Source organism: Enterobacter sp. B79-1, assembly GCF_057444735.1.
In genome coordinates this window covers 230,075-286,053 of record NZ_JBYAZJ010000003.1, presented here as the reverse complement: position 1 = coordinate 286,053, position 55,979 = coordinate 230,075, and the positions used below count along the sequence as shown (strand labels likewise).

At 56.1% G+C, this 55,979-nt stretch carries 58 protein-coding genes and 3 tRNA genes (2 of these 61 running past the window's edge); 20 read left to right on the top strand and 41 right to left on the bottom strand.

Annotation, left to right across the window (positions count from 1 at the left end; genetic code table 11):
• Positions 1–540: the 5' portion of a LysE family translocator gene (locus AC2T6E_RS11740; RefSeq protein WP_486691856.1), read on the bottom strand. The gene continues 108 nt to the left of window position 1, outside the view; 540 of the gene's 648 nt are visible here — the first part of the coding sequence; its start codon is at positions 538–540; its stop codon lies beyond the left edge, outside the window.
• Positions 541–587: 47 nt separating this feature from the next.
• Positions 588–1,331, bottom strand: coding sequence for an AraC family transcriptional regulator (locus AC2T6E_RS11735; RefSeq protein WP_212474391.1), 744 nt, complete (start codon positions 1,329–1,331; stop codon positions 588–590).
• A 152-nt stretch (positions 1,332–1,483) separates the two neighbouring features.
• Between AC2T6E_RS11735 and AC2T6E_RS11730 the strand changes: the two genes are divergently transcribed.
• A complete protein-coding gene (locus AC2T6E_RS11730; protein WP_316466423.1) occupies positions 1,484–2,854 on the top strand; it encodes an NAD-dependent succinate-semialdehyde dehydrogenase in 1,371 nt (456 codons plus the stop codon).
• A gap of 55 nt (positions 2,855–2,909) precedes the next feature.
• Here AC2T6E_RS11730 and AC2T6E_RS11725 read toward each other — a convergent pair whose 3' ends face one another.
• Complete coding sequence (locus tag AC2T6E_RS11725) at positions 2,910–3,455, bottom strand: YfaZ family outer membrane protein (protein ID WP_486691853.1); 546 nt, start codon at positions 3,453–3,455, stop codon at positions 2,910–2,912.
• Positions 3,456–3,866: 411 nt separating this feature from the next.
• Here AC2T6E_RS11725 and AC2T6E_RS11720 point away from each other — a divergent pair, with 411 nt between their 5' ends.
• Positions 3,867–5,225: an esterase-like activity of phytase family protein gene (locus AC2T6E_RS11720; RefSeq protein WP_486691848.1), complete on the top strand. Its 1,359-nt coding sequence runs from the start codon at positions 3,867–3,869 to the stop codon at positions 5,223–5,225.
• An 84-nt stretch (positions 5,226–5,309) separates the two neighbouring features.
• Here AC2T6E_RS11720 and yjiA read toward each other — a convergent pair whose 3' ends face one another.
• The 14 genes from yjiA to hpaG form a co-directional block, all read right to left on the bottom strand.
• On the bottom strand, positions 5,310–6,263 hold the full coding sequence (yjiA, locus tag AC2T6E_RS11715; protein WP_486691843.1) for a GTPase: 954 nt from the start codon (positions 6,261–6,263) through the stop codon (positions 5,310–5,312).
• Positions 6,264–6,273: 10 nt separating this feature from the next.
• Positions 6,274–6,477: a YbdD/YjiX family protein gene (locus AC2T6E_RS11710; RefSeq protein ID WP_003856610.1), complete on the bottom strand. Its 204-nt coding sequence runs from the start codon at positions 6,475–6,477 to the stop codon at positions 6,274–6,276.
• Positions 6,478–6,572: 95 nt separating this feature from the next.
• On the bottom strand, positions 6,573–8,726 hold the full coding sequence (locus tag AC2T6E_RS11705; protein ID WP_100165532.1) for a carbon starvation CstA family protein: 2,154 nt from the start codon (positions 8,724–8,726) through the stop codon (positions 6,573–6,575).
• A 217-nt stretch (positions 8,727–8,943) separates the two neighbouring features.
• Positions 8,944–9,834, bottom strand: coding sequence for a helix-turn-helix transcriptional regulator (locus tag AC2T6E_RS11700; RefSeq protein ID WP_108417170.1), 891 nt, complete (start codon positions 9,832–9,834; stop codon positions 8,944–8,946).
• 178 nt (positions 9,835–10,012) lie between these two features.
• A complete protein-coding gene (locus tag AC2T6E_RS11695) occupies positions 10,013–10,525 on the bottom strand; it encodes a 4-hydroxyphenylacetate 3-monooxygenase reductase subunit (protein ID WP_126816035.1) in 513 nt (170 codons plus the stop codon).
• Positions 10,526–10,542: 17 nt separating this feature from the next.
• Positions 10,543–12,105 (bottom strand): 4-hydroxyphenylacetate 3-monooxygenase, oxygenase component, encoded by a 1,563-nt coding sequence (hpaB, locus tag AC2T6E_RS11690; protein WP_010427196.1) that lies wholly within the window; start codon positions 12,103–12,105, stop codon positions 10,543–10,545.
• Between the two features lie 195 nt (positions 12,106–12,300).
• On the bottom strand, positions 12,301–13,191 hold the full coding sequence (hpaA, locus tag AC2T6E_RS11685) for a 4-hydroxyphenylacetate catabolism regulatory protein HpaA (protein WP_042717310.1): 891 nt from the start codon (positions 13,189–13,191) through the stop codon (positions 12,301–12,303).
• A complete protein-coding gene (hpaX, locus tag AC2T6E_RS11680) occupies positions 13,163–14,515 on the bottom strand; it encodes a 4-hydroxyphenylacetate permease (protein WP_212474386.1) in 1,353 nt (450 codons plus the stop codon). The genes hpaA and hpaX overlap by 29 nt, the downstream gene beginning before the upstream one ends.
• Before the next feature lie 21 nt (positions 14,516–14,536).
• Positions 14,537–15,334, bottom strand: a complete 798-nt coding sequence (gene hpaI, locus AC2T6E_RS11675) for a 4-hydroxy-2-oxoheptanedioate aldolase (RefSeq protein WP_126816033.1) — start codon at positions 15,332–15,334, stop codon at positions 14,537–14,539.
• A 10-nt stretch (positions 15,335–15,344) separates the two neighbouring features.
• On the bottom strand, positions 15,345–16,148 hold the full coding sequence (hpaH, locus tag AC2T6E_RS11670) for a 2-oxo-hept-4-ene-1,7-dioate hydratase (protein ID WP_108417166.1): 804 nt from the start codon (positions 16,146–16,148) through the stop codon (positions 15,345–15,347).
• 107 nt (positions 16,149–16,255) lie between these two features.
• Positions 16,256–16,636: a 5-carboxymethyl-2-hydroxymuconate Delta-isomerase gene (locus AC2T6E_RS11665; protein ID WP_126816032.1), complete on the bottom strand. Its 381-nt coding sequence runs from the start codon at positions 16,634–16,636 to the stop codon at positions 16,256–16,258.
• Between the two features lie 9 nt (positions 16,637–16,645).
• Positions 16,646–17,497 carry a 3,4-dihydroxyphenylacetate 2,3-dioxygenase gene (gene hpaD / locus AC2T6E_RS11660; RefSeq protein WP_042717302.1) on the bottom strand — a complete coding sequence of 284 codons (852 nt, stop codon included), beginning with the start codon at positions 17,495–17,497 and terminating at the stop codon, positions 16,646–16,648.
• Positions 17,498–17,499: 2 nt separating this feature from the next.
• Positions 17,500–18,966, bottom strand: a complete 1,467-nt coding sequence (gene hpaE / locus AC2T6E_RS11655; protein ID WP_089598021.1) for a 5-carboxymethyl-2-hydroxymuconate semialdehyde dehydrogenase — start codon at positions 18,964–18,966, stop codon at positions 17,500–17,502.
• Positions 18,963–20,240, bottom strand: a complete 1,278-nt coding sequence (gene hpaG / locus AC2T6E_RS11650) for a 4-hydroxyphenylacetate degradation bifunctional isomerase/decarboxylase (protein WP_486691835.1) — start codon at positions 20,238–20,240, stop codon at positions 18,963–18,965. Before hpaG ends, hpaE begins: the two co-directional genes overlap by 4 nt.
• A gap of 270 nt (positions 20,241–20,510) precedes the next feature.
• Here hpaG and hpaR point away from each other — a divergent pair, with 270 nt between their 5' ends.
• Positions 20,511–20,951 (top strand): homoprotocatechuate degradation operon regulator HpaR, encoded by a 441-nt coding sequence (gene hpaR, locus AC2T6E_RS11645; RefSeq protein WP_089598019.1) that lies wholly within the window; start codon positions 20,511–20,513, stop codon positions 20,949–20,951.
• 82 nt (positions 20,952–21,033) lie between these two features.
• The gene (gene tsr, locus AC2T6E_RS11640) at positions 21,034–22,698 is read left to right on the top strand and encodes a methyl-accepting chemotaxis protein (RefSeq protein WP_126816030.1); all 1,665 of its coding nucleotides are present in this window, start codon (positions 21,034–21,036) and stop codon (positions 22,696–22,698) included.
• Here the strand turns inward: tsr and AC2T6E_RS11635 are convergent, their stop codons facing one another.
• The 13 genes from AC2T6E_RS11635 to AC2T6E_RS11575 all read right to left on the bottom strand — a co-directional run bounded on the left by AC2T6E_RS11635 (position 22,699) and on the right by AC2T6E_RS11575 (position 32,861).
• Positions 22,699–23,208 carry a GNAT family N-acetyltransferase gene (locus tag AC2T6E_RS11635; RefSeq protein ID WP_486691832.1) on the bottom strand — a complete coding sequence of 170 codons (510 nt, stop codon included), beginning with the start codon at positions 23,206–23,208 and terminating at the stop codon, positions 22,699–22,701. It lies immediately after the preceding gene.
• A 24-nt stretch (positions 23,209–23,232) separates the two neighbouring features.
• A complete protein-coding gene (locus AC2T6E_RS11630) occupies positions 23,233–23,706 on the bottom strand; it encodes a hypothetical protein (protein ID WP_337256901.1) in 474 nt (157 codons plus the stop codon).
• A gap of 3 nt (positions 23,707–23,709) precedes the next feature.
• Positions 23,710–24,453, bottom strand: a complete 744-nt coding sequence (locus AC2T6E_RS11625; RefSeq protein WP_174341093.1) for a winged helix-turn-helix domain-containing protein — start codon at positions 24,451–24,453, stop codon at positions 23,710–23,712.
• A gap of 146 nt (positions 24,454–24,599) precedes the next feature.
• Complete coding sequence (locus tag AC2T6E_RS11620; RefSeq protein ID WP_120159659.1) at positions 24,600–25,151, bottom strand: helix-turn-helix transcriptional regulator; 552 nt, start codon at positions 25,149–25,151, stop codon at positions 24,600–24,602.
• 201 nt (positions 25,152–25,352) lie between these two features.
• Positions 25,353–27,644: a phosphatidylglycerol--membrane-oligosaccharide glycerophosphotransferase gene (opgB, locus tag AC2T6E_RS11615; RefSeq protein WP_174341092.1), complete on the bottom strand. Its 2,292-nt coding sequence runs from the start codon at positions 27,642–27,644 to the stop codon at positions 25,353–25,355.
• Between the two features lie 270 nt (positions 27,645–27,914).
• Entirely contained in the window at positions 27,915–28,397 is a 483-nt protein-coding gene (locus tag AC2T6E_RS11610) for a YjjA family protein (RefSeq protein WP_010427179.1), read from the bottom strand.
• A gap of 84 nt (positions 28,398–28,481) precedes the next feature.
• Positions 28,482–29,219 (bottom strand): replicative helicase loader DnaC, encoded by a 738-nt coding sequence (gene dnaC / locus AC2T6E_RS11605; RefSeq protein WP_010427177.1) that lies wholly within the window; start codon positions 29,217–29,219, stop codon positions 28,482–28,484.
• Positions 29,216–29,761, bottom strand: a complete 546-nt coding sequence (gene dnaT, locus AC2T6E_RS11600) for a primosomal protein DnaT (protein ID WP_460212764.1) — start codon at positions 29,759–29,761, stop codon at positions 29,216–29,218. The genes dnaC and dnaT overlap by 4 nt, the downstream gene beginning before the upstream one ends.
• A gap of 149 nt (positions 29,762–29,910) precedes the next feature.
• Complete coding sequence (locus AC2T6E_RS11595) at positions 29,911–30,339, bottom strand: organic hydroperoxide resistance protein (RefSeq protein WP_454539783.1); 429 nt, start codon at positions 30,337–30,339, stop codon at positions 29,911–29,913.
• Positions 30,340–30,423: 84 nt separating this feature from the next.
• The gene (locus AC2T6E_RS11590) at positions 30,424–30,876 is read right to left on the bottom strand and encodes a MarR family winged helix-turn-helix transcriptional regulator (protein WP_042713994.1); all 453 of its coding nucleotides are present in this window, start codon (positions 30,874–30,876) and stop codon (positions 30,424–30,426) included.
• A gap of 41 nt (positions 30,877–30,917) precedes the next feature.
• Entirely contained in the window at positions 30,918–31,556 is a 639-nt protein-coding gene (locus tag AC2T6E_RS11585) for a TetR family transcriptional regulator (protein ID WP_108417156.1), read from the bottom strand.
• A gap of 67 nt (positions 31,557–31,623) precedes the next feature.
• On the bottom strand, positions 31,624–32,097 hold the full coding sequence (locus tag AC2T6E_RS11580) for a threonine/serine exporter (RefSeq protein WP_120159169.1): 474 nt from the start codon (positions 32,095–32,097) through the stop codon (positions 31,624–31,626).
• Positions 32,088–32,861 carry a threonine/serine exporter family protein gene (locus tag AC2T6E_RS11575; RefSeq protein ID WP_120159170.1) on the bottom strand — a complete coding sequence of 258 codons (774 nt, stop codon included), beginning with the start codon at positions 32,859–32,861 and terminating at the stop codon, positions 32,088–32,090. Before AC2T6E_RS11575 ends, AC2T6E_RS11580 begins: the two co-directional genes overlap by 10 nt.
• Positions 32,862–33,274: 413 nt before the next feature.
• Here AC2T6E_RS11575 and AC2T6E_RS11570 point away from each other — a divergent pair, with 413 nt between their 5' ends.
• Both AC2T6E_RS11570 and bglJ read left to right on the top strand, forming a co-directional pair.
• Positions 33,275–34,009, top strand: coding sequence for a helix-turn-helix transcriptional regulator (locus AC2T6E_RS11570; protein ID WP_486691823.1), 735 nt, complete (start codon positions 33,275–33,277; stop codon positions 34,007–34,009).
• Positions 34,009–34,644: a DNA-binding transcriptional activator BglJ gene (gene bglJ, locus AC2T6E_RS11565; RefSeq protein WP_126816050.1), complete on the top strand. Its 636-nt coding sequence runs from the start codon at positions 34,009–34,011 to the stop codon at positions 34,642–34,644. Before AC2T6E_RS11570 ends, bglJ begins: the two co-directional genes overlap by 1 nt.
• A 37-nt stretch (positions 34,645–34,681) precedes the next feature.
• On the opposite strand, the gene AC2T6E_RS11560 is transcribed toward bglJ, so the two are convergent.
• Positions 34,682–35,140 (bottom strand): YbaK/EbsC family protein, encoded by a 459-nt coding sequence (locus AC2T6E_RS11560; protein WP_042714997.1) that lies wholly within the window; start codon positions 35,138–35,140, stop codon positions 34,682–34,684.
• 327 nt (positions 35,141–35,467) lie between these two features.
• Between AC2T6E_RS11560 and AC2T6E_RS11555 the strand changes: the two genes are divergently transcribed.
• Positions 35,468–36,814 (top strand): PTS sugar transporter subunit IIC, encoded by a 1,347-nt coding sequence (locus AC2T6E_RS11555; RefSeq protein WP_108417151.1) that lies wholly within the window; start codon positions 35,468–35,470, stop codon positions 36,812–36,814.
• Between the two features lie 95 nt (positions 36,815–36,909).
• On the opposite strand, the gene fhuF is transcribed toward AC2T6E_RS11555, so the two are convergent.
• Positions 36,910–37,698: a siderophore-iron reductase FhuF gene (fhuF, locus tag AC2T6E_RS11550; protein WP_108417150.1), complete on the bottom strand. Its 789-nt coding sequence runs from the start codon at positions 37,696–37,698 to the stop codon at positions 36,910–36,912.
• A gap of 91 nt (positions 37,699–37,789) precedes the next feature.
• Positions 37,790–38,854: a GGDEF domain-containing protein gene (locus tag AC2T6E_RS11545; RefSeq protein WP_174341090.1), complete on the bottom strand. Its 1,065-nt coding sequence runs from the start codon at positions 38,852–38,854 to the stop codon at positions 37,790–37,792.
• Positions 38,855–39,069: 215 nt separating this feature from the next.
• Here AC2T6E_RS11545 and AC2T6E_RS11540 point away from each other — a divergent pair, with 215 nt between their 5' ends.
• Positions 39,070–39,339 carry a DUF1435 domain-containing protein gene (locus AC2T6E_RS11540; RefSeq protein ID WP_200832797.1) on the top strand — a complete coding sequence of 90 codons (270 nt, stop codon included), beginning with the start codon at positions 39,070–39,072 and terminating at the stop codon, positions 39,337–39,339.
• Positions 39,340–39,379: 40 nt separating this feature from the next.
• Here AC2T6E_RS11540 and AC2T6E_RS11535 read toward each other — a convergent pair.
• The 4 genes from AC2T6E_RS11535 to rsmC all read right to left on the bottom strand — a co-directional run bounded on the left by AC2T6E_RS11535 (position 39,380) and on the right by rsmC (position 40,904).
• Positions 39,380–39,466 (bottom strand) — tRNA-Leu (locus AC2T6E_RS11535).
• 33 nt (positions 39,467–39,499) lie between these two features.
• Positions 39,500–39,586 (bottom strand) — tRNA-Leu (locus AC2T6E_RS11530).
• A gap of 28 nt (positions 39,587–39,614) precedes the next feature.
• Positions 39,615–39,701: transfer RNA gene (locus AC2T6E_RS11525), tRNA-Leu, on the bottom strand.
• 174 nt (positions 39,702–39,875) lie between these two features.
• Entirely contained in the window at positions 39,876–40,904 is a 1,029-nt protein-coding gene (gene rsmC, locus AC2T6E_RS11520; RefSeq protein WP_126816020.1) for a 16S rRNA (guanine(1207)-N(2))-methyltransferase RsmC, read from the bottom strand.
• Between the two features lie 102 nt (positions 40,905–41,006).
• Between rsmC and AC2T6E_RS11515 the strand changes: the two genes are divergently transcribed.
• The 8 genes from AC2T6E_RS11515 to AC2T6E_RS11480 all read left to right on the top strand — a co-directional run bounded on the left by AC2T6E_RS11515 (position 41,007) and on the right by AC2T6E_RS11480 (position 47,376).
• Positions 41,007–41,420, top strand: a complete 414-nt coding sequence (locus tag AC2T6E_RS11515) for a DNA polymerase III subunit psi (RefSeq protein WP_182402957.1) — start codon at positions 41,007–41,009, stop codon at positions 41,418–41,420.
• Positions 41,389–41,832: a ribosomal protein S18-alanine N-acetyltransferase gene (rimI, locus tag AC2T6E_RS11510; protein ID WP_148400833.1), complete on the top strand. Its 444-nt coding sequence runs from the start codon at positions 41,389–41,391 to the stop codon at positions 41,830–41,832. Before AC2T6E_RS11515 ends, rimI begins: the two co-directional genes overlap by 32 nt.
• A 20-nt stretch (positions 41,833–41,852) precedes the next feature.
• A complete protein-coding gene (gene yjjG / locus AC2T6E_RS11505) occupies positions 41,853–42,530 on the top strand; it encodes a pyrimidine 5'-nucleotidase (RefSeq protein WP_010427143.1) in 678 nt (225 codons plus the stop codon).
• Between the two features lie 91 nt (positions 42,531–42,621).
• On the top strand, positions 42,622–44,211 hold the full coding sequence (gene prfC, locus AC2T6E_RS11500; RefSeq protein WP_010427141.1) for a peptide chain release factor 3: 1,590 nt from the start codon (positions 42,622–42,624) through the stop codon (positions 44,209–44,211).
• A gap of 304 nt (positions 44,212–44,515) precedes the next feature.
• Positions 44,516–45,133, top strand: a complete 618-nt coding sequence (gene osmY, locus AC2T6E_RS11495; RefSeq protein ID WP_042716492.1) for a molecular chaperone OsmY — start codon at positions 44,516–44,518, stop codon at positions 45,131–45,133.
• A 127-nt stretch (positions 45,134–45,260) separates the two neighbouring features.
• Positions 45,261–45,422, top strand: coding sequence for a DUF1328 domain-containing protein (locus AC2T6E_RS11490; RefSeq protein WP_003856556.1), 162 nt, complete (start codon positions 45,261–45,263; stop codon positions 45,420–45,422).
• Between the two features lie 122 nt (positions 45,423–45,544).
• On the top strand, positions 45,545–46,597 hold the full coding sequence (locus AC2T6E_RS11485; RefSeq protein ID WP_108417145.1) for a patatin-like phospholipase family protein: 1,053 nt from the start codon (positions 45,545–45,547) through the stop codon (positions 46,595–46,597).
• Complete coding sequence (locus AC2T6E_RS11480; protein ID WP_120159175.1) at positions 46,594–47,376, top strand: TatD family hydrolase; 783 nt, start codon at positions 46,594–46,596, stop codon at positions 47,374–47,376. Before AC2T6E_RS11485 ends, AC2T6E_RS11480 begins: the two co-directional genes overlap by 4 nt.
• Here AC2T6E_RS11480 and AC2T6E_RS11475 read toward each other — a convergent pair.
• Together AC2T6E_RS11475 and AC2T6E_RS11470 are read right to left on the bottom strand one after the other, a co-directional pair.
• Positions 47,371–48,231: a YjjW family glycine radical enzyme activase gene (locus AC2T6E_RS11475; protein WP_120159176.1), complete on the bottom strand. Its 861-nt coding sequence runs from the start codon at positions 48,229–48,231 to the stop codon at positions 47,371–47,373. The two genes, AC2T6E_RS11480 and AC2T6E_RS11475, sit on opposite strands and share 6 nt — an antisense overlap.
• Positions 48,206–49,753 carry a YjjI family glycine radical enzyme gene (locus tag AC2T6E_RS11470; protein ID WP_148400830.1) on the bottom strand — a complete coding sequence of 516 codons (1,548 nt, stop codon included), beginning with the start codon at positions 49,751–49,753 and terminating at the stop codon, positions 48,206–48,208. Before AC2T6E_RS11470 ends, AC2T6E_RS11475 begins: the two co-directional genes overlap by 26 nt.
• A 262-nt stretch (positions 49,754–50,015) precedes the next feature.
• Between AC2T6E_RS11470 and deoC the strand changes: the two genes are divergently transcribed.
• From deoC to deoD, 4 genes are all read left to right on the top strand, one after another.
• Positions 50,016–50,795, top strand: a complete 780-nt coding sequence (gene deoC / locus AC2T6E_RS11465; protein ID WP_042716499.1) for a deoxyribose-phosphate aldolase — start codon at positions 50,016–50,018, stop codon at positions 50,793–50,795.
• A 109-nt stretch (positions 50,796–50,904) separates the two neighbouring features.
• Positions 50,905–52,227, top strand: coding sequence for a thymidine phosphorylase (gene deoA, locus AC2T6E_RS11460; protein WP_042716514.1), 1,323 nt, complete (start codon positions 50,905–50,907; stop codon positions 52,225–52,227).
• A 53-nt stretch (positions 52,228–52,280) separates the two neighbouring features.
• The gene (gene deoB, locus AC2T6E_RS11455; RefSeq protein WP_120159178.1) at positions 52,281–53,504 is read left to right on the top strand and encodes a phosphopentomutase; all 1,224 of its coding nucleotides are present in this window, start codon (positions 52,281–52,283) and stop codon (positions 53,502–53,504) included.
• A gap of 104 nt (positions 53,505–53,608) precedes the next feature.
• Entirely contained in the window at positions 53,609–54,331 is a 723-nt protein-coding gene (gene deoD / locus AC2T6E_RS11450) for a purine-nucleoside phosphorylase (protein WP_010427122.1), read from the top strand.
• Positions 54,332–54,416: 85 nt separating this feature from the next.
• On the opposite strand, the gene lplA is transcribed toward deoD, so the two are convergent.
• Together lplA and AC2T6E_RS11440 are read right to left on the bottom strand one after the other, a co-directional pair.
• The gene (gene lplA, locus AC2T6E_RS11445) at positions 54,417–55,433 is read right to left on the bottom strand and encodes a lipoate--protein ligase (protein WP_214605946.1); all 1,017 of its coding nucleotides are present in this window, start codon (positions 55,431–55,433) and stop codon (positions 54,417–54,419) included.
• 39 nt (positions 55,434–55,472) lie between these two features.
• Positions 55,473–55,979, bottom strand: the 3' portion of a protein-coding gene (locus AC2T6E_RS11440; RefSeq protein WP_120159180.1) for a YtjB family periplasmic protein. Its footprint extends 138 nt past the window's final position; 507 of the gene's 645 nt are visible here — the last part of the coding sequence; its start codon lies beyond the right edge, outside the window; its stop codon occupies positions 55,473–55,475.

The window sequence follows — 55,979 nt, the reverse complement described above, 5'->3', positions numbered from 1 at the left end:
CCTCTGCTGCACCACCGCTAACCCCATCAGCGACACCAGCGCCAGATCCCATACCAGCACCACCATTACCATCCAGACGCCGCAGGTCGCCTGTTGAAGCAGCGTCACGTCCGGCCCCAGCAGCGCCGTCATCAGCGCCAGATAGAACAGCGCGTTCTTCGGATTAAGCAGCGCCGAGCCGAGCCCCAGCAGGATCTGCTTACGCAGCGAGGGAAAGCGCTGATGGGTCTCATTCAGCGTCAGCGCTTGCGGGCGGCTGCGCACCAGATGCGAGCCGATCCACAGCAGGTAAAGCGCCCCGCAAAGCTCGATAAGCGTAAACAGCCACGTAAACTGGCGCAGCGCGCTCCAGCCGATAATCACCAGAAGAATATAAAGCGCGTTACCCGCGGCGATGCCGAAGCACAATCCAGCGCTGCCGCGCACCCGATAGCGCGCGGCGTAGCCTACCAGCAGGAAGAAATCCGGGCCCGGGCTTAGCAGGGCAACAAAGTGCGTCAGCGCCAGGGCGAGAAAAGCGGAAGGGAAGAACAGTTCCATAGCGACCTCGGTTAACAATCCGAGGTCAGAGTACGGCGCTGCAGAACCTATTTATTGTCGGATATTGATCGGCCCGTGGCGTACTGGCGCGGCGTGGCGGCGGTGTAGCTCACGAAGGTCTTATGAAAATGGCTCTGGTCGGCAAACCCGCTCTGGTAGCCGACGTCGGCAATATCATCCCCGGCGCGCAGCCGCGTCTTGGCGTACTCCACGCGGGAGATGTTAAGGAAGCTGCCAGGCGTCAGGCCGGTGTCCTGTTTGAAGGTGCGAATCAGCGTCTCCTTGCGCAGCGAGAAGCGTTGAGCAAGCTCGTCGAGAGAAGGTGGGCTGGCGAGATCGGCAAGAAATGCCTCCTGAACCTGCTGGCTGGTTGAGCGAAGCGCGTCTGCGTTATCCGCACAGTAGGGAAGGGCAGAAAGCAGCGTGTCCAGGGACGCTGGAGACATGGTCTCGACAACGTCCAGGTAATGGGCAAACAGGTCAGGGCTACGAATCACCTGCAGCGCCAAAGGAAGCTCCGTGTCGATATAGAGCATATGGTAGCTGCGCGGTTGCCCGCCGACGGGGTTGCAGCTGTGCGGCGCACGGGCCGGGATCACGATGAGGTCACCTGGATTAAGAATGTACTCTCTGTCGTGACACACGCAGCAGGTCTGGCCCTCCACAATCGCGCCGATGGAGAGCTGGGGGTGACTATGGCGTTTGTACGCCTGCGTGCTCTGCCAGGTGCTGCGCAGCTCAAGGCCTGAGGCGCGGTGAAAAGTCTGGCGGACATGTCGGGTATCGGTCATAGGCGCTCCTTCTGGCGCTTTTTTTATACCACGGCCGCGAACCGTCGGGCAGCGCTTCATTAAGAACCTTCCGGATATACCCAACTTTACGCCCACAGCCAGTCATGTTGACTACCCTTAATACCCTAAGCGGTAAAACAAGGAGATTCGACATGGCTTATCAGACAGTAAATCCTGCCACTAACCAGCTCATCAAAGAATACCCCTCACATACCGATGCGGATATCGAAGCGGCGCTGAAGGCGGCCGATGCGCTTTACCATTCGGACTGGGCGAAAGGCGACATCAGCCAGCGTCTGCCGGTGCTGCATAAGCTCGCCGACCTGATCGACGATCGCGTGGAGGATTTGGCGAAAATCGCCAGCCAGGAGATGGGTAAGCTCATCGAGCAGAGCCGCGGCGAGGTGAAGCTGTGCGCGCAGATCGCCCGCTACTACGCCGACAACGCAAAGCAGTTCCTGGCGCCGGTGAAATATGATTCAGAACTCGGTGAAGCCTGGGTGGAGCACCACCCCATCGGCGTGCTGATGGCCGTTGAGCCGTGGAACTTCCCGTACTACCAGCTGATGCGCGTCCTGGCGCCAAACCTGGCGGCGGGCAACCCGGTGATCGCCAAGCATGCCAGCATCGTGCCGCACTGCGCCGAAACCTTTGCCCACCTGGTGCGCGAGGCGGGAGCACCGGAAGGGGCATGGACCAACCTGTTTATCTCTTCGGATCAGGTGGCAAATATTATTGCCGACGATCGCGTGCAGGGGGCGGCGCTGACCGGTTCCGAAAAAGCGGGCAGCGTTGTAGCGGCGCAGGCGGCGAAGCACATCAAGAAATCTACGCTCGAACTGGGCGGTAACGACGTGTTCGTGGTGCTGGACGATGCCGACCTTGATAAAGCCGTGAAGATCGGCGTTAACGCGCGGCTCAACAACGCCGGACAGGTGTGCACCGCGGCGAAGCGCTTTATCCTGCACGAGAAGATTGCTGATACGTTCCTGAGCAAATTTACCGAGGCGTTTAAGCAGGTGAAGATAGGCGATCCGCTGGACGAAAGCACCACGCTGGGGCCGCTGTCGTCTAAAGATGCTCTGGAAACGCTGACCAAACAGGTTAACGAGGCGGTGAAAAACGGCGCGACGCTGCACCATGGTGGCAAGCCCGTACAGCGTGACGGGAGCTTCTTCGAACCGACGATCCTGACGAATATCTCCCGCGACAACCCGGCGTACTTCGAAGAATTCTTCGGCCCGGTGGCGCAGATTTACGTGGTGAAAAACGACGACGAAGCGGTCGCGCTGGCGAACGACTCCCACTACGGCCTGGGCGGGGCGGTATTCAGCCAGGATATCGAGCGCGCGAAGAAAATGGCGTCGCGCATTGAGACCGGGATGGTGTATATCAACTGGCTCACCGATACCGCGGCAGAACTGCCGTTTGGCGGCGTGAAGCGGTCTGGTTACGGACGCGAGCTGTCGGATCTGGGGATCAAAGAGTTTGTGAACCAGAAGCTGGTGGTGGTGCGTAAGTAATTTCAACCATAAAAAACCTGCCGGATGGCAGGTTTTTTTTGCACTTTGCGGAGCCTTAGAAGCTCACGCCGCCGCCCACGTACGCACCGTCAATCAGGGTGTGGTTTGGACGACCATCTTTGCCGTCAACGCTCACGTGGCGGTAACCCACTTTCAGCGTAACCGGTTTGATTGGGGTCCAGCTTACGCCGCCGTTAGCTTCAACATAGTTTTTCACGCTGTTATTCAGGCCGTCTGGCGCAACGTAACCTTCGCCGAAGACCTTGATGCTGTCGGTCAGAGCAACGTTCACGCCGCCGCCGATTGGGAACGCCACGCCGTTATCGCCTTTTTTCGGGCCAATGTAGAGAGCCTTAGCGCCTGCGTTCAACATCACCGGGCCGACTTCAAAGTTGTAGCCTGCACCTACGCCACCGGTTGTGGTGCCGTCATCGGTATTTTTCAGCCAGTTGCCTTCGGTATACAGGCCGGAGGTAGATTTACCCATTTCCACATTCAGGTTGGTAAAGTTTTTACCCTGCTCAATGCTGCCGCCCATTGCCAGTGCGGAGCCAGATACCGCGGTCAGAGCGGAAAGGATAAGTACGTTAATCTTTTTCATGAGTTTTTCCTCGTCATTAAATTAATCTGAGGGCACCTTAACAAGTGATGTTTATGACTGCAAATGTGAGGCATATCGCGGTTTTATGCTGTTTTTGTTGGGGGTTTAATCTTTATCTGTTGCAAAATTGTTTGTTTAGAAGCTCGTCAATGGCAAATAAATTCGCGTTTAGGAACAGTTTAGATTTTTGGCTAAACGACAACTGAACAAGGCAAAGAAAGCCATTTGAGATGAATTAATTGAGTTTCTAATAATTTCCAAAAGTGTTTCGGTTGTCACAGATAAAGACAGAGGTTTACATTTCTGGTGGTTGCTATACGTAATTTTGTGCAGATCCGTCGTCCTTTCATGTCATTTTTCTGACACGTTTCTTCATTACGGTGTTGGCTTCACTAACTGGATGCTAACAACATGAAAAGAAAAATCATTCCTGTACTCGTGGGCTGTGCGCTCTCATTCTCTGCCGTGGCGGCACAACCTACCGCAGAGCGCTATATCGTCAGCTTCCCTGAAGGCTCACATGTGAAATACAGCGGCGCGTTTGCCAGCGCGTTTCCGAACGGACTCCCGGTGGGGATTGGCTCTGGCCTGCTATTTACTGGCAAGCAGGGGGACGCCCTGACCTTTGCGACCGTGACCGATCGCGGTCCAAACGCCGATGCGCCAAAAATGGGTAAAAACGAAGCCAAAATATTTGTCACGCCAGATTTCGCGCCGCTGCTGATGACCATCCGCGTTGAGAACGGCAAAGCGGAGGCTGTCGATGCCCGCCCGCTGCATGATGATAAAGGCGAGATTAACGGTCTGCCGCTGCAAAGCGGCGTGATTGGCTCCACCAATGAAGTGGCATTCAGCGACACGCTAAAAATTCTGAAGGGTGACAACCGCGGTCTGGACACGGAAGGCATCACGCCGGACGGTAAAGGCGGATACTGGCTGTGCGACGAGTATGGCCCGTTCCTGATTAACGTCGACAGCAAAGGCAAGATCCTGGCGATCCACGGGCCGCAGGCGGCGGAAGGGGAGAAATCCATCGCGGGTGGTCTGCCAAACATTATCAAATGGCGTCAGGCAAACCGTGGCTTTGAAGGCCTGACCCGCATGCCGGACGGGCGGATTATCGCCGCCGTGCAAAGTACGCTGGATATTGACGGTAAGAGCAAAAAGCAGGCGCTGTTTACGCGTCTGGTGAGCTTCGACCCGGCGACCGGGAAAACCGCGATGTACGGCTACCCTATCGACAGCGCGGCCTACGGTAAAAACAGCGACGCCAAAATCGGCGATATCGTGGCGCTCGATGACCAGCACATTCTGCTGATTGAGCAGGGAAGCGATAAAAACGACGGGATGCGCAACCTGATTTATAAGGTGGATCTCAGTAAGGCGAGCGACCTTTCCGCTTTCGACAAGCCGGGCGAGTATCCGGAGTTTGATGATGAGAAAACCCTGGCGCAGCGCGGCATAACGCTTGCTGCAAAAACGCAGGTCGTCGATCTGCGCGCGCTGGGCTGGCAGCAGGAGAAGGCCGAAGGGCTGGCGCTGATCGACAGCAAAACGCTTGCGGTGGCGAACGATAATGACTTTGGCGTGAAGGCGGCGATGCAAAATCCGGTTGAGGGCAAAAAGCTCAAGGATTATCGGGTGAATACGGAAGGCAAGCTGACGCTGGATGATAAACCGGTGGAAACCACGCTCAGCGTGAAGCCGCTGAAGAAGCCGGAGTCGGACAGCGAGCTGTGGATTGTGACGCTGCCGGAGGCTGTGAAATAAGTTTCTGCCCACCCCTCATCCCTCACCCTAACCCTCTCCCAAAGGGAGAGGGGATTGTTCGGTGCGCGTAGTTAAACGAAGAGGCTATTTCTTCAGCCCCGCAAACGCCCCCCGAATTTCCTCTTCCGGCAGCTGTATGCCAATAAACACCATCACGCTGCGCGGCGTTTCATCGCCCCACGGTCTGTCCCAGTCTGCGCTGTACAGGCGCTGCACGCCCTGGAACAGCAGGCGGTTCGGCTCGCCGTCAATCCACAGCATCCCTTTGTAGCGCAGCAGCTTGTCGGCAAACGACAGCAGCAGGTTCTCCATCACGCGCGAAACCTCGCCGATGTCCACCGGGTAGTCCAGCTCCACCACAATCGACGCCACGTCGTTTTGCTTATCTCCCATAAAGTGGAAGCGCGGTTTTGCGGTCACGTTCTCTTCCAGCATAAAGCCGTTGGTGTTGAACAGCTGAGACAGATCGATGTCGCCATGCGTCACCGTGTAAACCGGCGCGCGGGAGTTAATGCGGGTCAGGCGCTCCCGCAGTTTTTCGCTTCCGCCCGCCACGTCTGTTTTGGTCAGCAGGATGCGGTCGGCGTAGCCCACCTGAGACTGGGCGATGGTGAACTGGTTCATCTGCTCGTCGGCGTGGACCGCATCCACCAGGGCAATCACGCCGTCCAGCAGGTAGCGCTGGCAAAGAATTTCATGCGAGAAAAAGGTCTGAATAATCGGGCCGGGGTCGGCCATGCCGGTGCACTCGATCACCAGACGGTCGAAGTCGATTTCACCGCGATCGCGGCTGTCGAGCAGGTCCATCAGGGCGTCTTCTAATTCGTTAGAGCGGGTGCAGCAGATGCAGCCGTTGGTGAGGGTTTTGATCTGGGTGGCGCGATCGCCAATCAGCTGGTCGTCAACGGAGACTTCGCCGAACTCGTTTTCGATGACGGCGATTTTGAAGCCGTGCTGTTCATTCAGGATGTGGCGCAGCAGGGTGGTTTTACCGGCGCCGAGGAAACCGGTCAGCAGGGTAACGGCAATCGGGGTCATGGTCTCTCCTTTAGCAGCAGCGGACGCCGCCTTCTCCACTTCCGCCGTAGCGCGCTTCCTGACGCTCGCGGAAGAATTCGGTGTAGGTCATGTACGGCTTATCCGGATGGTTGGTCTTCATATGCTCAACGTAGTTGTCATAGTCCGGAATGCCAATCAGCATTTTCGCCGCCTGACCGAGGTATTTTTTTGCTTCGCCTAAGTTACCAAACATTGTGGGTTCCAGACAGAAAAAGCCCGGTGGCGCTACGCTTACCGGGCCTACAGTTTCTGTGTAGGGCGGGTCAGCGTAGCGCCACCCGCCATTTTTTAATGGTGTGAAGAGGTCTTCACGCCGCCTTCCGGCACCGGCACGTACGGGGTTTCTTTATCCGTACGGCCGTCGGCGTTGCGCACGTTCATCCAGGTTTTGATGCCGTAGAAGATGATGCTGTACACCACCACCAGGAACAGAATGCTCAGACCCGCGTTGGTGTAGTTGTTCACCACGATATGGTTCATGTTGGCAATCTGCTGCGCGGTCAGATCCGCGCCGCCTGCGGCAATCTTCTCTTTGTACTGGTTAGCCATGAAGAAGAAGCCTTCCAGCTGCGGGTTGGCGCTGAACAGCTTCAGGCCAAGCGCCCAGGTGGTGCAGAGCAGCAGCCACAGCGCAGGAACAACCGTTACCCAGATGTATTTGGTGCGTTTCATCTTCACGAGGACCACGGTACCGAGCACCAGAGCAACGGCTGCGAGCATCTGGTTAGAGATACCGAACAGCGGCCACAGGCTCTTCACGCCGCCGAGCGGGTCGACAACGCCCTGATACAGCAGGTAGCCCCACAGGCCGACGCAGCCCGCGGTACCCAGAATGCCCGCCACCAGAGAGTCGGTTTTCTTCAGGAACGGCACGAAGTTACCGAGCAGGTCCTGCAGCATGAAGCGGCCCGCACGGGTACCGGCGTCCAGCGCGGTCAGGATGAACAGCGCTTCGAACAGAATACCGAAGTGGTACCAGAAGCCCATGTCCGCCCACGGCAGCACTTTGTGGAACACGTGTGCGATACCGACGGCCAGCGTAGGGGCACCACCGGCGCGGTTCAGCACGGACGGTTCGCCGATGTCTTTCGCGGTCTGCATGATCTGCTCAGGCGAAATCACGAAGCCCCAGGAGCTGACGGTCGCCGCCGCGTGTGCGCTTGCGTCTTTCAGCTGCGCCATAATCAGCGCCGCGTTGTCACCGCCCATCTCGTGCAGGTTTGGCATGGTAATGCCGAGGCCAGCAGGCGGGGTGTTCATCGCGAAGTACAGACCCGGTTCGATAATGGAGGCTGCAACCAGCGCCATGATCGCCACGAAGGACTCCATCAGCATTGCGCCGTAGCCGATCAGACGCGCGTCTTTCTCGTTCGCCAGCAGCTTAGGCGTGGTACCGGACGCAATCAGAGCGTGGAAGCCAGAGACCGCACCGCAGGCGATGGTGATGAACAGGAACGGGAACAGGGCGCCTTTCCACAGTGGACCGGTACCGTCGATGTACTGCGTTACCGCAGGCATTTTCAGATCCGGGTTAATCACCAGGATGCCGATCGCCAGACCGACGATAACGCCGATTTTCAGGAAGGTCGCCAGGTAGTCACGCGGGGCCAGAATCAGCCAGACCGGCAGCAGCGCGGAGATAAACGCATAGCCAATCAGCGCGAAGGTGATGGTGGTGTCCTTGAAGGTCAGCGCAGGGCCCCAGTATGGGTCGTGCGCAATCACGCCGCCGAAGTAGATGGAGGCCACCAGCAGCACGATACCAATCACCGACACTTCACCCACGCGTCCCGGTCTCAGGAAGCGCATGTAGATACCCATGAACAGCGCAATCGGCACGGTTGAGCAGACGGTGAAGACACCCCACGGGCTTTCGGCCAGCGCTTTCACCACGATCAGGGCCAGCACCGCGAGGATGATGATCATAATCAGGAAGCAGCCGAACAGGGCGATAGTCCCCGGCACGCGGCCCATCTCTTCTTTGACCATCTCACCCAGAGAGGCACCGTTACGGCGAGAAGAGATAAACAGCACCATAAAGTCCTGCACCGCACCCGCCAGCACTACGCCAGCGAGCAGCCACAGGGTACCCGGCAGGTAGCCCATCTGCGCGGCCAGCACCGGGCCGACCAGCGGGCCTGCGCCGGCGATAGCGGCAAAGTGGTGACCAAACAGCACGTAGCGGTTGGTTGGCACGTAGTTCAGGCCGTCATTGTTAATGACCGCCGGCGTGGCGCGCGTCGGGTCGAGCTTCATGACCTTCTGCGCGATGTACAAGCTGTAGTAGCGATAAGCCACAAGATAGACGGAAACGGACGCGACCACGATCCACAGGGCGCTTACGTGTTCGCCCCGGCGTAATGCGACAACCGCCAGACAAAAAGCGCCGAGGATCCCGAGTAAGGCCCAGGGCACGTGCTTCAGTAGTTTTTTAGTATCCATAGTAAGACCTGGTTTTTTATGTAAAGAAAAAAGGGTCAGGGTTCGTTGTGAGGAGGTATTGATTAATGCTGGAGGGATCGTGCCAGATCGTCGCGCGTGTAAAGGACGGTAAATGAGTGAGTGGTTGAAAGTGATGGGTGAGCGGTCAAAGGTGAGGGCGAGTGGTTCAGGCTCGCCGCCGGTGGGAGAAAATATGTGATTGCGATCACGCAGTTAGCTATGCCGTGCACTCAGCCAGATAGGTTGTCAGGGTCGTCACCAGCTTTTCCCTCAGCCAGGCAGGTTCTAAAATGTGAATATTTGGCAGCCAGTACAAAAGCAGCGGCAAAATTTGGTTCTCATGTGCTGCCTGACAGCGGAGCGTGACGCCATCGTGATGGTCTTCCAGCAGCTCTTGTTCCGGCAGGAGATCGCGTCGCATAAAGTAATGGGAAATATTATCGTTGATAAATATTTTCACTTCGAAAGTATCTTCAGAGACCCAGGGATCGAGGCTTTTTTCCAGCAGTTCAATCACGCTCTCTTCAGGAATAAATGTCGTGCCCTGAATATCCATCCAGCGAATCTGGCTCAGCGAAAAGGATTTTAACCTGCTATTTTCGGTGGCTTGTAAATACCATATATTTTTTTTGTTAATGAGTTTATAAGGATTAATCAGACGGGTTTTACCTTTATAAACGATCTGACAAACATTATGGTTTTTAATCGATTTCTCAATTTTCGGTAAATAACGACCAATATCTCGGTGTACGGTGTGCTCAGCGTCGTTGCCAAGAATAAGAATATGATTTTCATCAACGCGGTTTTCGAGTTTCTGCCAAAACTCGGTATTACGATCGGGAAAAAAGTTATCAGCATTCAGGAAGTTAGCAAGGGTGTGGTGCAGTCCTTGCGAGCCGGGAGATTGCGCTGAATGAATGAGCCGATATAGCCCATTTCCGGTATGTTCAACAATCGGGGAGAGTGCATTTAAATCGCGGTAGACAGTGCGCTCGGTAATTTTAAATTTATCCATGAGCGCACTGCGGTTTACCACACCGTGTAAATGTAGCTCAACCAGAATATCGACCAGACGTTCAGCCGAGCGGCTCCGCGTCGATTTAGCCATAAGGTCTTCCTGTATATTGGGATCGGCGCTGAATGATGCGGGTAGCACTGACACGGGGTGTCAGTATTCAGGCACAGAAAATTTCTCTTATGGTTATATAACGGCGTGCTTTAGCGGAAACCTTAGGGTTTTTTGCAGAAAGCCGCACTGACCGAAGAAAGGTCAGCGCGGGAAGGGATTAAACGGCTGCTTCAAGCTCCATCATCACGGGGTGGAAGCGGCGTTTGAAATAGATCAGGCCGTGGCCCTCTTCACTGAGGATGATGTTTTTAATTTCAACGAGATAAACAAGATGCGTGCCGATGGTTTGCACCTGGCTTATCTCCCCTTCCAGGCTGGCGAGCGCGCCTTTTAGCACCGGCTGCGCCAGCGGGCCTTTCTGCCAGCAGGAGAGGGCAAAGCGCTCATCCATGGCCATACCGGTCATCCCGGCGAAATGGCGAGCCATGATCTCCTGCTCGTGGTTCAGCACGTTGACGCACAGCCTGCCGTTACCCTGAAAGACCGGGTTCATGGCGCTGTTGGCGTTGATGCACACCATGACCGACGGCGGCGTGTCCGTCACCGAGCAGACGGCGGTGGCGGTGATACCGCAGCGGCCCGCCTCGCCCTCGGTGGTGACCACATTAACCGCAGCCGACAGGCTGCTCATCGCGTCGCGAAAACGCAGGCGTTGTTCATCTGAATGCATTGCAACCTCCCGCTGCGCTATTTCAGCAGCTTGTCGAGCATGTTGATATCGGTGTTGTTGTGCAGGTGCGGCACTGTCCAGCCGTGCTGATCGTATTCGGACATGCAGCGGTCGACCATTGCCATCATTTTGTCCATGTTGCCGGAGCTCTGCGCCTGGCGCAGACACTGCAGGCGGATCTCATCCTGACTGCCGGAGTAGTTGATTTCGTACAGCTCGTGACGACCGCCAAACTCGCTGCCGATGGCATCCCACATCAGTTTCAAAATCTTGATGCGTTCAACGTGATCCATACCGTTGGAGCCGCGCACGTATTTCGCCAGATACTGGTCGATCTGCGGGTTGTTCAGATCCCGGGCGCTGGAGGGCAGGTAGATCAGCCCGGAGGTGACGTTACGTTCGATGATGTTCTTGATCTTCGCATAGGCCATTGGCGCCATGACGCGGTAGGTTTGCAGCGCGGCGTGATCCGGCAGATACGCGCCGTTGACCCACGGGGTGGCTTCGGAACACATGGAGTCGCTCAGCGCCCAGAACATGTTGCGCCAGGCCACCACTTCGCCGAGATCCGCCTGCACGCCGCGGAACTCCAGGGTGCCGGTGCACTCGAGCGATTTCTTCAGCAGGGCGGTGATGAAGTCGAGCTTCACCGCAAGGCGCACGCAGGCCTGCAGCGGGTACATTCGCGCAAAGCCGCCCTCCATCGTCCAGCGACGGCAGCGGTCGAAATCGCGGTAGATCAGCACGTTTTCCCACGGGATCAGCACGTGATCCATCACCAGGATCGCGTCGTTCTCGTCAAAGCGGCTGGAGAGCGGGTAGTCGTACGGGGATCCGGTTGCGCCTGCCACCATCTCGTAAGAGGCGCGGGAGATCAGCTTCACGCCTTCGGCATCCATCGGCGCGACGAACATCAGCGCGAAGTCCGGGTTTTCGCCCATCACCTGCGCGGAGCCGAAGCCGATCATGTTGTAGTGGGTCAGCGCCGAGTTGGTTGCCACCACTTTCGCGCCGCTGACGATAATCCCGGCGTCGGTCTCTTTCTCCAGCTTGATGTAGACGTCTTTTACTTCGTCCGCCGGCTTGTGACGGTCGATTGGCGGGTTAACGATGGCGTGGTTGAAGTACAGGCCGGTTTCCTGAATGCGGGTGTACCAGTTACGGGCGTTCTGCTCGAACTGGCCGTAGAAGGCCGGGTTGGCACCGAGCGCGCAGCCAAACGCGGCTTTGTAGTCCGGCGTGCGGCCCATCCAGCCGTAGCTCAGGCGTGACCACTCGGCGATGGCATCGCGTTGCTGACGCAGGTCATCGGCGCTTTTCGCCACGCGGAAGAACTTGTGGGTATAGCCGCCGCTGCCGGTGTCGGTGCCCCAGCAGAGGGTATCCTGCATGTCCGGCTTGTGCAGCGCGTCGTACATCTGCGCGATGGAGGCCGCCGCGTTGCGAAACGCCGGATGGGTGGTGACGTCTTTGACGCGCTCGCCGTAGATATAAATCTCACGACCGTCCTGCAGGCTTTTTAAATACTCTTCGCCGGTTAACGGACGTTTGGCATCAGCGCGGAAATCTTCAGGCTTCATAGGGACCTCGTATCGGAATAGGGTTGTTAAATTTATGTTTTGTTTTTGTTGTTTAATTGAAGCCTGAGCGGGGCGGAACGTGAAGGGACGTTTGGGACAACGGCGGGTACTTTTCGGGTGGGATGTAGTTTTGTGATCTGTGCGGCTTTTCGGCGGGTGGCGCTGCGCTTACCCGCCCTACGAACCGTGATGCGTTCAGGAAACCGGTACTTTCTGCGCCCGATACGCGCTCGGCGAGCACCCCACTAAGCGGTTAAAAAAGCGGGCAAAGTAAGCCGGATCCTTAAACCCCAGCTGCCAGGCAATCTCGCTGACCGCGCTGTCGGAGAAGAGCAGCAGCCGCCTGGCCTCGCGCAGCTGCCGGTCGAAGATCAGCCGCTTCGGCGGTCGGTTGGCGAAGCGGCGGCAGATATCGGTCAGGCGGGATTCGGTCAGGTGCAGCTCGCTGGCGTATTCCGGCACCGTCCAGTGCTGGTGGTAGTGGGCATCAATCAGCTGGGTAAAGCGCTGGAATAGCTTCAGCTCGCCGCGCATACCGCCTGAAGCGTGGTCGTCAAGCTTCGCGTTGCGCAGCAGCAGGGTAAAGACCGCCTGCGCCAAAAGGACCAGCGTGTGTTCTCGCCCCGGCAGTTGTTCCGTGGATTCCCGGGCAATGAGCTGCCAGTAGTGCTTCAGCGCCGCCAGCTCGTCCGGCCTGTCGGCCAGCGAGAGGCAGATCCCCGGCAGGCCAAACGCTTCCCGCGTGCCGGGGTAAAGCACCTCCAGCAGCGGCCAGATCAGATCCTCGCGCACCGTCAGCACGTGCCCGTCGCTGTCGGATTCGGTGATAAACGCGTGCGGCACCGACGGCGGCGTCAGGACGAACAGCGGGGCCTGCACCGAGTAGCGGTGATCGTCGAGCTGGAGTTCAATCTGCCCGGTATCGAGAAAGTGCATCTGAAAATACTGGTCGTGACGATGCGCCTGCATGTCGCGGCCAAAAAAGGCCGCCATGCGGGCGAACGACTGGTAGTGCACATCGTCGGTGCCCAGACTTTCGTCGTACTCCTTGCTGATATCAATGTTGGCGATGGGGCTCTGGCACACGATCGTTCCTCAGTTGATCCCGCTGCGTCATCGGAATGCGCGTCAGCACCAGCGCGCCGACCACCAGCAGCCCGGCCACGAACCACAGCCCGGAGCTGAAGCTGCCGGTCGCGTCGCGCAGGATCCCAATCAGCAATGGGCTGACGGCAGAACCCACGTTGCCAATGGCGTTGATCACCGCCAACGCCACCGCGCGGGACTGCAGGCTAATCACCCGATCCGGCGTGGTCCAGAATATGGCCATGGCGGTGAAGGATCCGGTTGAGGCCATGATGATGCCAAGCAGCTGGATCAGGCTGTGATCCGTCGCGGAGGCCAGCATCCATCCCGCCGCGGCGAACAGGTACGGCAGGATGGTGTGCTTTTTTCGCTCTTTCAGCCTGTCGGAGCGGCGGCTCCACCAGATCATCCCGAGAATGGTGCAAAACTGCGGGATCGCCGCCAGCAGGCCGATGACGATATTGCTGCTCCCCGTGTTAAAGCTTTGCAGGATCTGCGGCGTCCAGATGTTGATCGCGCTGAGCGTGTTGGTCAGGCAGAAGTAGGCCAGCGTGTAGAGCAGCACCGCCGGGGTCAGCACTTCGCGCAGCGTCGAGCGCGGCGTGACGGATTGGGCAATGGCGACCTCCTGCTCGCGGGCAATCATCGTTTTCAGCGCCTGTTTTTCGTCGTCGTCCAGCCAGGTGGCCTGATCCGGCGTGTCGTTGAGGTAAAACCAGGTCACCACGCCGAGCACCACGGAGGGCAGCCCTTCCAGCAGGAACAGCCACTGCCAGCCCTTCAGGTTCCACAGCCCGTCCATTGCCAGAATGTAGCCGGAGAGGATCGAGCCGAGCATCATGGTCACCGGCATGGCGATCATAAACAGCGCGTTGGCGCGGGCGCGGTGATAGGCCGGGAACCACCAGGTGAGATAGACCAAAATCCCCGGCAGGAAGCCCGCTTCGGCAATGCCTACCAGCATGCGCAGGACGTAGAGCGTTTCAGGGCTGGTGGCGAACATGGTGCAGGTGGAGGCGATGCCCCACACCACCATGATCCCGGCGATCCAGCGCCGCGCGCCGATTTTCGCCAGCATGATATTGCTCGGGATCCCGCACAGCACGTAGGTGACGTAAAACAGCGTCGCGGCCAGGCCAAACATGGTGGACGTAAGTCCCAGATCTTTACCCATCGTCAGCCCGGCAAAGCCGATGTTGATGCGATCGAGAAACGAGAAAACAAACAGGATGAAGAGAAAGACGATCAGGCGTCGGAACAGCTTGTTAATGGCGCGATGTTCAACAGCTTTATTATCATGGGTTTGCAGGGTAGAGGTCGTCATGGTGCGCTCCAGATCTTACGTTTAGTAGACGGATTTATTGTTATTAACTGACGTAACCGGTTGTTCGATAAAACGTGCCGCCAGCGCTTCCGCGCCGCGGGCGAGCAGGGTGGTGTCGACGCCGACGGCGACAAACAGCGCGCCGAGGTCGAGATAGCGTTTTGCCAGCGCCTCGTTCGCCATCAGGATGCCGGGCGCTTTACCGGCGGCGCGTATCTGCGCGATCGCCTGCTCAATGGCGGCCTGGACTTCCGGGTGCTGCGGATTGCCGGCAAAGCCCATGTCGGCGCTCAGATCCGCCGGGCCGATAAACACGCCGTCGATCCCTTCCACGTCGAGTATCTGCGGCAGGTTTTTCAGCGCCTCGCGGGTTTCGATTTGCACCAGCACGCACATGGCGTCGTTAGCCTGCTGGAGGTAATCCGGAATGCGGTTCCAGCGCGACGCTCTAGCCAGGGCGCTGCCGACGCCGCGAATGCCCGCGGGCGGGTAGCGGGTAGAACGGACCGCCAGACGCGCTTCGTCGGCGTTTTGCACCATCGGCACCAGCAGGGTTTGTGCCCCCACGTCCAGCAACTGTTTGATCTGCACCGGATCGTTCCACGACGGGCGGACCACCGGCTGGCTGGGATAGGGGGCGATCGCCTGAAGCTGAGTCAGGACGGTCTGCACGCTGTTCGGCGCATGCTCGCCGTCGATCAGCAGCCAGTCGAAGCCTGCCCCGGCCAGCAGCTCGGCGCTGTAGCTGCTGGTCAGCCCCAGCCATAAACCGATTTGCGGACGACCCGCCTTCAGCGCCGCTTTGAATGCGTTTTGCATGGTTGTCTCCTTACACAAAGCGGCAGCTGATGGAGCCCATGCTGCCGTAGTCGACGTGGAAGGTGTCGCCTCTGCTGGCGGGCACCGGGCGGGTAAAGGAGCCGCCGAGGATGATTTGCCCCGGCTCAAGCTGCACGTCGTACGGCGCCAGCTTGTTCGCCAGCCACGCCACGCCGTTCGCCGGGTGGTTAAGCACGCCTGCGGCGACGCCGGTCTCTTCGATCACGCCGTTGCGGTAGAGCAGGGCGGAGATCCAGCGCAGATCTAGCGCGTCGGGCTTGATCGGACGGCCGCCGAGGATCACGCCCGCGTTGGCGGCGTTATCGGAGATGGTGTCGAAGACCTTGCGCGGACGCTGGGTCTCCGGGTCAACGTTGTGGCAGCGGGCGTCGATCAGCTCCAGCGCGGGTATCACGTAATCCGTAGCGTTGTAGACGTCGAAGATCGTGCAGTTCGGGCCGCGCAGCGGTTTTGCCAGCACGAAGGCCAGCTCCACTTCGATGCGCGGAACAATGAAGCGATCGACGGGAATGTCGCTGCCGTCGTGGAAGAACATGTCGTCCAGCAGCGCGCCGTAGTCCGGTTCGCTAATCTGCGAGCTGGCCTGCATCGCTTTCGAGGTGAGGCCGATCTTATGGCCCTTCAGCACGCGGCCTTCGGCGATTTTCAGGCTGACCCATTCGCGCTGGACGGCGTAGGCGTCTTCAATCGTGATCTCCGGGTATTCCAGCGAGATCGCACGGATCTGCTCCCGGGATTGTTCCGCCTGATGCAGACGGTGGGCGATCAGGGTATGGGTATGTTTGTCGAGCATGGCGATATCCTTTGTGCGGCTGTTGCCGGGTGGCACTTCGTTTACCCGGCCTACGTTCGGGGCCGTTGTAGGCCCGGTAAGCGAAGCGCCACCGGGCGAGCAGACGGCTACGTAAACAGCGCGTGCACGTTGTTTTGTTTGTAATTGAGCGTCGGGTGCAGCTCGTCGAGCTCAAACGACAGCGCCAGATACCGGCTGTTCATAAGCGCTGCGAAATGATCTTTAATCAACGCAAACAGCATTTCACCGACCTCTTCCCGGCTCTCCAGGCTGCGCCCGGCACCAATCTTCAGCGTCATATGCACAAAGGCGTAATCATGCTTGCCGTCGGCCATCTGCCAGGTGTCCAGCCAGTGGGCGCGGCTGCGGATACCGCCGAGGGGGAAGATGCCCGTGGCGGCGAGCGCCTCGTTCACTTTGGCGAACAGCCCCGGCAGGTCGGCCTGCTCGCGGATGTTGTCGGTGCATTCAGCAATAAAGTGCGGCATGGTGGCTCCTTATGCGGGCAGCGGGAAAACGGCGTTAACCTGGCCGGTACCGGAGCTGGCGAACAGCTCGGTGAGGAACTCCACCTTGCCGTCGTAGTTGTCCCAGCCGAGCATGCCCAGCAGCATCACCGTGTCGTGCATGTTGCCCTCGCCGTAGCAGTAGTCGGCGTACTCCGGCAGCATGCTGCAAAACTCCTTAAACTGACCCTCGCGCCACAGCTTCACCACGCGCTCGTCCATCTGACGGTCAAACTCACGGGTGTAGCTGTTCATCCCTTCCTCCGCGCGCTGGTCGTCGATAAAGCGGTGCGACAACGAGCCGCTGGCGAGCACCGCCACGGTGCCGTCGTATTTCTCAATCGCGCTGACGATGGCCTCGCCCAGCCGGCGGCTGTCGGCAAAGTCGTGAACCGTGCAGAACGCCGAGATGGAGATCACCTTGAAGTGCTTATCCGCGTTCATGTAGCGCATCGGCACCAGCGTGCCGTACTCCAGCTTGAGGCTCGGGATGTTGTGCGCTTTGGCGCGTACGCCGAGCTTCACCGCCTCGTCGGCAATCAGCTGGCCGAGCGCCGGGTTGCCGTCGTAGTCGTAGGTCATGTCGCGGATAAAGTGCGGCAGCTCGTTGCTGGTGTAGACGCCCGCAAAATGGTCCGCACAGTTGATGTGGTAGGCGCTGTTCACCAGCCAGTGGGTGTCGAACACGATGATGGTGTCCACGCCCAGCTCGCGGCAGCGCTTGCTGATTTCTTTATGCCCGTCGATGGCCGACTGGCGGCAGCCGTGGTTTTTCCCCGGCAGTTCGGAGAGGTACATCGACGGTACGTGGGTGATTTTTGCCGCTAACGCTAATTTACCCATGATCAGATCCCCCATTTTGGAATCGGATGGTCGCCCATGGAGATGCAGACGTTCTTCATCTCCGCGAACACCTCGAAGCTGTACTCGCCGCCCTCGCGGCCGGTGCCAGAGGCCTTCACGCCGCCAAACGGCTGGCGCAGGTCGCGCACGTTCTGGGTGTTCACGAACACCATGCCCGCTTCGATGCTGCGCGCCAGGCGCAGCACTTTGCTGACGTCCTGGGTCCAGATGTACGACGCCAGGCCGTACTCCACGTCGTTGGCCAGGCGCAGGCCTTCCGCTTCGTCCTTAAACGGCAGCAGGCAGGCCACCGGCCCGAAGATCTCCTCCTGCGCCACGCGCATGCGGTTGTCGACGTCCGCCAGCACGGTGGGGCGCAGGAAGTTGCCGCCCTTCAGGTGCGCAGGCAGATCGGTCGGTTTGTCCGGGCCGCCCGCCAACAGGGTCGCGCCTTCCTCAATGCCGAGGCGGATGTAGCCGGAGACCTTCTCCCAGTGTGGCTTGCTGATGAGCGCGCCAATCTGGGTATTCGGATCGTTTGGATCCCCAACGCGCAGGCGGTTGGCGCGCTCGGCAAAGCGCTTCACGAATTCCGGGTAGATGCTCTGCTGGATAAAGATGCGCGAGCCCGCGGTGCAGCGCTCACCGTTGATCGAGAAGATGGTGAACAGGGCGGCGTCCAGCGCGCGCTCGATGTCGGCATCTTCAAAAATCAGCACCGGGGATTTGCCGCCCAGCTCCATGGAGTATTTCTTCAGCCCGGCATTTTTCATGATGTTGCGCCCGGTGGCGGTGCCGCCGGTGAAGGAGACGGCGCGCACGTCGTGATGGCGCACCAGCGCGTCGCCTGCCGTCGCACCGTAGCCCTGCACCACGTTGAGCACGCCCGCCGGAATGCCCGCCTCCAGCGCCAGCTCGCCCAGACGGTCGGCGGTCAGCGGAGAGAGTTCAGACATCTTCAGCACCGCGGTGTTTCCGAGTGCCAGGCAGGGCGCGACCTTCCAGGTGGCGGTCATAAACGGCACGTTCCACGGCGACACCAGCGCGCAGACGCCCACCGGCTGCACCAGGGTGTAGTTGAGCATCTTGTCGTCGACCGGGTAGGTTTTGCCGTTCATCTGCTGGCACACCTCGGCGAAGAACTCGAAGTTGTGCGAGGCGCGCGGAATGAGCACGTTTTTGGTCTGGTGGATCGGCAGGCCGGTGTCGGCGGTTTCCATGGCGGCGATCTCGGGCACGTTCTGGTCGATCAGGTCGCCCAGACGGCGCATCAGGCGCGCGCGCTCCTTCATCGGCAGGTTGGCCCACTTCGGGAATGCCTCTTTGGCGGCGGCGACGGCCTGGTGAATTTCAGCTTCACCGCCGGAGGCGACTTCCGCCAGCACCTCGCCGGAGGCCGGGTTGGTGGTGTGGAAGTACTCGCTTCCCGCGACGTTTTTACCGTTTATCCAGTGGTTAATCTTTTTCATTTTGCAGTCTCCTCGCTGACAATTCGGTTCACCAGGCGCCCCACGCCCTCCACTTCCACCACCACTTCATCGCCCGGCACCACGTCGGACAGCCCCTTCGGCGTGCCGGTGGCGATCATGTCGCCCGGCTGCAGGGTCATAAAATCGCTCAGGTACGCAATCAGGAACGGAATGCTGAAAATGAGATCGGCGGTGGTCCCTTCCTGGCGCAGCTCGCCGTTGACGAAGGTGCGCAGGGTGAGGTTGTGCGGGTCGGGAATCGCCGCTTTCGGCACGATGTGGGGGGAAATGGGCGTCAGCCCGTCGCGGCTTTTTACCCGCAGGTTCGGACGGTAGTAGTTTTCCAGGTAGTCGCGGATGGCGTAGTCGTTGCAGACCGTATAGCCCGCAACATAGTCCATCGCCTCGGCTTCGCTGACCTTACGCGCGGTTTTACCGATGACCACCACCAGCTCCGCTTCGTAATGCATGTATTCGATATTATTCGGGCGCACCGACGTCTGGTTATCGCCGTTGAAGGTGTTTGGCGCTTTGATAAATACCAGCGGCTCGCTGGGCGGCTTGAAGTCCAGCTCGCTGGCGTGATCGGCATAGTTCAGACCGAGGGCAAACAGCGTGGCGTGCGGCGGCGTGCTGTGTGCAATAGTGACGTCGCGCTCGTCCACCACCAGGTTTTCCAGCGGCGGAAAGCCTTCAGCGAGAATGCGCACGCGATCGCCCGGGCGGATCTCAACGCGGCTTTGTGGGGTGCCGAGCAGGATCGCATCGCCGGGATTGAGGGTGGCGAACTCGCTCAGGGCGCTCAGCAGTTCGGCAGCGCTGCGCTGAAGATCGGCGGTGTTCCAGTGGTCCGCTTCGCGGCCGTTGATCTCGGTGATGATGGTCAGGTTATCCACGCTATCAACGGCGACAAGTTCGCCCAGCGGGCAAAATCCGTCCCGGCATTTGGCCTTGATGGCCGGACGGTAGAAGCTCTCTTCCGGTAGGCTCACCTCGTTGGCCAGCGCGTATCCCGCGATGTACGCCGCGGCATCCTCCACGCGCACCTTGCAGGCGGTTTTGCCCACCACCAGCGCCACCGTCGCGCCGCTTAGCACCGTTTCCCCCTGCGGGAAGGGGATCGGCTCGCCCGCGCGGATCACCGTGTTATGCGGTTTGATAAACCACACGGCTGTTTTCGGCGGCGTGCTGTAGGGGGCTTTTTCAAACGCTTCACGCCAGGCATCACGCTGGCTTTGATGGTTGAGGGCGACGGCAAAAACGGTACCTTTCATTCACATACTCCTCACCCCGGAGGTCCGGGTTATGATTTCATTAATATGTTAATGATCTGGTTTTATGCTTTTGCTGTTTATTTCGCAATCAGAAGTGAAAAATTTGTGATATGAATAACAATAAATTTACAAATTGGTTTTTATTTATATGAAAATCAGATTGTTAATAAAACTAACTGGTTTCTGTTAGACTTTTTGACGGAAAACGTGTTGTTTATAAAAGCGTCTTTTAGTGATTGTTTACTTGTTAATGATTTGAAGGGAGAGGCTATGCATGACTCATTAACCATCGCGCTGTTGCAGGCGCGGGAAGCGGCGATGTCCTACTTCCGCCCGATCGTAAAGCGCCATAATCTGACCGAGCAGCAGTGGCGCATTGTGCGCGTTTTGGCTGAACATCCGTCGATGGATTTTCACGATCTAGCGTTTCGCACCTGCATTTTGCGCCCGAGCCTGACCGGCATCCTGACGCGCATGGAGCGCGACGGCCTGGTGCTGCGCTTAAAGCCGGTGAACGACCAGCGCAAGCTGTACGTGTCGCTGACCAAAGAGGGGAATGCGCTGTATGAACACGCCCAGGCGCAGGTCGAAGAGGCGTATCGGCAGATTGAGGCGGAATACACGCCGGAGAAGATGAAGCAGCTGACGGCGCTGCTGGAAGAGTTTATTGAACTCGGAAACCGGGATAACGCAGCGCGGGAAGAAGAGTAAAAACCACAAATTCCAGGATGATTTTCGTAAAGTTTTCCCTTTCCAGGCCGAAAATTCTGTATCTGTCTGAGGAAGAGAAAACATGTTAAACCGTATCAAGATTGTCACCAGCTTACTGCTGGTTTTAGCGATATTTGGCCTTTTACAACTCACATCCGGTGGTCTTTTCTTTAATGCCCTGAAGAATGACAAAGAGAATTTCACCGTCCTGCAAACCATTCGCCAGCAACAATCCACCCTCAACGGGAGCTGGGTTGCCCTGCTGCAAACCCGTAACACCCTGAACCGCGCGGGTATCCGCTACATGATGGATCAGAGCAACATCGGCAGCGGCGCGACCGTTAACGATCTGATGCAGATTGCGTCTGCCTCGCTGAAGCAGGCGGAAAAAAATTGGGCGGATTACGAAGCCCTGCCGCGCGATCCGCGCCAGAGCGACGCCGCTGCACTGGAAATCAAACGTAATTACGAGATCTACCACGGCGCGCTGGCTGAGCTGATTCAGCTGCTGGGTGCGGGGAAAATCAACGCCTTCTTCGACCAGCCGACCCAGAGCTATCAGGACGGTTTTGAGAAGCAGTACGTGAGCTACCTGCAGCAGAACGACAAGCTGTATGAGACGGCGGTGAAAGACAGCAACAGCTCTTACAGCCAGGCTATCTGGGTGCTGATTAGCGTGCTGATTGCCGTGGTGGTGGTGATTGTCGCCGTCTGGCTGGGCATCAAGCAGGCGCTGATTTCTCCGCTGAATCGCCTGATCGACAGCATTCGCCATATCGCCAGCGGCGACCTGGTGAAGCGTATCGATGTTGAAGGCTCCAATGAGATGGGTGAACTGGCCGACTCGCTGCGCCACATGCAGGGCGAGCTGGTGCGTACCGTTGGCGACGTGCGTAACGGTGCGAATGCCATCTACAGCGGCGCGAGTGAAATCTCGATGGGTAACAACGATCTCTCTTCCCGTACCGAGCAGCAGGCCGCCTCCCTGGAAGAGACCGCGGCCAGCATGGAAGAGTTGACCGCCACCGTGAAGCAGAACGCCGAAAACGCCCGCCAGGCGAGCAACCTGGCGCTGAGCGCGTCTGAGACCGCGCAGAAAGGCGGTAAAGTGGTGGATAACGTGGTGCAAACCATGCGCGACATCGCGGGCAGTTCGCAGAAAATTGCCGATATTATCAGCGTGATCGACGGCATCGCCTTCCAGACCAACATTCTGGCGCTGAACGCGGCGGTAGAGGCGGCGCGTGCTGGTGAACAGGGCCGTGGCTTTGCCGTTGTTGCAGGCGAAGTCCGTAACCTGGCGCAGCGTAGCGCCCAGGCGGCTCGTGAAATCAAGAGCCTGATTGAAGACTCCGTCAGCCGCGTGGAAGTGGGCTCTACTCTGGTAGAGAGCGCGGGGGAAACCATGGGTGAGATCGTGAATGCGGTAACCCGAGTGACGGACATCATGGGTGAAATTGCGTCTGCGTCTGACGAGCAGAGCCGCGGTATCGACCAGGTCGGCCTGGCGGTCGCGGAGATGGATCGCGTGACTCAGCAGAACGCCTCTCTGGTTGAGGAATCTGCCGCAGCGGCTGCCGCACTGGAAGAGCAGGCGAGCCGTCTGACCCAGGCCGTGGCGGTGTTCCGCATTCAGCAGGAGCAGATGAAAGCGCGCGAGTTCGCGTCAGCGAAAAACGTTGTCACCCCGGTGATGTCGCGTAAAGCCGCGACGGCCGACGCGGGTGATAACTGGGAAACGTTCTAATTAACTCAGAGGCAGGCGCATGGCGCAGCGCGTTTCATACGCTAAACCGTGCGCGGCCTCTTCTTCCCTTTTTTGACGCAGTTCAGGCGTGAGTGCCGTTACGCGTTCAAACCCCAACCGCGTATAGAATGGCGCATTCCACGGCACGTCCCGGAACGTCGTTAACGTCAGCGACGTTAGCCCCTTTTTACGGGCATGCTCAGCCGCACAGGCGATGAGCTGCCGACCTATACCTTTTCCCTGCCAGTCCAGCTCAACCGAAAGCTCCACGATAAACAACGACAAAGAATGGGCTTCTGCGAGGAGAAAACCCACAGGACGATCCGCTGCCAGCGCCAGCCAGCTCAGGCCCTGTTCGACATAGTCGCGATGCTGTTCAACGGAAATGACGTCGCCATCAGCGAGCCAGGCCAGTTCAGGCCAGGCTCGAAAACGCTGGCCTGCCGCGCGCTCAATGGCGGGCAGACTGGCAACGTCATGCGCAGTGGTGGGGCGGAAGATGATTTTCATGGCGGCAAGTATAGCCTGATCTGTTTATTCCGAGCAGATCAGCAGCGGCGAGTAGAAATTGCCGATCACCATCGCCTCTTCCGGCGTGCGTTCGATGGTCAGTAGCCTTTTCTGTCCCGGCGTTAAGCCAGCAACGTATTTCTCAAATACCCCATCGGGTAATTCATCGTGGCTAAATCGCTCGACCTTGATAATGGCGATTTCAAAAAGCGTGTCGTGCATGTGCCGCCAGTTAAACGTTTCCTGACGGGAGACTTCCCAGCCCTGCCGGATATTCTGCACATTCCCGTTGAGCGTGAAGTAACCCGTGCCGTCGGGGTGAAATCGCATCAGGATCTCACCGTCGAACGTGAAGTTGTTGTCGTCACGCTGCTGCGTGAAGGTCAGGTTACCTTCGCAAATGACGGGCAGGGGCGGTGTATGTCGGTACCATGCCACGGCCATGGTGATTAACAGCAGGTTGAAGGCGATAACCAGCCCTATTTTTTTACGCGTCATGATTCACCATTCGTAGGCATAAAGCGTGCGGCAGGCGCTGGCGGTGTTCTCTTTCGACAGGGAGCATTGCGAAAGCACCATCCTTCCTTCATGGCCGTAGAAGAGCGTGTTCTGAATGTGCAGATAAAAGAGGGAGTTTTTCAGGCACGGCAGGTTGCCGTCGCGCTGCATCGCCTGTGCCAGCGCTATTGCCTTGTTACGAAACACATCTGCCAGCGGCGAGAAGGTGTAGACCGGACATTCACCGAAATGTGTCAGAAGGTGCATTTCCGCGCGCTGCTGGTTTTGCTTAACCACAAACGTCCAGATGCACAGCGCCAGCACCACAAGCGTCAGCCCGCTACAGAACAGCAGTTGAGGCTGAAAACGATACGGCCTACTGGCTGAGGCTGGGCAATCAGATTTTTCGGCCTGGGAATGGACCGTGATGTCCGCGCTCAGCATAAAGCCCACTTTGGGCACGGTGACAATAAACAACATCTCGGGCACGAGGCTTGCCAGCAGTTTCCGCAGGATACTGATGTACTGATTAAGTGAATTGTTGGAGCCCTGCAGGCCGCGCTCATCCCACACGTCATGCAGGAACGCCTCGCGTTCGACGACGTTACCGTGATGGAGCACCAGCATTTTCATAATGCTGTTGGCGGTTGCCGTCATCACCTGGGGTTCGACGTCTGGCGTAGCAACAAGTGAAACGGAACCGTCTTCATCGTTATAGACGAGGGTATCAGCGAGCAGGTATTTCATAGAGTATTGTCAAAAGAGCAGTTGGGAAAATACATATGGTGAATAGTACGCGTGCTATTCATCTAAGAAGCTGGGTATTCTAACTGCTTTGTTACCGATAACATTGATCCAGGCAGGTATTCACGCTGATTAATAAATGAGCGCAATCAGAGGTAGAACGATTGCTGTTCCAGCAGGCAGATTTTACGGTGAAACTCCGCCAGGTTCTGGCAGCGGAATTTGGTCATCGCGTTACGCTTGTGGGTATAGATGGTTTTGGGGGATTTATTCAGCAGTTGCGCAATGCGAACCAGGCTGATCCCTTGACTGAGCAGGGTACACACCCGCAGTTCAGAGCGGGTGAGGTTAGCATCAGGACGGTAGCGCTGGGTGAAATCGGCGTTTCTCAAATGCTGGCTGAGCTGAATTATCGAGATGTTTCCAGCCAGCACCCTGACGCGCCCGGCAGGCAGATAGACGTTGATGTCGTTCACGCGGCTTTCGTCCGTAAATATGAGCCAGCCGTTATCGGTGGTCTCTTTCATGATTTGTTCGCGCATGCGCAAGAGGGTTTCCGGGCTGACGCTGTTGAGCCAGAAAATATCAGGACGCGGCGTCATCATCATCGAAATGAGCGTTTTCAGACCAAGCCACAGGAAATAGTTATCGCTCAGAACGATAACGTGAAAGTCGACGTGGGTGCTGCGTGAGAGAGTCATGTCAGGTGTCGCCCGTTAACGTGAGGGAGCCAGAGGGTCCTCATGGAAATCAAAGTAGGGCAATACTCTACATCCTGAGCCTAAACTAATATGTATATAGATGAAATTGCGTTAAATATAGTGATTTTATCTGATTTATAATAAGCATAAAGCTTTTTATAATGTTGAAATTGCCCGGCGGAACACCGGGCAGAGAGGATATTAACTGTCGCGACTGATAATTTTAATTTCCACCATCCCAATCCCAAGCTGTCGCGGGGAATGGCCGAGGATATTGCCTTCGTTAGTGGACTGCGGGTCTGGCGGAACGATGACGAGCGTGCTGCTGCGCGACGGATTGTCGAAATGCAGCGTGGTGGTGCTTATGTCATTGCCAAGCGTCAGGATCTGTTCTTTATCCCCCACGCGCACCGGGATAGGGCGGTTAGCATTGGGCCCGAACGCTCTGGCCGTGATCACCAGATCGAATTTTTCCGGCAGCGGATGGGCATACTCAATTTTCACTTCGTCACCCAGCTGGGCGTTGGACCAGCGTCCCCAGGATTCCGGCCGGGAGATGCCGCTGAACTGTTTGACCTCTTCCGGCGCGCCGGCCACGTTAAAGATAAAACTGTCCGCTTTATAGCGAATGTCGTTATCGACAATCTTCAGCATGTCGACATTACGCTGATAGCGCGCGGTATCGATAACCGTATCGTTAAACGCCGTTTTGCCTTTCCACTGTTTTTTATCAACATGCTGGACGGACTGTTCTCCGCCGAGCTGTCCCTGAGCGACACACCAGTCGGTCGACAGGGCCAGCGGCTGCGACCAGAGCTGGCCCATCTTGTAGCACGCGTCGATCCAGACAAAATTGTCGCGCGGGGCGAAGTCAGCCAGCTGATAACGCAGCGGTGCGGAGTATTCACTTTCCGGCAGCGGTTCGACGCGGTTGTCCGACACGCGCAGCAGCAGCGGCAGGCGGAAGTGACTGCCGGAGAAGGCAATCATTTTTTTATCCTGGTCGATGGTGAAATCTTTCATCTCTTTCGGGAAGTTCCACAGGCGGATGATATCCGGCTTCCACGCCAGGATTTTCTCCTTCATGTTGAGGAACACTTCTGAGAGCGATTGCCCGGACAGCGTACTGCGGCCAAGGCCAATAAAGTTATCGCCGCCCAGTATGTCCAGCACCGTGGCGCCGTTGTCCATCGAGTTACGCCTGGTGGCGATCACCTCTTGCTGAGGCTGGTCGCCGCGCAGGATGAAGAACAGGTTGCTGCGGTCCTGCTTGTTAAGCTCATCCCAGGCGCTGTTTTTCATCGCCAGATGGTCAGATGACACCACAATCACCGTGTTTTTGAAATACGGCGAGGCTTTGATTTTGTCGATCAGCGCGGCGATATGTTCCTGGCTGCAGGTGACGGCGCTAAATGACGTATTACTCTTGCCATTGATGTCATAATTTTTGCGTTTACAGGTACGAGAGACAAATCCATCCGGATGATGGGTATCCACGGTCAGGGCGAAGAGCGAGAAGCGTTTGCCCGCGCGGGAGAGTTCCTCGAATTTTTGCCAGGTCTCGTCCAGCACCGTATCGTCGTAGAAGCCCCAGTCGTTACGGTAGCTCGGGTCCGCGACGAGGGTTTTTAACTCTTCAGAGCCGTAGAGGTGGTCAAAGCCGTGTGATTTCAGGAACACATCTTTGCCAGCGAAACGCAGGTTTGCGCCCTGCATAAAGTAGTTTTCGTAGCCGGAATTTTTCAGGATATCGCCAAGACAGACATTTTGCGGGAAGAAGCTCGACATGGACGCCGAGGCGTTGCCCTCAAAAGGCGCGAACAGCGGGATACCGCACTGCGACGCGACCATACCGGCGATGGTGTAATCGGTGCCGGGTAACTGCATGGTGTGGCTGAAATCGAGACCTTCGTTTTTCAGGGGCCCCAGATCCGGGGTCAGGTTCGGGAAGGCATCGTTATCAAAATAGGTGCGCTCCAGGCTCTCGCCGTAGATATAGACGAGGTTGAGCTTCGGATTGTCGATCTTCTTCGCGGGTTCTTTGTAATACGCCACGAAATCGGGGTCACCCTCGCGCGACTGGGATTTCACCAGTTCGGTGATTTGGTGGAATGCCGGGCTGGCGTCAACAGAGGCCAACGCCAGGCACAGCGCCAGCAGACTGTAGCCATGATGGTGCGGGTGATGGCGACGACGACGCAGCACCCAGGCAAGGGAACCAAAAATAGCAACCAGAGCAAATACCACGCCCAGACCGGGAAGTATGTACTTACCAACCCCTGCGCCCGTCAGGCTATTCGTCAGGGTGTAGAGTACCGCATCATTAATACCGTCACCGGTAAAGTAATCGCTGGCGTATAACGTAATGTTCAAAACAATAAAAATGCCGAGCACCACCAGCGTGGCAATAAACCACCAGGTGTTTCGGCCCGCTTTCCAGGCGTAAACGCCAACGGAAGCCAGGAAAAGGATAAGGGACATTAACTCTGACAACAGCATATCCTCATGACGCCAGACGCTTTGCTGGCTAACTGATTATTTTTTGGGTAATACAATGTAATGGCGATGTCGTTTAGCTGCAATTTTAGTGTCACGAAAGTGTGCTGTTGTTAGGATTTGGTTTAGAAAATCGTTTTTTTGAAGGCGGTCGCATCCTGGCATGCGGACGCTGAGACGGGGGTAAGGCAGGAAAACAGTCGTTTAACGCCGCGCCGTAAGACTAACGTAACAAACGCGGCATGTTGTGGCAGAAAATGGGGTCAATCAGGAGATGAAATTAACGCCTTGTTTCAGCACCAGATCGCAGGCTTTGGTTTTCACCTGTTTTGCCAGAGAGGAGTTACCGATGGTGCTCAGGTTCAGCTGCTGACCGTTTTGCGCATTCAACAGGCCCTGAATACCGTCCATATAGTTGGTGTCCGCTTTCTGCTCCTGCGTGTCCAGACCCAGTTTACCCAGCACCTGGTTTTTCACGTTTTGCGCATCGGTGACGGAAGCCAGCTTCTGCTTCGCACAATATTCCAGGATCCCCGCCGCGTTGTTCATCGTACCCGCGCTCAGGCTCTGGGAGCTGTTACCCAGCAGGCTGGTGAGGGAAGAGGCAGACAGCCCACCCTGCGTGCTGCCGCTCTCTTTGGTCAGTTCGTTGGCTGCGCTGGAAAGTGACTCCTGCCATGACGCTGCCTGCACCGCGCTGGTTGCCAGCAGTGCACCGAAAAGTGTGCTGATAAGTAACTGTTTTTTCATAATGGCTTTCTCAAAAAGGTCCGTTTAGGGCCGGAAGTGGTTCCAGTATATACCTCCGCGCCGCGCGCGATTCCTGGAACTGTCTTAATACTCTTTGCCGGTGACGCGGCTGCGATAACTTTCCCAGTCAAAGATGACGTACAGGCTGTTGCCGAGCTTCATGCGATCCATTACGCGTTCTCCCAGCAGACGGGTCATTTCGTCGATATTGTGGTTTGTCAGCATTCCGGTTGGCCGCTTGGAGGAAGAGCGGCGGTCAACGATCTGGTTGATGATGACTTTTTCATAGCGGGATTCCGTCTGAACGCCAATCTCATCGATGACCAGCAGGTCAACGTTGCTCAGGTCATTAAGAAGCTGTTCTTCGCTGGTTTCGCGGTTGCTGAACGTCTCTTTCATGGCAGACATGATATCGGCCACGGTGATGATCAATACGGATTTACCCCGCAGCAGCAGCTCGTTGCAGATGGCCGCTGCAAGGTGGTTTTTCCCGGTGCCGGGCTTGCCGCTGAAAATGAAGCTGGCGATGTTGCCATCAAACTCGTCCACGTACTGACGTGCCTGACTCAGCGCATTCATTTGTCCCTGCGACTCGACGTTGTAGTTATCAAACGAGCAGTTCTGATGAAGCGGGCGGATACCCGAGCGGTTAAAGGTGCGCTGCATTTTCATCGCACGGTTCTCACGGGCGAGCGCCGCCGCACGTATTTCACCTTGCTCTTTTTGCCACGCCAGCAGCTCTTCACCCGTTGTGAAGGCTGGCTTCACGTTAGCTGGCATCATTTTTTGCAGACGTTTCATCAGGTCGCCGACGTTCTTCATTTCGCACCTCGGAATCCATTAGGGATCTGTTTGTCCGGTTCAGAAAACGCGTTGATATCGCGCTTGGGCTGGCCATTATTGCTGGCGCGGTTGATTTGAATACTGCGCGCGAGCTTTTGCTGCCACTGCACATGGTGAAACACTTTTCCTTCCGCCTGCCAGTAAGCGGTAAACGCGGCCAGCTCTTCGGGCGTGACCGGCTGCGAGAGCGCAATCCCCCACAGTGCTGCCTGGCGCTGAAAATCAGCATCCGGTTGCCAGCCCGCGTACATGGGGAATTTCCCCATCGGTATGGCAACGGGCGCGTTTTCCGGTTCGTCGAAGAACTGGTTATCCAGGGTGACATCACTGGCCGGGCGCGACAGCCGCGCTTCGATATCCAACAGCTGCGCCAGACGTTCCGGCGTGATTGCGTAAAACGCCGGGGCGTTGTCGGCAAGCACGGCGAGGGTACCGCCTTCGGCATTGGTCAGCACGCCGCGGGGATCGCGCATAAAGGCATCAATGCCAGCAATGCTGGTGGTCAGGATTCTGGAGGACATAACGCTTTCTCTACTGGGTTACTACGGGCGTGATATGGGCTTATGGTAGCACAGAGAGGGGAAAGGAAAGGAGGGGATTTCCCCGGTGGCGCTGCGCTTACCGGGGCTACAGTCGTAGGCCTGATAAGCGCAGCGCCATCAGGCAGTTATCACGCGATGATGTTCAGCGTAACGTCGATATTGCCGCGCGTGGCGTTGGAGTATGGGCAAACGATGTGTGCCGCATTCACCAGTTTTTTCGCTTCCGCAGGATCCATACCTTCAACGTGAATGTTCAGCTTCGCTTCGATACCAAAACCGGTTGGCAGCGGGCCAATGCCGACTTCACCTTCGATAAACGCCTCTTTCGGCAGCGCGAATTTGTCACGAGCGGCCACAAACTTCATCGCGCCCAGGAAGCAGGCGGAGTAGCCTGCAGCGAACAGCTGTTCCGGGTTGGTCACTTCGCCGCCCATGCCGCCCATCTCTTTTGGCACACCCAGTTTAACGTCCAGGACGCCGTCGGAAGAGGTCGCGCGGCCGTCACGGCCTCCGGTGGCTTTGGCTTTGGCAGTGTAGACAACTTTTTCTAAAGACATGGCAGGTTCCTCATCTTACATTTATGTGTGCTATTAAATAGCGTGCGATATATATGGGTAAAGAAAGACGCGTAAAGTATAGCCTTACGCGTGGTGTAACTGTTGTCGCAAAAGCTCAAGCTGCTGCTTAAGCGCCAGCATCGTGTCGGTATCGCATTGCGCTGCGCACCCAACCGCGTGAGGGATCCCCACGGCCTGTTGCTGGAGTGCACGCCCGGCATCGCTCAGGGTGACCGCAACCTGGCGTTCGTCTTTACGAGAACGGTGACGGTTGATCAGCCCGGCGCTTTCCAGACGCTTTAACAGCGGCGTCAGCGTGGCTGAGTCAAGAAACAGCCGTTCGCCAATGTCCGACACCGTCACGTCATCCTGCTCCCAAAGTACCAGCATGACCAGGTACTGCGGGTAGGTCAGGTTCAGCGGTGCCAGCAGTTGCCGGTACAGCTTGTTAAGCGCCAGGTTTGCCGAGTAGAGGGCAAAACATAGCTGGTTATCCAGCAGCAGCGCCGCGGTGGTGTCGTTCGTTTTTGCGTTCATGAGATGAATATAGATAGTGCACGATATAATTGCAAGCTATTTTATGGGCACGTATAGCGCAGTGCCACCTGGACCGCCATTTTTCGGTAGTGCTGACGCTGCGCGGCTTCGTCTGCTCCCTCTTCGAATAACAGCGTAAAGGTGTAGCTGTTGGCGACATAGTGGAAGCTGAAGCTGCTGATCAGACGGTGAAGGTCGCGCGCGTCTACCGTCTGATTGAACAGCTGCTTCTCTTTCCCGCGCTGCAGAATGGCTTCCAGCAGTTCCAGCGCGCTGCGGTTAACCTGGCGCAGGTAGCTGGACTGCTGCATGAAGCGGCCGCGCTGCATGTTCTCCATACAGATGATGCGAATGTAGTCAGGGTGGTCGGCGTGGTAGTCAAAGGTCGCTTCAACAAGATGAACCAGCGCTTCTACCGGTGGCATACCGGCAAGGCTAAGCCGTTTCTCACTGGCGCGGATCTGGGTGTAAACGTACTCCAGAGCCAGAAGATACAGGTTTTCTTTATTCTTAAAGTGATATACCACCATCCGTTTGGTCGTGCCGGCTTTCTCGGCGATTTGCTCCATGCGGGCACCGTTTAGCCCATATTCGGCAAACAGCGCAATGGCGCTCTGGAAAATGTTTTCCTTCAGGCTGCCTTCATTGTGTTCCGGGTTTTCGCTGCCAGGGTTAGCCACATCCTTTCCTTATCGTCACCAAACAGAATGCAGGGATTATTACCATGGCAGCGTGATAACACAAATCTCAAACGCGCGGGCGCTTGCGGTAAAGCCACAAGCCGGGAATCGACAGGCCGATGGAGAGCGCCCCGACAATGGAAGACGCCTTCAGGAAGTTGCTCAGCAGGAGGATCATTTGTGGCTCGGTGTAACCAAAATGGCTGATCTTTACCGCTGAAATCATCGCGGTATAGGCGGAGATGCCCGGAAACATCGGAATAACGGCCGCCACGGTAAAGACCTTTGGATGCGCCAGATACCAGCGCGACCACTGAATGCCAATGCTGCCGACCAGCATCGAGGCTATAAACGTTGACCATTCGATGTTGAAACCAGCCGTCATCATGACCATACGTGAACCGTGACCAATGGCACCCAGCAGTGCACACCAGGGCAACGCCCGCTGCGGCACGTTGAACACCATTGCAAAGCCGACGGCGGGAATGGCGGCCAGAAGCATGTCCTGCGCCAGCGCAAAGAGAAATTCGATTATGCCCATCCGCGTAACCCCCACAGCGTCATCGCCATGACCACGCCGATGCAGGTGGCGAGCGTCAGAAGACTGGCTATCGCCCAGCGCGCCAGGCCGGTATTAATGTGCCCTTTAAACATGTCAGCCACGGCGTTAATCAGCGGGAAGCCCGGGACCAGCAGAAGCACGCTGGCGGCCATGGCAATCGTCGGGGTGTTTGCAAATTGCGGCAGGCGCAGCAGCAGGCCAGAAACCGTAGTGGCGACAAAAGCGGTAATGCAAAAGTTAATTTGCGGGTGCAGTTGCCGGTGGGTCAACAGCTGGCGGACATACATGGCGATACTGCTGGCGAAAAAGGTGATGATGGCACCGTCCCATCCGCCCTGGTTGAGTTTGCAAAAACAGGCGCACGACAGCCCAACCATGACCACCACCAGCCAGCGCGGATAGCGTAACGGTTTAATTTGCGCGAACCGTTTCTCAATTTCTCTCAAATCCAGCAGCTTATGCTCAGCAAGAATGACGATGTGCTGCACTTCCGTCACGACGTGCATATTGATGCCGCGATCGTGATTTTTACGGGTGGACGTCAGGCACTGCCCGTCTTTTATGGTGGTCAGTACAATGGCATTCGACGAGATGGAGCTTTCGACGCTGTCCATGCCGAGCGCCACGCCAAGGCGCGTTGAGAGTTCCTCGACAAGGGCGCTTTCAGCCCCGTGCTGTAAGAGAAAAAGCCCACATTGAATACATATCCGCGTCGTTGCGCGTTGCGTTGACCGATCTTGCATGTATTGCCCTGAAGAGAGGATGGATAGCTTGCCTGTTGGCCCGGAATGCCTATTTTTAGCACAAAGTGCGGTACCACTTGCTCTGGGTCAGATCAAGATTTGTGCAAACAGCCTCACGATCGAGAGTGAAGGAAAGCGATTAAGAATATTTATTTTATGAATATTTAGAAGGTAAAAATATATCTCGCATATATTAAGTATTTCTAATTTTATATTTTCGTTCTTTTCAGCTAACTGTAATTAAATTCGGTTGTTATTTATGAGATATTAACCCTGTTTTGGGCATTTCTTAATCTTGTAAAGATTTTCTTAAAATTGGCATTATTTATGGTGTGTGCACTCAGGGATGAAATAATTTTATCTCAATGCGTTTTATCGCTATTTAGAAAATGAAGAATGGACTCGGAGGTTCTATGTTGCCATTGAAAGGTAAACACGGAGTTGTCATTAGTAAGATACCGGTTATGCAATCCGGGCTTGGTGGGGTGATGGCACGCCATTTCCCCGAGTATGAACTGACCTTTTGCCGCTCGATTCAGGAGCTAACACTGCTGCAGCTCCGCCGCGCCAGTGTGGTTGTTGCGGATATTTCTGGTGATTATCGAAATCCTCGCGGTACGCTCGAGCAATATTACGGGCTGCTGAATCAGTATCGGGATATCCATTGGATCTTTTTAGTTTCCCGGCCCCTTTACCCTCTGGCAGTAGAATTACTCATGCGTCCTGAAAGCACCTTGCTGTCAGATATGGAACCGATCGACGGGGTCATTAATGCTATTCGTGCCGGAAGTGAACGCGCAGAACGCATTAGCCAGACGTTGTTAATGCCAGACACGCCAGAGCCTGAAGACGAGTCCGAGAGCTTTATCGCACTAACTCACTCTGAGCGCAAAGTATTGCGACTGCTGGGGAAAGGCTGGTGTATTAATCAAATCGCGACGTTATTGAAGAAGAGTAACAAAACGATCAGTGCACAGAAGAACAGTGCGATGCGCAGGTTGTCCCTGCGAAGCAATGCCGATATGTATGCCTGGATCAGCAGTACACAGGGGATGCGGGAACTGAGTTTAATATCGGCCTATGGAGAGTTTGAGGAATGGAAGAGACCGCAGCAACAAGACATATCGCCGTCATCGAAAATTGCGTAATGAGTGCTGTTGGGCTGCAGCATATTTTTGCTTTGCCGACATTCAACAGCTATCAGGTCCATCTTTTTAGTCGATTCGACAGTTTTAAAGAGGCACTTTCCCAGACCGCGTTTTATTCGGTTATTTACTCATTATCCGATGCGCGTGAGGAGCGTCGTAACTGTCTTGCGAGTCTGCGTGATCTGATGTTCTCACACGGCAATATCCAGCGTATTGTCCTGGCGTCCGATGATGTAGAAGCGAGGCTGATTTGCCATCTTTCTCCGGCACGCCTGCACGGGATAATCAGTAAATCGGTGTCGCTTGAGCAGTTGATCGAAGGCATGGTGACCTTTCTTAACGAAACGCATCGTGTAAACGACAACATGTACAATCACTGGTATGTGAATCAGAACCGCATGTTGAGCCCCACCGAACGGGCAATTTTGCGTTATATGTCGTCGGGCTATTCCATCCCTGAAATCGCGACACAGCTTGAGCGCAATATTAAGACTATCAGGGCGCACAAGTTCAATGCGATGGTAAAGCTCGGGGTCAATTCTGATGTGGGATTACTGGATGCAGCAGATATCCTCGCTCATCTTCCCGCCCGGGAGCCGCGTCGCTCGGCGTTGAGTGTTCCTTCTTTCTCTTAGCCGTTTGTAATGCGCCAGAACGCTTCTGGCGCAACAATCAAATGCAGACATCCACCCATTTTGCTGCAGTCAGTTCTGCCATTCTGTCGGGAGAAATACGTACGGCGCTGTGAATTGCACCGGCAGCAGGCAGCACTTCAGCGTACTGTTTCAGTGAAACGTCGCAGAAAACCGAAAGGGGATTCTCCAGTCCGAACGGGCAGACCCCACCCACGGGATGACCCGTAACGGTGACCACTTCGTCACTGCTCAGCATGCGCGCTTTTGCGCCGAATGCGTCTTTCAGTTTTTTGTTATCCAGCCGCGCGTCACCTTTAGCCACCACGAGAATAACTTCGTTTTTAACCTTTAACGATAGCGTCTTGGCGATTTGACCCGGTTCAACGTTATGCGCTGCAGCAGCCAGGGCCACGGTCGCGGTGCTTTGGCTAAGCTCGATGATTTCGACATCGGGTGCGTTGTCGGCAAAAAACTGCTGTACAGACTGCAAACTCATTGTTTCCTCCTGACAAATATCCTGCGTAATCTGTCATAAGCCTTTAGGTTCTGTAAATATCTCTTCGGTAACAAATATTCTGTCGGGCCGATTTATGGATCGCCTTCACATTCACGGAAACCGGTTACAGTAACCGGTTGCAGAGCGTGAATCAGAGATTAATACTGAGAATGTAACGTCCCTGTATCCAATAATAAGAGCTAATTATGAAACCATTTCTTCTGAGCAGTACCGCTGGTACGCAAACCGGCAAGGTTGTGAAGCTGATTTATGGAACAACGTGTGGCGCGAATTCGCCCGTAACGAACGTCTGACAGGAGAGCTGCTATGTCTGCCAACCATGCTGCGTTTAATCTGATATTCCGTTTCGTTGAAAATTACGTCAGCCCGATTGCCGGGCGAATCTCTTCCCAGCGTCATGTTATGGCCATTCGTGATGGATTTATCTCAGCGATGCCTTTCATGATTGTGGGTTCATTTCTGCTGGTGTTTGCTTACCCACCGTTCTCACCTGATACGACCTGGGGTTTTGCTCGCGCCTGGCTGGATATGGCGAAGCAATTTGAAGGGCAAATTCTCACCCCGTTTGATATGACGATGGGCATTATGTCCATTTATATCTGTGCGGCCATCGCCTACAACCTGGGCAAACATTATGTGAAATCTCATCAGCTTGACCCGTTCATGTGCGCCATGCTGTCGCTGATGGCGTTTCTGCTGGTTGCTGCGCCGAAAACCAAAGGCACTCTGCCTGTCGACAGCCTCGGCGGAACGGGGATCTTTACCGCCATTCTGGTGGCGGTTTACTGCGTCGAAATGATGCGTTTCCTGAAAGCGCACAACATCGGCATTCGCCTGCCAGACCAGGTGCCGCCGATGATCAAAAACTCCTTTGATCTGCTGATCCCGGTGCTGGTGGTTGTGCTGACGCTGTACCCGCTGAGTCTGCTGATTCAGTCTCAGTTTGGTATGCTGATCCCACAGGCTATTATGTCGATCTTCAAACCGCTGGTGTCCGCTGCTGACTCGCTGCCTGCTATCCTGCTGGCGGTATTGATCGGTCACTTGCTGTGGTTTGCCGGTATCCACGGGGCTGCCATTGTCTCCGGGATGCTGCAGATGTTCTGGCTGACCAACCTGGGCGCTAACCAGACCGCGCTGGCGGCCAGCCAACCTCTGCCTCACATTTTTATGGAAGCATTCTGGACGTTCTTTATCGTGATTGGTGGCTCTGGCGCAACGATGGGGCTGGTGATCTGCTATCTGCGTAGCCGCTCTGCACACCTGCGTTCAATTGGACGTTTGAGCGTGGTGCCCAGCTTCTTTAACATCAACGAACCCGTCATCTTTGGTACGCCGATTGTCATGAACCCGGTGTTCTTTATTCCGTTCCTGCTGGCACCGATGGTAAACGCCGTGCTGGCCTGGGCGGCGATGACGTTTGATCTGATTGGTCGCGTTATCTCAGTGGTTCCCTGGACAGCCCCTGCTCCGATAGGCGCGGCATGGGCGCTGGGCTGGGACTTCCGCGCAGCTATTCTCGTCGTTGTGCTGGCCTGCGTATCGGCCATTATCTACTACCCGTTCTTTAAAGTGTACGAGAAGCAGTTGCTGGAGCAGGAAGCGGAAGAAGCGCAGCGTAACGCGGAAGAGGAAAATCAGCAGGTAGCCTGAGTCGTTTGTGCCGGGTGGCGGCTGCGCCTTACCCGGCCTACGTTTTGAGGATCTGTAGGCCCGGTAAGCGAAGCGCCGCCGGGCAATAAACGGCACTACTTCAGCGTGCAATCCCCGCACTGCTGAACGTCAGGCAGGCGATTGCGCTGACAGCAGGTCCGACGCACCAGAAGGCCGTCACGCGGGACGACGGTACGGAATAAAGGGTTATCCCGCCCATCAGAAAGCTGTTTTGCAAAGAAACAGGACTGGCGCAGGGCATCCACTTTCTCATCGCCCAGCAGCGGTTTCATCTCTGTCAAATACCAGTGGATCAGATAACCAGTATTACTCCAGATAAGCTTTCCATTAATTTCTCCCGTCTGCTCAAGCACGTCAATTACCGGCATCAATGCCTGAGTGATGAGCTGTTCCATGCGCTCCTGAGCTGAGCGTTGCCCGGCACGCATATCTTCATGAACGTCAATCCAAAAGCAGGCCGCACGCCCGGTTTCGTGGAACTCAACGTGGAAATGTTCCGGGGAGAGATCCAGCATCGTGTCCTGTGTTAACAAGGCCACCATGATCGGCGGGACCATCAACCCGATGTACCATTGCGCCCAAAGAGAGAGCAGGGGTTTATTTTCCCGCGCAAGGGTCGGTTGATTGCGATAGATATGGTCGGAATACGCCGCCAGCAGTGACTGGCGTTCTGCCGGACGCTGCCATTCGGCAAGCGTCATGGTGTTATGCGGGTGAGGCTCATCCAGCTTGATAAAATCCAGCAGATGGGCGCGGGTATCGGCAATCCTGTCCCGAATAGCATCCGCAAGCGTAGCGCTCCCTGTGGAGAGAGGGGCTCGCCAGAGAAGTGAGTCAACGGCTTGTGCGGTACGTGTTGCCATAAGGATAGGAATCTAAATGATAATGATTGCCAATCCTAACTATAGATAAAAACGATCGCAAGCCTTTTGTCCTGAATGTGGGATGTCGGGCTTAAGCTGTCTGCAACTCGTCGCTGAGCAGGATGTTATTTCGCCCCATGTGCTTCGCTTCGTAGAGGGCTTTATCCGCTTTCTCCAGCGCGCCTTCCGGGTCATCGTCATCGTAGATGGCAATACCGATACTGATGGTGACGTTTGTTGCCACGCTTTCGTTGAACATATGCGGGATTTTTAAATCGTAGACCTTCTGGCGGATGCGCTCAGCCGTCTGGCGGGCATGATCGAGCGAGATGCTCGTCAGCAATACCATAAACTCCTCACCGCCAAAGCGCGCGACGATATCACGCGAGCGTACGGCATCACGGATCGCCGCTGAGACGCGGATCAGCGCCTGGTCGCCCATCATGTGGCCGTAATGGTCGTTGTATGCTTTAAAATGGTCGATATCCAGCAGCAGAACGAAGTGTTCACCGTTATCGACTCTCGGCAGGTTTTCCAGTCGGCTTTGCAGGCCGCGACGGTTATACAGGCCGGTGAGCGGGTCCATCATGCTGAGATCGGAAAGCGTCTCGCGTTCTTCCAGGAGTTGGGAAAGAAGCGTCTGAGCAAAGCGATCGTTACGTTTTTGCAGGATGTTATGTATGCCAATCGCCGCCACCGGGAGGGCAAAGGAGTAGATCATTCTCAGCCAGCTTTCATGACTGCCTAACCACAGGCAGGCAATAAAGGCGGGTAATGAATGAAGGGTAAATGCCTTGATGTTACTGGCAAATGCCAGGGAGCCAATAAAAAGCACCGTTAAGAGTGCCATGACTAAATAGGTCGCCCGATCGTGCGTAATTAACGAAAATTTCGAGACAATTTGCCAGGCCCACAAAATACCGAAGATCGCGGAAACGACGGGAATATTGATTTTCCGGGTTTTCTGTTTCCAGTGCCAGGCGAACAATCCCGTGCTGAGAATAAAAATAGCCACCAGGGGGAACGAGAACAGGCGTACAGAATAGAGCGGGTTTGTTACCGAGAACACCGCTGAGGCTGCATTCAGAAAGAGAAATAAACGTAAAGATAATTGATATTTGCTGTTGACCAAAGACCGCCAGGATTGTGATGTCATAGTAATGCTTTTTTATTAATATTTAATTAAAACAAATGAATAGGTGTTGTTAGAAAATAGTAAAAGCAAAAAAGATGAATAGTAATTATCAGAAAATCTTTATAGGGAGTTAACAGATGAGCAATTTATCACCTTAGACATTTCCTGTCATTATGGGAAAGGTAAAGGTCGATGGATTTTGATGATGAATGCTGACAAATGATAATTGTTATCATATGATATTGGTTATCATTATTGATGCGAAAGGGCAAACCATGTTGAGCAAAGCGCTGGGAAGTGGTTGGGGAGTGTTGCTGCCTGGGGCAATTATTGGCGGTCTGTTGTTTGCCGATCTCTCCATCGATATCTGGAAAGCCATAATTGTTTCAGGGCTGTTAGTCACGTCAGGGATGATCTGGCATAAGCAATTACGGCACTTTGTGCTGCTGCCTTCATGCGTTGCGCTGGTCAGTGGAATACTGGTAATTCTGATGAGTTTGAAATAACAGGAAAAACAAGAGGTACTTCAGAGGAACGTAAGATAATTGGTGCGAGGGGGGGGACTCGAACCCCCACATCCGTAAGGACACTAACACCTGAAGCTAGCGCGTCTACCAATTCCGCCACCTTCGCACAGTCATCTTACTCTTTTTGATATCGCCTCGTTGGTGCGAGGGGGGGGACTCGAACCCCCACATCCGTAAGGACACTAACACCTGAAGCTAGCGCGTCTACCAATTCCGCCACCTTCGCCCAGTGCGAGCAATATCAACGTGATTTATGGTGCGAGGGGGGGGACTCGAACCCCCACATCCGTAAGGACACTAACACCTGAAGCTAGCGCGTCTACCAATTCCGCCACCTTCGCATACCATCGATACTGTAAAAGTATCGTAACCACGGAGGCGCATTCTAGATGTTTTCAGCTTTACGTCAACTGAAAAGTGCGCACCTTTTATTGATTGCTGCAAAAATGGCCGGAACTGAGACGCCTGCTCGCCGGATGGCGCTTGCGCTCATCCGGCCTGCATTGCATGGCGAATTATTTCTTCGCCTGACGCGTCATGACGGTGCGGTAGACTTTGAAGCGACCGGTCTGGGCGATCACTTCATGGAAGCCAAAGGTTTCGTCCAGCACTTTCGGGTACGCCAGGAAGGCGTTCGCCACGATACGCAGCTCGCCGCCGCTGTTAAGGTGACGAGTTGCACCACGGATCAGCGTTTGTGCCGCTTCAAGGCTGGTTTCCATACCGTCGTGGAACGGCGGGTTGGAGATAATCATGTCGAAACGACCGGTAATGTCAGAGAAGACGTTGCTGGCAACCACTTCCCCTTCAATGCCGTTTGCGGCAAGCGTTGCGCGGCTGGCTTCTACCGCCGGGGCGCTGACATCACACAGGGTTAAACGCACTTTTGGCGAATGGCTGGCAAGCACTGTTGACAGTACGCCCGCGCCGCAGCCCACGTCCAGCACTTTGCCTTTGGTGTGCGGCGTCAGGGTAGAGAGCAGCAGTTTGCTACCCGTATCCAGCGCGTCACGGCTGAACACGCCCGGCAGGGTTTTGATGGTCAGGCCGTCAAGCTGGTACTCGTCCCAGTAAGCCTGTGGATCAAACGTTGTCTGTTTTTCCAGACGGCCATGGTACAGACCACAGCGGCGGGCGCTGTCGACTTTATTCAGCGGCGCGTAGCCTTCCAGCATCTGTTCAGCGCTGCGCACGCCGCTGCGGTTCTCACCCACCACGAAAATATCGCAGCCGACCGGCAGCAGGGAGAGCAGGTTCATCAGCTGGAACTGGGCTTCCGGTTTGTTCTTCGGCCAGTAGTAGATCAGCGTGTCGCAGTCGGCAACGTCGCTCTGTTCTGCCACCAGGCTAAAGCGCGCACGCTCGCCCATCTGGCGGCTCAGCACCTGCCAGTGGTGGTAGTATTGCGTATGGGCACGGCTTTCAGCACAGTCGAAACGCGCAGGCAGGTCATCCTGCATATCTCCGGCAAACAGAATACGGCTTTGTTCGAAATCATCACTGTGGCGCAGCAAGACTTCACTTGCCGGGGTAAATGCAGACATGAATTGTTCCTCAATAAACTCAGGCGGGGATTATAGTAGGTAGATGGCGCACTTTCGACACATTTGCTATATTTGCGCGCCTGAGAGACAGGAGTTTTCCCTATGACATCCCGACGAGACTGGCAGTTGCAGCAGCTGGGCATCACCCAGTGGGCCTTGCGTCGCCCGACGGCGTTGCAGGGCGAAATCGCCATTTCCATCCCTGCGCACGTTCGGCTGGTGATGGTGGCGGAAGAACTGCCTGCCCTGAATGAACCCCTTATCGGTGATGTCCTTCGCAGCCTGAAGCTGACGGCCGACGAGGTTTTACAGCTGACGCCAGAGCGTGTCACGATGCTTCCTCCCGAAAGCCGCTGTAACAGCTGGCGCATCGGGGAGATAAGCGACATGCCTCTCCAGGGGAGCCAGATCTGCTCGCCAGCGCTGGACGAACTGAAAGCCAACCCAAAAGCGCGAAGCGCGCTATGGCAACAAATCTGCGAATATGAACACGATTTCTTCCCTCACGACGTCTGACCTGACCGCCGCGTTTGCGATTGAAACACGCGCCCACGCCTTTCCGTGGAGCGAAAAAACCTTCGCCAGCAACCAGGGCGAACGGTACCTGAACTACCGCCTGGACGTTGACGGCACCTTGGCCGCCTTCGCGATTACGCAGGTTGTTCTTGATGAAGCGACGCTGTTTAACATCGCCGTTGATCCCGCGTTTCAGCGCCGTGGGCTGGGAAGAGAACTGCTCGAGCACCTCATCCGTGAGCTCGAAACCCGTGACGTTTTCACCCTGTGGCTGGAGGTGCGTGCGTCGAATGTCGCCGCCATCGCGCTCTATGAAAGCTTAGGCTTTAACGAGGCGACAATCCGCCGTAACTACTACCCCACCACAGAGGGACGTGAAGACGCCATCATAATGGCCCTGCCGATTGGATAACGAAAAATAAGGTTGTAACGATGAAATGGGACTGGATTTTCTTTGATGCCGACGAAACGCTGTTTACGTTCGATTCGTTCGGTGGCCTACAGCGGATGTTTCTCGACTATAGCGTGACCTTCACCGCTGAAGATTTTCAGGACTATCAGGCGGTGAACAAGCCGCTGTGGGTGGATTACCAGAACGGTGCCATCACTGCGTTACAACTTCAGCACCAGCGCTTTGACGTCTGGGCGGAACGTTTAAAGGTCAGTCCGGGGACGCTGAACGAGGCGTTTCTGAACGCGATGGCGGATATCTGTGCGCCACTGCCGGGCGCGGTTTCTCTGCTAAATGCGTTAAAAGGCAAGGTAAAACTGGGGATCATCACCAACGGTTTTACCGCCCTGCAGCAGATCCGCCTCGAGCGCACCGGCCTGCGCGATTATTTCGACGCGCTGGTGATCTCCGAAGAGGTGGGCGTACCGAAGCCGGACCCGCGTATTTTTGACTACGCGCTGACGCAGGCCGGCAATCCTGACCGCGATCGCGTCCTGATGGTGGGGGATACCGCAGAGTCTGATATTCTTGGCGGCATCAACTCCGGCCTGTCGACGGTCTGGTTGAATGCGCATGGTCGTGTGCAGCCGGAAGGCATTGAGCCGACCTGGACCGTCACGTCATTGAACGAACTGGAGCAGCTCCTGTGTAAACAATGATTGCCTGCCCCCTGTTGATGGGTAAAATAGCCGCAATTTTGTATTCCATGATGCGTGGCGTGCTGCCGCGCTTATAAAAGAAGATTTAATTATGACGTTGTCTCCTTATCTGCAAGAGGTGGCCAAGCGCCGCACTTTTGCCATTATCTCGCACCCGGATGCCGGTAAAACGACCATCACCGAGAAGGTGTTGCTGTTCGGACAGGCGATCCAGACTGCGGGTACCGTTAAAGGCCGTGGCTCCAGCCAGCACGCAAAATCTGACTGGATGGAGATGGAAAAGCAGCGTGGTATTTCGATTACCACCTCCGTGATGCAGTTCCCGTATCACGATTGCCTGGTGAACCTGCTGGACACCCCGGGCCACGAAGACTTCTCTGAAGATACCTACCGTACCCTGACGGCGGTTGACTGCTGTTTGATGGTGATCGACGCCGCGAAAGGGGTAGAAGACAGGACCCGTAAGCTGATGGAAGTCACCCGTCTGCGCGATACGCCGATCCTCACCTTCATGAACAAACTCGACCGTGACATCCGTGACCCGATGGAAGTGATGGACGAAGTCGAAAGCGAACTGAAGATCGCCTGTGCGCCAATCACCTGGCCCATCGGCTGCGGTAAGCTGTTTAAAGGGGTTTACCACCTCTATAAAGACGAAACCTACCTGTATCAGACCGGTAAAGGTCACACCATTCAGGACGTCCGCGTCGTCAAAGGCCTGGATAACCCAGAACTGGATACTGCCGTCGGTGAAGAGCTGGCCGCGCAGCTGCGCGACGAGCTGGAGCTGGTGAAAGGCGCCTCCCACGAGTTCGATAAAGAGCTGTTCCTGGCGGGTGAAATCACCCCGGTCTTCTTCGGTACCGCGCTGGGTAACTTCGGCGTTGACCATATGCTCGACGGTCTGGTGGAGTGGGCTCCACGCCCGATGCCGCGTAAAACCGACACCCGTGAAGTGGAAGCGCAGGAAGAGAAGTTCACCGGCTTCGTCTTTAAAATTCAGGCCAACATGGATCCGAAACACCGCGACCGCGTGGCCTTTATGCGCGTGGTGTCCGGCAAGTATGAGAAGGGCATGAAGCTGCGCCAGGTGCGTACCGGGAAAGATGTGGTGATCTCCGACGCGCTGACCTTCATGGCGGGCGACCGTTCGCACGTTGAAGAAGCCTATCCGGGCGATATCATTGGTCTGCATAACCATGGCACCATCCAGATCGGTGATACCTTCACCCAGGGCGAAATGATGAAGTTCACCGGTATTCCGAACTTCGCACCGGAACTGTTCCGTCGTATTCGCCTGCGCGACCCGCTAAAGCAAAAACAGCTGCTGAAAGGCCTGGTTCAGCTCTCCGAAGAGGGCGCCGTGCAGGTGTTCCGCCCAATTTCGAACAACGACCTGATCGTTGGCGCGGTCGGTGTGCTGCAGTTCGACGTGGTAGTTGCGCGTCTGAAGAGCGAGTACAACGTGGAAGCGATCTACGAATCCGTAAACGTGGCGACGGCGCGCTGGGTTGAGTGTTCTGACGTGAAGAAATTCGAAGAATTTAAGCGTAAGAATGAGATCCAGCTGGCGCTGGATGGCGGCGATAACCTGACCTATATCGCCCCAACCATGGTAAACCTGAACCTGACGCAGGAACGTTATCCTGACGTTCAGTTCCGCAAAACCCGCGAGCACTAATTCCCTCTCAGAGCACGGCTACCGCCGTGCTCTTCTTTAATTCCTGTCTTATTAATCCCTTGCGGAATGTTCTTAATTCACGGCAATTTCACGCCTTTTGCTCATTTTCTATCCGATTCTGAAAGCGACACTGTGAGAGTGATCTATATTTAACTCAGTGTTTAGCACCGGGCGTGGATGAATAAACTGTTCAATGCATGACTTTAGGTTCTCCATTTCACCCGTGTGCTTATTCGCGAAATATAAAACTAGTAATAAAGGACGTTTGTCGCTCGAATGACGAGCAAAACACAGGAATACATCGATGAATATGACAAGACTTAAGATTTCTAAAACTCTGCTGGCGGTGACTCTGGGTAGCGTTCTGGTTAGCGGTTCTGCCCTGGCGGAAAGCAGCACCATGGATAAAGCACAGTCCACTGCCAACACCGCAGGGGAAAAAATCGATAGCTCTATGAATAAAGTCGGTAATTTCATGGATGACAGCTCCATCACAGCAAAAGTGAAAGCCGCACTGGTGGATGATGAAGCCATCAAGAGCACCGATATTTCCGTTAAGACCGACAAGAAAGTCGTCACCCTGAGCGGCTTCGTGGAAAGCCAGGCCCAGGCCGAAAAGGCTGTTAACGTGGCCAAGGGTGTCGAAGGTGTCGCATCGGTTAGCGATAAGCTGCACGTTCGCGACGCTAAAGACACCTCCGTGAAGGGTTATGCCGGGGATGCGGCAACCACCAGCGAAATCAAAGCTAAACTGTTAGCAGATGACATCGTGCCTTCCCGCAAGGTGAAAGTAGAAACCACAGATGGTGTGGTGCAGCTTTCCGGCACGGTTGATTCCCAGGCACAAATTGAACGTGCCGAGTCTATTGCGAAAGCGATTGATGGTGTGAAAAGCGTTAAAAACGATCTGAAAACGAAGTAAATCTTCACCATTCGCCCGTCTGGCTGAGGCCTGCGGGCGAAATAAGAACGACTCTGGAAAAACGCCGGTGAGTGACCTGAGCGCTCACGTTTAGCGGCCGACATTAACTATGGTAAAGGAGAGGCTTATGTTTCGTTGGGGCATTATATTTCTGGTTATCGCGTTAATTGCCGCCGCTTTGGGCTTTGGTGGATTGGCGGGTACAGCGGCATGGGCAGCAAAAATTGTCTTCGTCGTTGGTATTATTCTGTTCCTGGTCAGCCTGTTTACAGGTCGACGCCGTCCTTAGCAAAACGCAATATTTCATAAACAAAGTAAAGCCAGTCTTCGTGACTGGCTTTTTCTCGTTTGAGAACCTGATGGGATGGCGTTACTGTGTCTGAACACAATAATGAAAACAGGAAGGCAGAGGTGGGGCAGCGAATTCCCGTTACGCTCGGCAATATTGCGCCGCTGACGTTAAAACCGTTCCGCACGGGTCAACTTGCACTGGTATGTGAAGGTGGCGGCCAGCGCGGCATTTTCACCGCGGGCGTGCTGGATGAATTTATGCGCGCGCAGTTCAACCCGTTTGACCTCTACTTCGGTACCTCTGCCGGGGCACAGAACCTCTCCGCTTATGTCTGCAACCAGCCCGGTTACGCGCGCAAAGTGATTATGCGCTACACCACGGCAAAAGAATTTTTTAACCCGGTGCGCTTCGTACGCGGCGGGAACCTGATCGATCTCGACTGGCTACTGGATTCCACGTCCAGTCAGATGCCGCTGGCGATGGACACCGCCGCCCGTCTGTTTGATGCCGGAAAAGAGTTCTGGATGTGCGCCAGCCGGGGTGATGATTATTCGCCGGGTTACTTTTCGCCGCAGAAAGAGAACTGGCTGGATATTATCCGCGCCTCCAGCGCGATTCCCGGTTTTTATCGAACCGGCGCGCTGCTGGATGGCATCAGCTATCTGGACGGTGGGATCAGTGACGCGGTGCCGGTACAGGAGGCCGCCCGACGCGGGGCGAAAACCATCGTGGTGATTCGAACCGTACCGTCGCAAATGTATTACACGCCGCAGTGGTTCAAACGCATGGAGCGCTGGCTGGGCGACAGCAGCCTGCAGCCGCTGGTGAACATCGCGAAGCAGCATGAAACCACCTACGGCGCGATGCAGCGCTTCATTGAAAAACCGCCGGGTAAGCTGCGTATTTTTGAAATCTATCCGCCTAAGCCGCTGCTGAGCATGGCGCTCGGCAGCCGTATTCCTGCGCTGCGAATGGATTACAAGACGGGACGACTGTGCGGACGTTACTTCCTGGCGACGGTGGGGAAAATGCTGGCTGAACAGCCGCCTCTGCATCGGCATAAACGCATTATCACTCCGCCAGCGATTGTCGCCAACGACCCGCTGACCATGCCGCTGGTGGATATTCCCCAGGCGAACGATGTTCCACTGGATAACGAGGATCTGGCGTGACGCACCGCTTTGTCGATACCCATTGTCACTTTGATTTTCCCCCCTTCACCGGCGACGAGGTGCCGAGCATCGATCGCGCCGCACGGGCGGGCGTCGACGCGATTATTGTGCCCGCGATTGAAGCGGCGTATTTCGAACGCGTGCTCGATCTCGCCCGCCGTCACGACGCGTTGTATGCCGCACTGGGTTTGCATCCTATCGTCATCGAACATCATCTGGACGAACATCTCGACAGGCTGGACGCTGTTTTGCAGACGGCGGAGAAGAAACTGGTTGCCATCGGTGAGATCGGCCTCGATCTTTATCGCGAGAACCCGCAGTTCGCGCGCCAGCAGACGATCCTCGACGCGCAGCTCAGGCTGGCGAAGCGTCACGATCTGCCGGTGATCCTCCATTCGAGACGCACGCACGATAAGCTGGCGATGCACCTGAAACGCATCGATCTGCCGCGCAGGGGCGTCGTACACGGTTTCTCCGGCAGCCTGCAGCAGGCGCAGCGTTTTATCGAGCTGGGCTATCACATTGGCGTCGGTGGCACCATTACCTATCCGCGCGCCAGTAAAACCCGTGACGTGATGGCACGGCTGCCGCTGTCGGCGCTGCTGCTGGAAACGGATGCGCCCGATATGCCGCTGAATGGTTTTCAGGGGCAGCCGAATCGCCCGGAACAGGCGGCGCTCGTGTTTACCACCTTGTGTGAACTGCGACAGGAGCCTGAAGAGGTGATTGCCGATGCGCTGCTTGAAAACACCCGTTCGGTATTTGGCATCACGCTATAGATAAAGCGCCGGACGGATCACCGTTATCTTCTGCTTTTCCAGCGCCCGCGCCAGCGGCTCAACGTCCTCGGGCGTGGCGCTGCGCCATGATGCCGCCTCACCGTAAACGCCATGTGCATGAAACGCGTTGATGCGCACCGGCACATTTCCAAGCCCGTGAATAAATGTCGTCAGCGGTTTGATATGTTCCAGATAATCACATTGCTCTGGGATGACCAACAAGCGGAGTTCCGTCAAACGGTGGCGATCTGCCAGCCAGCGGATGCTCTGCTTAATCTGCGGGTTTTCGCGCCCGGTCAGGAAGCGGTGATGCTCGTTCCCCCACGCCTTGAGATCCAGCATCGCGCCATCCAGTACCGGCAGCAGCTTTTGCCAGCCGGTTTCGCTTAACAGACCGTTGCTGTCGACCAGACAGGTTAGGTGACGCAAGGCGGGATCGGCTTTGATCGCGGTGAAAAGGGCAATCAAAAACGGCAGTTGCGTTGTGGCTTCACCGCCGCTCACGGTGATCCCTTCGATAAAGGGGGCGGATTTGCGGACCCGGGTGAGGATCTCTTCTACGCTGAAGCGGTGCGCCATAGGCGTTGCCTGCTGCTGGCACAGGTGCAGGCAGGTGTCGCACTGGTGGCAGTCACTCTCCTGCCACCAGACGCGCCCGGCCTGAATGGTCAGCGCATCGTGCGGGCAGTGGGGCACGCAGTCGCCGCAGTCGTTGCAGCGACCGATCGTCCACGGGTTATGGCAGGTTTTGCAGCGCAGGTTACAGCCCTGCAGGAACAGCGCCAGGCGGCTGCCCGGCCCGTCCACGCAGGAAAAAGGAATGACCTGACTAACTAAAGCGCATCTGCTGTTCATGGCTTATCACGCGCGGCTGACGTTCCAGAATGCGGGTATTGCGTGCGGCTTCTTCCCCCAGCCACGTAGTGTTGGTTCTCGAACCCGCTTCCCGATATTTCTCCAGATCCGATAATCGCACCATATAGCCAGTGACGCGCACCAGATCGTTACCCGCCACGTTAGCGGTGAATTCACGCATACCGGCCCTGAACGCGCCCAAACAAAGCTGAACCACCGCCTGAGGATTGCGTTTGACCGTCTCCTCCAGAGTGAGAATATCGCTGATCCCGGCGTGATAGTGCTTGTGATGCGGCGCAACGGCCAGCAGATGGCTGATAGGATCCGGCTCGTCGCCGTAAGGCAGACGCGCGCCCGGCGTGGTACCCGAGTCCGAACTGATCCCCGACTGCGCATGCAGCATCGCGCGATGCTTCCAGCCGTGCTTCACCGGTGTGTTTTCAACGAATGCCGCGAGCTGCTCGCTGATGCGATACCCCAGCGCGTTAGCCTGTTCGTCTTTACCGTAACGCCCCTCGATGCCTTCCTTCTCGCAGAGCACGTTCACCGCTTCCGCCAGACCGTACATGCCAAACATCGGCACAAACCGATCGGCGTCAATCAGCCCCTCTTTCACCAGGAAGCTATTCTCAAAGAAGCCAGATTGCGCATACAGGAAATCGCAGCGCGCATCGATGATGGCGATTTGCTGCTGGCAGTAGTGCGGGAGCGTGCGGGTAAAGAAGTCTTCGGCAGAAGCGCTGTATTCGGCAATGGCCTTAAGGTTAAGGCGTACAAGGGTGCTGCCACCGCCTGCAAGCGGCAGAGAGTTGTAACAACTCACCACGCCATAGCGACCTTTTGTGAAAATTTTATCATTCACCGGACCATTGGAAACATGCGGTTTACTGCATTCACATATGTTTTTCGCCACCTCAAGCAGCAAATCGTCCGGGGTGATATCGGGATCGTAGATAAAGGTCAGATTCGGCGAAACCTGCTTCAGCTCTGCATCAGCGCGCAGAATGGCGCGTGTGACGGGGGTATCTGCCGGGCCGATATTGGCGTGCATAAAGGCATCTGGCAGGGTTCTGTCGAGATAGCGCCAGAAACGTTTTATTCGGCTATCGATCTCTTCTTGTGTTAGAATTCTAACATATGGGTTCAGAATGGCATCCAGCTGGCCCAGATAGACGGGCATCGATGTGACGGACGGAACATGGTGATAAAGGATGGTTAACAGCGAGAGGGCGTCATCAAAGTCTTTCGCCCCTTCCAGCTCCAGCCATTCTGAACCGTTAGCCAGGAATTTTTCATAATCCGGCAGAACGTAGCGCGGTTTGTAAGGCGCATGGCCTTCGAACATGTCGCAGATAAAACCCTCGTCCAGCGCGGCGCGTGCTGCCTGCGGCAGGGCGGGATAGGGAAGATCGTTTTCCGCTTCCAGCGCCAGAAAATGACGTTTTTGCTCAGGCGTTAACACCGGGCTTGTCACAATGTGCTGGCAACGTTGTTGCAGGGCGTCGAGGCTGGAGTGGGGCATGTGCGCTTCCTTTAATATTCTGCGGATGATGAACAGATTGTAGAAAGCCAGCCTGTTGGGGCTTTTGATCCGACAGGGGGTATCGCTGCTTTAGTCAGCAGTTAGCGCGATAAAGTTTGAAGAAGATCTCATTACAGTAATGCAAATTTGTACGCAGTTTTCATTAACTGTGATGAATGTCGAAGTGTGGATGCGGGTGAATGTTAGAATACTCACAGACCCGCAAGGTAAAATTTATACGGCACTGCCGTTGGAGAATGTTATGACCGATTTAACTGCAAGCAGCCTGCGCGCGTTGAAACTGATGGACCTGACCACCCTGAACGATGACGACACCAATGAAAAAGTCATCGCCCTGTGCCATCAGGCGAAAACGCCGGTGGGTAACACCGCAGCCATCTGTATCTACCCGCGCTTTATCCCGATTGCCCGTAAGACGCTGAAAGAGCAGGGCACGCCGGACGTGCGCATTGCAACCGTAACTAACTTCCCGCATGGCAACGATGATATCGAGATTGCGCTGGCAGAAACCCGCGCGGCGATTGCTTACGGTGCAGATGAAGTGGACGTGGTGTTCCCGTACCGCGCGCTGATCGCCGGCAACGAGCAGGTCGGTTTTGACCTGGTGAAAGCCTGTAAAGACGCGTGCGCGGCGGCAAACGTGCTGCTTAAAGTGATCATCGAAACCGGCGAGCTGAAAGAAGAGGCGCTGATTCGTAAGGCGTCTGAAATCTCCATCAAAGCCGGTGCGGATTTCATTAAAACCTCTACCGGTAAAGTGCCGGTGAATGCGACCCCGGAAAGCGCGCGCATCATGATGGAAGTGATCCGTGATATGGGCGTGTCCAAAACCGTTGGTTTCAAACCTGCGGGCGGCGTGCGTACCGCTGAAGACGCGCAGCAGTTCCTGGCGATTGCCGACGAGCTGTTCGGCTCCGACTGGGCCGATTCCCGTCACTACCGCTTCGGCGCGTCCAGCCTGCTGGCCAGCCTGTTGAAAGCGCTGGGTCACGGCGACGGTAAGAGCGCAAGCAGCTACTGATTGCCAGACAATGCCGGATGATGCTTCGCTTATCCGGCCTACAGGATCGTAGGGCGGGTAAGCGTAGCGCCACCCGCCACAACTCCCCCGATTCCGCATGGAGGTTACCGTGTTTCTCGCACAAGAAATTATTCGTAAAAAACGTGATGGTCATGCATTAAGCGACGAAGAGATCCGCTTCTTTATCAACGGCATTCGTGATAACACCGTCTCTGAAGGGCAGATTGCGGCTCTGGCGATGACCATTTTCTTCCACGATATGTCGATGCCTGAACGCGTGTCGCTGACCATGGCGATGCGAGATTCAGGAACCGTTCTGGACTGGAAAAGCCTCAACCTCAACGGCCCGATTGTGGATAAACACTCCACTGGCGGCGTGGGCGACGTAACCTCCCTGATGCTCGGCCCCATGGTGGCAGCCTGCGGCGGTTACATCCCGATGATCTCCGGGCGTGGCCTGGGTCATACCGGCGGTACGCTCGACAAACTGGAAGCTATTCCGGGCTTCGATATCTTCCCGGATGACGGCCGCTTCCGCGACATTATTAAAGACGTTGGTGTGGCGATTATCGGCCAGACCAGCTCTCTTGCTCCGGCAGACAAGCGTTTCTACGCGACGCGTGATATTACCGCGACCGTTGACTCCATCCCGCTGATCACTGCCTCTATCCTGGCGAAGAAACTGGCTGAAGGGCTGGACGCGCTGGTGATGGACGTAAAAGTGGGCAGCGGCGCGTTTATGCCGACCTATGAGCTTTCTGCTGCGCTTGCCGAAGCGATCGTTGGCGTCTCCAACGGCGCAGGCGTGCGCACCACCGCGCTGCTCACCGATATGAACCAGGTACTGGCCTCCAGCGCCGGTAACGCGGTTGAAGTACGTGAAGCGGTACAGTTCCTCACCGGTGAATACCGTAACCCGCGTCTGTTCGACGTCACCATGGCGCTGTGCGTGGAGATGTTGATTTCCGGCAAGCTGGCGAAAGACGATGCTGAGGCGCGCGCGAAGCTGCAGGCGGTGCTGGACAACGGCAAAGCGGCGGAGATCTTCGGCCGCATGGTTGCGGCCCAGAAAGGCCCGACCGATTTCGTCGAAAACTACGCGAAATACCTGCCAACCGCGATGCTCAGCAAAGCCGTTTACGCAGATACCGAAGGTTTCGTTTCCGCAATGGACACCCGCGCGCTCGGCATGGCGGTGGTCTCGATGGGCGGCGGTCGTCGTCAGGCATCGGACACCATTGATTACAGCGTCGGTTTTACCGATATGGCGCGTCTGGGCGACAGCGTTGACGGTCAACGTCCGCTGGCGGTGATCCACGCGAAAGACGAAGCCAGCTGGCAGGATGCGGCAAAAGCGGTGAAAGCGGCAATCACGCTTGACGATAAAGCACCGGAAACCACACCGACTGTCTATCGCCGCATCACTGAATAACTGTATACTGATCTGATCGCTATTTTTTGAAGCACTACGTACGGAGAACAATTATGAAACGTGCATTTATTATGGTGCTGGACTCATTCGGCATCGGCGCAACCGAAGATGCAGATCGTTTTGGTGACGTGGGTTCCGATACCATGGGTCACATCGCGGAAGCCTGTGCCAAAGGCGAAGCGGACAACGGTCGTAAAGGTCCTCTGACCCTGCCAAACCTGACCCGCCTCGGGCTGGTGAAAGCGCACGAAGGCTCTACCGGTAAAATCGCAGCCGGTATGGACGGCAACGCGGAAGTCGTGGGTGCCTACGCCTGGGCGCACGAGCTCTCTTCCGGTAAAGATACTCCGTCTGGTCACTGGGAAATCGCCGGTGTGCCGGTTCTGTTTGACTGGGGCTACTTCTCCGATCATGAGAACAGCTTCCCGCAGGAGCTGCTGGATAAGCTGGTTAAGCGTGCCAATCTGCCTGGCTACCTCGGCAACTGCCACTCTTCCGGTACCGTGATTCTGGACGAGCTGGGCGAAGAGCACATGAAAACCGGCAAGCCGATTTTCTACACCTCTGCCGACTCCGTGTTCCAGATTGCCTGCCACGAAGAGACCTATGGTCTGGATAAACTCTACGAACTGTGCGAAATCGCCCGTGAAGAGCTGACCGAAGGTGGCTACAACATCGGCCGCGTGATCGCGCGTCCGTTTATCGGCGACAAAGCGGGTAACTTCCAGCGTACCGGTAACCGTCACGACCTGGCCGTTGAGCCACCGGCACCGACCGTGCTGCAGAAGCTGGTTGAAGAGAAAGACGGCCACGTGGTTTCCGTGGGTAAAATCGCGGATATCTACGCCAACTGCGGTATCACCAAAAAAGTGAAAGCCACCGGTCTGGATGCGCTGTTCGATGCCACCATCAAAGAGATGAAAGAAGCGGGTGACAAGACTATCGTCTTCACCAACTTTGTGGACTTCGACTCCTCGTGGGGCCACCGTCGTGATATCGCGGGCTATGCCGCCGGTCTGGAACTGTTCGACCGTCGTTTGCCGGAGCTGATGGAGCTGGTGGGGGAAGATGACATTCTGATCCTGACCGCTGACCACGGCTGCGACCCAAGCTGGACCGGTACCGACCACACCCGTGAGCACATTCCGGTGCTGGTGTACGGCCCGAAAGTGAAGCCGGGCTCGCTCGGTCACCGTGAAACCTTCGCGGACATCGGGCAGACTATCGCGAAATACTTTGGTACGTCTGACATGGAATATGGCAAGGCCATGTTCTGAGGTCATTGCCGGGTGGCGGCTGCGCCTTACCCGGCCTACAAAACCGTAGGCCCGGTAAGCGAAGCGCCACCGGGCAAAAAAACTCAAATGAAAAGGAACTGAAGATGGCAACTCCTCACATTAATGCAGAAATGGGTGATTTCGCTGACGTCGTATTGATGCCGGGCGACCCGCTGCGCGCGAAGCACATTGCAGAAACCTTCCTGGAAGACGTGCGTGAAGTGAACAACGTTCGCGGTATGCTGGGCTTCACCGGGACCTACAAAGGCCGCAAAATCTCCGTGATGGGCCACGGTATGGGTATCCCATCCTGCTCTATCTACACCAAAGAGCTGATCACCGATTTCGGCGTGAAGAAAATCATCCGCGTGGGCTCCTGCGGCGCGGTGCGCATGGACGTTAAGCTGCGCGACATCGTGATCGGTATGGGTGCCTGCACCGATTCCAAAGTTAACCGTATGCGTTTCAAAGATCATGACTTCGCAGCGATTGCTGACTTCGGCATGGTGCGTGACGCGGTTGACGCGGCGAAAGCGCTGGGCGTTGAGGCGCGCGTGGGCAATATCTTCTCTGCTGATCTGTTCTATGCGCCGGACGGCGGCGAGATGTTCGACGTGATGGAAAAATACGGCATCCTGGGCGTGGAAATGGAAGCGGCGGGTATCTACGGCGTGGCGGCTGAGTTTGGTGCGAAAGCGCTGACCATCTGCACCGTGTCCGACCATATCCGTACCCACGAGCAGACCACCGCTGCCGAGCGTCAGACGACCTTCAACGACATGATCAAAATCGCGCTGGAATCCGTTCTGCTGGGCGATAAAGAGTAAGAACTGTTGTGCCGGGTGGCGGCTTCGCCTGACCCGGCCTACGGTTTTGTAGGCCCGCTAAGCGCAGCGCCAGCGGGCTTTTTTACTAGCGCACGGCCTGGGCAATCCACGCCGACAGCTCCCGCAGCTCTTTTTCCTGCTCAGGGAAATCGCCGATCAACGCGTCGCACTCCTGCTGCAGCATATCCGCCCGGTACAAACAGCCCTGTAAACGAGCCGCCAGCGCTTCTAACGGTGCCGGATTAAGACTATCCGTAAATACCTGGGTACGAGAGATATGGCCTTTCTCGACGTCAAAGTGCAGCTCAACGCCGCCCCAGGTAAATCGCTCATCCAGCAGATGGGAAAACGCAGGCGCCTGGCCGAAGTTCCACTCCCAGCTGCTCTGGCGTGCGAAGGTTTCAGCAAAGTTGGGCAGGTCCGGGGTTTTATCTGGAGAGATTACCTCCGCTTCCACGCGCTCGCCGTAGTGCGCAAAGAACGCCTCGCGGATCGCATCGCAAATCTGCTCGTGCGTAATCCCCGGCAGCAGTTCTACCAGATTCGCTACGCGCCCACGCACGGAGGTAATCCCTTTAGCCTGGAGCTTTTTCTTATCAGGATTCAGGTAGTTCGCCAGACGGCTCAGGTCAGCGTTCAGCAACAGGGTGCCGTGGTGGAATCCGCGATCCATCGTTTCGCGATAGGCTGAGCCCGACACTTTCCGGTCACCGTCAGGCGTTTTCACCACCAGATCATTACGGCCTGAGGCTTCCGCCGTCACGCCGAGTGAATTCAGCGCGTTGAGCACAATCGAGGTAGAGATGGTTTTGTCGTACTCCGGTTTACCCGCCATAAAGGTAAAGCAGGTGTTGCCGAGATCGTGAAACACCGCGCCGCCGCCGCTGCTGCGGCGCGCCAGGCGGACGTTGTCCTCTTCCATACGCCGCGTATTGCACTCTTTCCACGGGTTTTGCGCGCGGCCAATAACGACCGTATCGGCATTGCGCCAGAGAAACAGCACGCGCTGGGTGGCGGGCATCTGGCGGAAGATGCACTCTTCCACCGCGAGATTAAACCAGGGATCGTAAGAGTCAGAGATAAGCAGGCGTAACGTCGTCATGGCAAAGTTCCTTTTCTGAGTCATTCGCCTACTTTATCACTATTCTTTCTTCTCGCTCTCTTCGTCTTCGGGAACCGACTTGCTGGCGGTCAGCAGGAACGGTGACTGCTGCCAGCGGGTACGCTTGCCCTGAAGCAGGGTACGCGCCAGCACAACGCCAATGGCCAGCGAGAGCAGCAGCATCAGACGCAAAATGTTGGTGGTGTTATCGACCTGTTTGGCTTCGGTCGGCAGGGTATGCGTATCGAGCGTCAGGCGCAGGTAGCCCAGCGGGCCATTCTTGCCCTGAATGGGTTCGACGATCTGCTGGTTAAAATAGCCCCCGGCTTTTTTGCCGTCCAGTGCCAGCCTGTCGCGCACATTAACGTGCTCGCCCGCGCGAGCAATCAGGTCGCCTTGCTCATCGTAAACGCCGGCATCCAGAATGCGACTGTTTTCAGTGAGCTGACGTAAAATCTGGCCTATCCGCTTATCGTCCGGCGTTTCAGTACGCATTGAGGGGGCAACGTTGAGCGTGACCTGACGCGCCAGCGTGCGGGCCAGCTC

Coding starts and splice junctions, on each gene's coding strand:
- hpaI (WP_126816033.1), bottom strand. CDS start 15,334: ATGCAAAACGCATTCAAAGCGGCGCTGAAGGCGGGTCGTCCGCAAATC.
- AC2T6E_RS11590 (WP_042713994.1), bottom strand. CDS start 30,876: ATGAACGCAAAAACGAACGACACCACCGCGGCGCTGCTGCTGGATAAC.
- osmY (WP_042716492.1), top strand. CDS start 44,516: ATGAATATGACAAGACTTAAGATTTCTAAAACTCTGCTGGCGGTGACT.
- AC2T6E_RS11555 (WP_108417151.1), top strand. CDS start 35,468: ATGTCTGCCAACCATGCTGCGTTTAATCTGATATTCCGTTTCGTTGAA.
- AC2T6E_RS11575 (WP_120159170.1), bottom strand. CDS start 32,861: ATGCAAGATCGGTCAACGCAACGCGCAACGACGCGGATATGTATTCAA.
- AC2T6E_RS11665 (WP_126816032.1), bottom strand. CDS start 16,636: ATGCCGCACTTTATTGCTGAATGCACCGACAACATCCGCGAGCAGGCC.
- hpaD (WP_042717302.1), bottom strand. CDS start 17,497: ATGGGTAAATTAGCGTTAGCGGCAAAAATCACCCACGTACCGTCGATG.
- bglJ (WP_126816050.1), top strand. CDS start 34,009: ATGAGTGCTGTTGGGCTGCAGCATATTTTTGCTTTGCCGACATTCAAC.
- AC2T6E_RS11470 (WP_148400830.1), bottom strand. CDS start 49,753: ATGCCCCACTCCAGCCTCGACGCCCTGCAACAACGTTGCCAGCACATT.
- prfC (WP_010427141.1), top strand. CDS start 42,622: ATGACGTTGTCTCCTTATCTGCAAGAGGTGGCCAAGCGCCGCACTTTT.
- deoD (WP_010427122.1), top strand. CDS start 53,609: ATGGCAACTCCTCACATTAATGCAGAAATGGGTGATTTCGCTGACGTC.
- AC2T6E_RS11625 (WP_174341093.1), bottom strand. CDS start 24,453: ATGAAATACCTGCTCGCTGATACCCTCGTCTATAACGATGAAGACGGT.
- dnaC (WP_010427177.1), bottom strand. CDS start 29,219: ATGAAGAACGTCGGCGACCTGATGAAACGTCTGCAAAAAATGATGCCA.
- AC2T6E_RS11610 (WP_010427179.1), bottom strand. CDS start 28,397: ATGAAAAAACAGTTACTTATCAGCACACTTTTCGGTGCACTGCTGGCA.
- rsmC (WP_126816020.1), bottom strand. CDS start 40,904: ATGTCTGCATTTACCCCGGCAAGTGAAGTCTTGCTGCGCCACAGTGAT.
- dnaT (WP_460212764.1), bottom strand. CDS start 29,761: ATGTCCTCCAGAATCCTGACCACCAGCATTGCTGGCATTGATGCCTTT.
- AC2T6E_RS11700 (WP_108417170.1), bottom strand. CDS start 9,834: ATGGCTAAATCGACGCGGAGCCGCTCGGCTGAACGTCTGGTCGATATT.
- lplA (WP_214605946.1), bottom strand. CDS start 55,433: ATGACGACGTTACGCCTGCTTATCTCTGACTCTTACGATCCCTGGTTT.
- AC2T6E_RS11560 (WP_042714997.1), bottom strand. CDS start 35,140: ATGAGTTTGCAGTCTGTACAGCAGTTTTTTGCCGACAACGCACCCGAT.
- hpaR (WP_089598019.1), top strand. CDS start 20,511: ATGCATGACTCATTAACCATCGCGCTGTTGCAGGCGCGGGAAGCGGCG.
- hpaG (WP_486691835.1), bottom strand. CDS start 20,240: ATGAAAGGTACCGTTTTTGCCGTCGCCCTCAACCATCAAAGCCAGCGT.
- AC2T6E_RS11580 (WP_120159169.1), bottom strand. CDS start 32,097: ATGGGCATAATCGAATTTCTCTTTGCGCTGGCGCAGGACATGCTTCTG.
- AC2T6E_RS11720 (WP_486691848.1), top strand. CDS start 3,867: ATGAAAAGAAAAATCATTCCTGTACTCGTGGGCTGTGCGCTCTCATTC.
- AC2T6E_RS11475 (WP_120159176.1), bottom strand. CDS start 48,231: ATGAACAGCAGATGCGCTTTAGTTAGTCAGGTCATTCCTTTTTCCTGC.
- AC2T6E_RS11635 (WP_486691832.1), bottom strand. CDS start 23,208: ATGAAAATCATCTTCCGCCCCACCACTGCGCATGACGTTGCCAGTCTG.
- AC2T6E_RS11710 (WP_003856610.1), bottom strand. CDS start 6,477: ATGTTTGGTAACTTAGGCGAAGCAAAAAAATACCTCGGTCAGGCGGCG.
- rimI (WP_148400833.1), top strand. CDS start 41,389: ATGAACACGATTTCTTCCCTCACGACGTCTGACCTGACCGCCGCGTTT.
- AC2T6E_RS11630 (WP_337256901.1), bottom strand. CDS start 23,706: ATGACGCGTAAAAAAATAGGGCTGGTTATCGCCTTCAACCTGCTGTTA.
- hpaB (WP_010427196.1), bottom strand. CDS start 12,105: ATGAAGCCTGAAGATTTCCGCGCTGATGCCAAACGTCCGTTAACCGGC.
- AC2T6E_RS11620 (WP_120159659.1), bottom strand. CDS start 25,151: ATGACTCTCTCACGCAGCACCCACGTCGACTTTCACGTTATCGTTCTG.
- yjjG (WP_010427143.1), top strand. CDS start 41,853: ATGAAATGGGACTGGATTTTCTTTGATGCCGACGAAACGCTGTTTACG.
- AC2T6E_RS11570 (WP_486691823.1), top strand. CDS start 33,275: ATGTTGCCATTGAAAGGTAAACACGGAGTTGTCATTAGTAAGATACCG.
- hpaE (WP_089598021.1), bottom strand. CDS start 18,966: ATGAAAAAGATTAACCACTGGATAAACGGTAAAAACGTCGCGGGAAGC.
- AC2T6E_RS11735 (WP_212474391.1), bottom strand. CDS start 1,331: ATGACCGATACCCGACATGTCCGCCAGACTTTTCACCGCGCCTCAGGC.
- yjiA (WP_486691843.1), bottom strand. CDS start 6,263: ATGACCCCGATTGCCGTTACCCTGCTGACCGGTTTCCTCGGCGCCGGT.
- fhuF (WP_108417150.1), bottom strand. CDS start 37,698: ATGGCAACACGTACCGCACAAGCCGTTGACTCACTTCTCTGGCGAGCC.
- AC2T6E_RS11705 (WP_100165532.1), bottom strand. CDS start 8,726: ATGGATACTAAAAAACTACTGAAGCACGTGCCCTGGGCCTTACTCGGG.
- AC2T6E_RS11515 (WP_182402957.1), top strand. CDS start 41,007: ATGACATCCCGACGAGACTGGCAGTTGCAGCAGCTGGGCATCACCCAG.
- hpaX (WP_212474386.1), bottom strand. CDS start 14,515: ATGACGACCTCTACCCTGCAAACCCATGATAATAAAGCTGTTGAACAT.
- AC2T6E_RS11490 (WP_003856556.1), top strand. CDS start 45,261: ATGTTTCGTTGGGGCATTATATTTCTGGTTATCGCGTTAATTGCCGCC.
- AC2T6E_RS11730 (WP_316466423.1), top strand. CDS start 1,484: ATGGCTTATCAGACAGTAAATCCTGCCACTAACCAGCTCATCAAAGAA.
- AC2T6E_RS11595 (WP_454539783.1), bottom strand. CDS start 30,339: ATGTCTTTAGAAAAAGTTGTCTACACTGCCAAAGCCAAAGCCACCGGA.
- deoC (WP_042716499.1), top strand. CDS start 50,016: ATGACCGATTTAACTGCAAGCAGCCTGCGCGCGTTGAAACTGATGGAC.
- AC2T6E_RS11695 (WP_126816035.1), bottom strand. CDS start 10,525: ATGCATTCAGATGAACAACGCCTGCGTTTTCGCGACGCGATGAGCAGC.
- AC2T6E_RS11540 (WP_200832797.1), top strand. CDS start 39,070: ATGATATTGGTTATCATTATTGATGCGAAAGGGCAAACCATGTTGAGC.
- AC2T6E_RS11545 (WP_174341090.1), bottom strand. CDS start 38,854: ATGACATCACAATCCTGGCGGTCTTTGGTCAACAGCAAATATCAATTA.
- tsr (WP_126816030.1), top strand. CDS start 21,034: ATGTTAAACCGTATCAAGATTGTCACCAGCTTACTGCTGGTTTTAGCG.
- AC2T6E_RS11725 (WP_486691853.1), bottom strand. CDS start 3,455: ATGAAAAAGATTAACGTACTTATCCTTTCCGCTCTGACCGCGGTATCT.
- hpaH (WP_108417166.1), bottom strand. CDS start 16,148: ATGCTCGACAAACATACCCATACCCTGATCGCCCACCGTCTGCATCAG.
- deoB (WP_120159178.1), top strand. CDS start 52,281: ATGAAACGTGCATTTATTATGGTGCTGGACTCATTCGGCATCGGCGCA.